General features: G+C 61.3%; 35 protein-coding genes and 1 pseudogene. 18 read left to right on the top strand and 18 right to left on the bottom strand.

Annotated elements, in window-relative coordinates:
• From E0L15_RS03590 to E0L15_RS03600, 3 genes are all read left to right on the top strand, one after another.
• Window positions 1-410, top strand: a 410-nt coding sequence (locus E0L15_RS03590) for a DUF58 domain-containing protein (protein ID WP_168124574.1), incomplete at its 5' end; no start/stop codon positions are given.
• Window positions 407-2,629, top strand: a complete 2,223-nt coding sequence (locus E0L15_RS03595; RefSeq protein ID WP_168124575.1) for a transglutaminase-like domain-containing protein — start codon at window positions 407-409, stop codon at window positions 2,627-2,629. The genes E0L15_RS03590 and E0L15_RS03595, both read left to right, overlap by 4 nt.
• Before the next feature lie 51 nt (window positions 2,630-2,680).
• A complete protein-coding gene (locus E0L15_RS03600) occupies window positions 2,681-3,118 on the top strand; it encodes a DUF3592 domain-containing protein (protein ID WP_168124576.1) in 438 nt (145 codons plus the stop codon).
• A 134-nt stretch (window positions 3,119-3,252) separates the two neighbouring features.
• Here E0L15_RS03600 and E0L15_RS03605 read toward each other — a convergent pair whose 3' ends face one another.
• Genes E0L15_RS03605 through E0L15_RS03615 form a run of 3 tightly spaced genes read right to left on the bottom strand, consistent with a single transcriptional unit; the run spans window position 3,253 to window position 4,521 of the window.
• The gene (locus E0L15_RS03605) at window positions 3,253-3,735 is read right to left on the bottom strand and encodes a GNAT family N-acetyltransferase (RefSeq protein ID WP_168124577.1); all 483 of its coding nucleotides are present in this window, start codon (window positions 3,733-3,735) and stop codon (window positions 3,253-3,255) included.
• A 4-nt stretch (window positions 3,736-3,739) separates the two neighbouring features.
• Entirely contained in the window at window positions 3,740-4,090 is a 351-nt protein-coding gene (locus tag E0L15_RS03610; RefSeq protein ID WP_168124578.1) for an inorganic pyrophosphatase, read from the bottom strand.
• Window positions 4,087-4,521 (bottom strand): NUDIX domain-containing protein, encoded by a 435-nt coding sequence (locus E0L15_RS03615; RefSeq protein ID WP_168124579.1) that lies wholly within the window; start codon window positions 4,519-4,521, stop codon window positions 4,087-4,089. Before E0L15_RS03615 ends, E0L15_RS03610 begins: the two co-directional genes overlap by 4 nt.
• Before the next feature lie 607 nt (window positions 4,522-5,128).
• Between E0L15_RS03615 and E0L15_RS03620 the strand changes: the two genes are divergently transcribed.
• Both E0L15_RS03620 and E0L15_RS03625 read left to right on the top strand, forming a co-directional pair.
• Complete coding sequence (locus E0L15_RS03620; protein ID WP_168124580.1) at window positions 5,129-9,646, top strand: beta-L-arabinofuranosidase domain-containing protein; 4,518 nt, start codon at window positions 5,129-5,131, stop codon at window positions 9,644-9,646.
• A gap of 470 nt (window positions 9,647-10,116) precedes the next feature.
• On the top strand, window positions 10,117-15,105 hold the full coding sequence (locus tag E0L15_RS03625) for a family 43 glycosylhydrolase (protein WP_168124581.1): 4,989 nt from the start codon (window positions 10,117-10,119) through the stop codon (window positions 15,103-15,105).
• Between the two features lie 79 nt (window positions 15,106-15,184).
• On the opposite strand, the gene E0L15_RS03630 is transcribed toward E0L15_RS03625, so the two are convergent.
• From E0L15_RS03630 to E0L15_RS03640, 3 genes are all read right to left on the bottom strand, one after another.
• Window positions 15,185-15,553, bottom strand: coding sequence for a sulfite exporter TauE/SafE family protein (locus tag E0L15_RS03630; protein ID WP_168124582.1), 369 nt, complete (start codon window positions 15,551-15,553; stop codon window positions 15,185-15,187).
• Window positions 15,550-15,909 carry a sulfite exporter TauE/SafE family protein gene (locus tag E0L15_RS03635; protein ID WP_087234179.1) on the bottom strand — a complete coding sequence of 120 codons (360 nt, stop codon included), beginning with the start codon at window positions 15,907-15,909 and terminating at the stop codon, window positions 15,550-15,552. The genes E0L15_RS03630 and E0L15_RS03635 overlap by 4 nt, the downstream gene beginning before the upstream one ends.
• 120 nt (window positions 15,910-16,029) lie before the next feature.
• Entirely contained in the window at window positions 16,030-16,458 is a 429-nt protein-coding gene (locus E0L15_RS03640; RefSeq protein WP_087234177.1) for a CBS domain-containing protein, read from the bottom strand.
• A 211-nt stretch (window positions 16,459-16,669) separates the two neighbouring features.
• Between E0L15_RS03640 and E0L15_RS03645 the strand changes: the two are divergent.
• Window positions 16,670-18,684 (top strand): annotated as a pseudogene (locus tag E0L15_RS03645) (ferrous iron transporter B).
• On the top strand, window positions 18,684-18,842 hold the full coding sequence (locus E0L15_RS03650; RefSeq protein ID WP_168124583.1) for a FeoB-associated Cys-rich membrane protein: 159 nt from the start codon (window positions 18,684-18,686) through the stop codon (window positions 18,840-18,842). The pseudogene E0L15_RS03645 and the gene E0L15_RS03650 overlap by 1 nt, the downstream one beginning before the upstream one ends.
• 515 nt (window positions 18,843-19,357) lie before the next feature.
• Here E0L15_RS03650 and E0L15_RS03655 read toward each other — a convergent pair.
• The 3 genes from E0L15_RS03655 to E0L15_RS03665 are packed head-to-tail and all read right to left on the bottom strand — an operon-like array spanning window position 19,358 to window position 22,421.
• Window positions 19,358-19,909 (bottom strand): chromate transporter, encoded by a 552-nt coding sequence (locus E0L15_RS03655; RefSeq protein WP_168124584.1) that lies wholly within the window; start codon window positions 19,907-19,909, stop codon window positions 19,358-19,360.
• The gene (locus tag E0L15_RS03660; RefSeq protein WP_168124585.1) at window positions 19,906-20,499 is read right to left on the bottom strand and encodes a chromate transporter; all 594 of its coding nucleotides are present in this window, start codon (window positions 20,497-20,499) and stop codon (window positions 19,906-19,908) included. Before E0L15_RS03660 ends, E0L15_RS03655 begins: the two co-directional genes overlap by 4 nt.
• Window positions 20,496-22,421 carry an NAD(+) synthase gene (locus tag E0L15_RS03665; protein ID WP_087392324.1) on the bottom strand — a complete coding sequence of 642 codons (1,926 nt, stop codon included), beginning with the start codon at window positions 22,419-22,421 and terminating at the stop codon, window positions 20,496-20,498. The genes E0L15_RS03660 and E0L15_RS03665 overlap by 4 nt, the downstream gene beginning before the upstream one ends.
• Window positions 22,422-22,548: 127 nt before the next feature.
• On the opposite strand from E0L15_RS03665, the gene spoIIP reads away from it, so the two are divergent.
• Window positions 22,549-23,709, top strand: coding sequence for a stage II sporulation protein P (spoIIP, locus tag E0L15_RS03670; RefSeq protein WP_168124586.1), 1,161 nt, complete (start codon window positions 22,549-22,551; stop codon window positions 23,707-23,709).
• A 751-nt stretch (window positions 23,710-24,460) separates the two neighbouring features.
• On the opposite strand, the gene E0L15_RS03675 is transcribed toward spoIIP, so the two are convergent.
• Window positions 24,461-24,787 carry an AzlD domain-containing protein gene (locus tag E0L15_RS03675; RefSeq protein ID WP_087234452.1) on the bottom strand — a complete coding sequence of 109 codons (327 nt, stop codon included), beginning with the start codon at window positions 24,785-24,787 and terminating at the stop codon, window positions 24,461-24,463.
• The gene (locus E0L15_RS03680) at window positions 24,784-25,485 is read right to left on the bottom strand and encodes an AzlC family ABC transporter permease (RefSeq protein WP_168124587.1); all 702 of its coding nucleotides are present in this window, start codon (window positions 25,483-25,485) and stop codon (window positions 24,784-24,786) included. Before E0L15_RS03680 ends, E0L15_RS03675 begins: the two co-directional genes overlap by 4 nt.
• Before the next feature lie 426 nt (window positions 25,486-25,911).
• Here E0L15_RS03680 and E0L15_RS03685 point away from each other — a divergent pair, with 426 nt between their 5' ends.
• Both E0L15_RS03685 and E0L15_RS03690 read left to right on the top strand, forming a co-directional pair.
• Window positions 25,912-31,383, top strand: a complete 5,472-nt coding sequence (locus E0L15_RS03685) for a family 43 glycosylhydrolase (RefSeq protein WP_168124588.1) — start codon at window positions 25,912-25,914, stop codon at window positions 31,381-31,383.
• A gap of 810 nt (window positions 31,384-32,193) precedes the next feature.
• Window positions 32,194-33,093, top strand: a complete 900-nt coding sequence (locus E0L15_RS03690) for a diacylglycerol kinase family protein (protein WP_168124589.1) — start codon at window positions 32,194-32,196, stop codon at window positions 33,091-33,093.
• 125 nt (window positions 33,094-33,218) lie between these two features.
• Here the strand turns inward: E0L15_RS03690 and E0L15_RS03695 are convergent, their stop codons facing one another.
• Window positions 33,219-35,423 (bottom strand): LTA synthase family protein, encoded by a 2,205-nt coding sequence (locus tag E0L15_RS03695; RefSeq protein ID WP_168124590.1) that lies wholly within the window; start codon window positions 35,421-35,423, stop codon window positions 33,219-33,221.
• Window positions 35,424-35,623: 200 nt separating this feature from the next.
• On the opposite strand from E0L15_RS03695, the gene E0L15_RS03700 reads away from it, so the two are divergent.
• Entirely contained in the window at window positions 35,624-36,727 is a 1,104-nt protein-coding gene (locus tag E0L15_RS03700) for an SLC13 family permease (RefSeq protein WP_168124605.1), read from the top strand.
• Here the strand turns inward: E0L15_RS03700 and E0L15_RS03705 are convergent.
• Window positions 36,675-37,619 (bottom strand): AraC family transcriptional regulator, encoded by a 945-nt coding sequence (locus tag E0L15_RS03705; RefSeq protein WP_168124591.1) that lies wholly within the window; start codon window positions 37,617-37,619, stop codon window positions 36,675-36,677. The two genes, E0L15_RS03700 and E0L15_RS03705, sit on opposite strands and share 53 nt — an antisense overlap.
• 146 nt (window positions 37,620-37,765) lie before the next feature.
• Between E0L15_RS03705 and E0L15_RS03710 the strand changes: the two genes are divergently transcribed.
• Complete coding sequence (locus tag E0L15_RS03710; protein WP_168124592.1) at window positions 37,766-39,955, top strand: alpha-galactosidase; 2,190 nt, start codon at window positions 37,766-37,768, stop codon at window positions 39,953-39,955.
• A 9-nt stretch (window positions 39,956-39,964) separates the two neighbouring features.
• Here E0L15_RS03710 and E0L15_RS03715 read toward each other — a convergent pair whose 3' ends face one another.
• Entirely contained in the window at window positions 39,965-40,840 is an 876-nt protein-coding gene (locus E0L15_RS03715; protein ID WP_087234209.1) for an AraC family transcriptional regulator, read from the bottom strand.
• Between the two features lie 121 nt (window positions 40,841-40,961).
• Here E0L15_RS03715 and E0L15_RS03720 point away from each other — a divergent pair, with 121 nt between their 5' ends.
• Both E0L15_RS03720 and E0L15_RS03725 read left to right on the top strand, forming a co-directional pair.
• Entirely contained in the window at window positions 40,962-42,602 is a 1,641-nt protein-coding gene (locus E0L15_RS03720; RefSeq protein ID WP_168124606.1) for an alpha-glucosidase, read from the top strand.
• Window positions 42,599-44,032, top strand: coding sequence for a sucrose-specific PTS transporter subunit IIBC (locus E0L15_RS03725; protein ID WP_087234205.1), 1,434 nt, complete (start codon window positions 42,599-42,601; stop codon window positions 44,030-44,032). Before E0L15_RS03720 ends, E0L15_RS03725 begins: the two co-directional genes overlap by 4 nt.
• Before the next feature lie 56 nt (window positions 44,033-44,088).
• Here E0L15_RS03725 and spoIID read toward each other — a convergent pair whose 3' ends face one another.
• Window positions 44,089-45,126 carry a stage II sporulation protein D gene (spoIID, locus tag E0L15_RS03730; RefSeq protein WP_347565970.1) on the bottom strand — a complete coding sequence of 346 codons (1,038 nt, stop codon included), beginning with the start codon at window positions 45,124-45,126 and terminating at the stop codon, window positions 44,089-44,091.
• A 116-nt stretch (window positions 45,127-45,242) separates the two neighbouring features.
• Here spoIID and E0L15_RS03735 point away from each other — a divergent pair, with 116 nt between their 5' ends.
• Complete coding sequence (locus E0L15_RS03735) at window positions 45,243-46,625, top strand: citrate/2-methylcitrate synthase (protein WP_243155372.1); 1,383 nt, start codon at window positions 45,243-45,245, stop codon at window positions 46,623-46,625.
• An 861-nt stretch (window positions 46,626-47,486) separates the two neighbouring features.
• On the opposite strand, the gene E0L15_RS03740 is transcribed toward E0L15_RS03735, so the two are convergent.
• Entirely contained in the window at window positions 47,487-52,382 is a 4,896-nt protein-coding gene (locus E0L15_RS03740; RefSeq protein WP_168124593.1) for a discoidin domain-containing protein, read from the bottom strand.
• A gap of 239 nt (window positions 52,383-52,621) precedes the next feature.
• The gene (locus E0L15_RS03745) at window positions 52,622-53,542 is read right to left on the bottom strand and encodes a haloacid dehalogenase-like hydrolase (RefSeq protein ID WP_206020553.1); all 921 of its coding nucleotides are present in this window, start codon (window positions 53,540-53,542) and stop codon (window positions 52,622-52,624) included.
• Window positions 53,543-53,691: 149 nt separating this feature from the next.
• On the opposite strand from E0L15_RS03745, the gene E0L15_RS03750 reads away from it, so the two are divergent.
• The 3 genes from E0L15_RS03750 (at window position 53,692) to E0L15_RS03760 (ending at window position 56,858) form a co-directional block, all read left to right on the top strand.
• Window positions 53,692-54,564 (top strand): hypothetical protein, encoded by an 873-nt coding sequence (locus E0L15_RS03750; protein ID WP_168124595.1) that lies wholly within the window; start codon window positions 53,692-53,694, stop codon window positions 54,562-54,564.
• Between the two features lie 172 nt (window positions 54,565-54,736).
• Window positions 54,737-56,047 (top strand): MATE family efflux transporter, encoded by a 1,311-nt coding sequence (locus tag E0L15_RS03755; protein ID WP_168124596.1) that lies wholly within the window; start codon window positions 54,737-54,739, stop codon window positions 56,045-56,047.
• A gap of 148 nt (window positions 56,048-56,195) precedes the next feature.
• Complete coding sequence (locus E0L15_RS03760) at window positions 56,196-56,858, top strand: DUF6198 family protein (protein ID WP_168124597.1); 663 nt, start codon at window positions 56,196-56,198, stop codon at window positions 56,856-56,858.
• Between the two features lie 356 nt (window positions 56,859-57,214).
• On the opposite strand, the gene E0L15_RS03765 is transcribed toward E0L15_RS03760, so the two are convergent.
• Complete coding sequence (locus E0L15_RS03765; RefSeq protein ID WP_168124598.1) at window positions 57,215-57,640, bottom strand: hypothetical protein; 426 nt, start codon at window positions 57,638-57,640, stop codon at window positions 57,215-57,217.
• Between the last annotated feature and the right edge of the window lie 31 nt (window positions 57,641-57,671).

Consider the following 57,671-nt stretch of genomic DNA (forward strand, 5'->3'; position numbering starts at 1 on the left):
ACCTGCGGGAGTACCGACCCGGGGACCCGCTGCGGTCCATCCACTGGAAGCTCTCCTCCAAGCACGACAGCCTGGTGGTGCGGGAGCCAGTGAAAACCGGCCTGCCTCAGGCGGCGGTCACCGTGGACCTGTTTGGAGACGGGGACCGCCTGGACCAGGTGCTGGGCCGTCTGTGTACGGTCTGTCTGGACCTGCTGGGGCGGGAGATTCCCCACACCATTGTGTGGATGGACCGGGACCAGGCCCAGCGGCAGGAAGCGGTGGCCTCTCAGGCCCAGTTCCTGGCCGCCATGGCTGATCTGCTCTCCTGTCCCGCTCCCACCCAGCCCCCCACCGTTCCCCTGGACCTGTCCCGCCTGGGCCAAGCGCCCCGGGTCCACGTCACCCTTGGAGAGGAGGATGCCCCATGAGTCGCGAACCCCTGGGCAAAGTTCCCTCTGTGCGGCAGCCCGCTCCCCCCACGCCCCTGTCTCTAACCGCGGGGGTGTTGGTGCAGGTGCTGCTGTTGGCCTCCATCCTCCGGTTTTCCCTTGTGGTCTACCAGTTCCCCGCAGACTTCACCCCCGTGCTGGTGATGGGTCTGCTGGGGGTGGCGGTGTCCACGGTGATTTGGGCCCTGCCCCGACACCGGGAGGGTCTGGTGCTCCTGACCTTAGGGCTGACCGGAGCGATGCTGCTCTACAACCAAGCCCTGTTTGTCTACGGGGCCCAGTCCTGTTGGGAGACCCTCACCGATTTCTGGACGGAGAACACCTATTTCTCCGTTTCGTACACCCTGCCCTACACCCTGCCCGATTCCCAGCACCAGGCTGCCACCCAAATCTTTTTGGGCTCTGTCTTTGCCCTGCTGGCGCTGCCTCTGGGCTGGGCCATCCACCGCCTGCGTGCCTTCTGGCTCACCTTTGCCCTCACCCTGCCCTGGCTCCTGCCCGCCTTCCTAGCCGAGGTGGATTTGGACTGGTCTGCCATGCTGGTCATCTGCGCCGGTTGGGCCGCCCTGCTGCTGTCCAGCCTGGCCGCCCGGCGGGACCCCAGTGGAGGCGCCCGCATCACCCTGGTAACCTTGCCTGTGTCCCTGGCATTGATTTGGCTAATCCTCCTCCTCTTCCCCTTCCAGCAGTACACTCAGCCCACTTGGGCCGTGTACCTCCAGGAGCAACTCAAGGGCCTGGACTGGTTCCCCTGGGAGGAAACCCTGGGCGGCGGGCCATCCAGCCCCGATGCGGGACAAAATGCCCCCCGAATGGACTTCTACACCGCCGGACCCCGCAGCTACACCGGGCGGGCCATGCTGGAGGTGTCCGCCTCCCAGCCCGGCACCATGTATCTGCGGGGAGAGGTGTACCGGGACTACTCCTCCCAGGCCTGGACGGGGGTGGAACCCAATTCCACAGATAATCTATCCAATTACAATTCACTGTTGGGAACCAGCCCGGTCTCGGCTACCATCACCTACCTCACCTCTCCCAGGTCCATGGTCTATCTGCCCTACCAGACCACCGTAGTGGAGGACAAGCAGGTGTTTTCGGATTCTCCTTTGGTTTTCCCCCAGGCCCAACAGAGCTATACCGTGGGATACATCCCCCTGGACGACTCCCCCTCCAGCCAGGGTAACATCCCCACCCTATCCGAGCAGGAAGAGGCCTACAGTGCCTACCTGGAGGTACCGGAGGAGATCTCCGGCGATCTGCTGGTCTGGTTTACCCAGGCCATGGAGGAGCTGGAGAACAGCGGCGCCCCCATCCGGGCGGATGCCACGGGAGAATATGCTGGTGAGCTGAATACCGCTTCCATCATCGCCCAGCTGCTGGAGCGCAACGCCACCTATGACCTGCGCACCCCCCGCACCCCCTCCGAGGAGGACTTTGTCACCTACTTTTTGGAGGAGAGCCATCGGGGCTACTGCGTCCACTTTGCCTCGGCGGCCACCCTGCTGCTGCGCACCCAGGGCATCCCCGCCCGGTATGTCAGCGGCTATGTCGCCTCCATTCCCGCCACCACCCTGGGCCAGAATACGGGAAAATACACCACCCGTGTGGTGGACTCCAACGCCCATGCCTGGGTGGAGATCTATCTGTACGGATACGGCTGGTACCCAGTGGAGGTGACTCCTACCTCCACGGGAGACACCCCCAATCAGAGCCAGGCCCCTGTGGCCTCCACGGCTCCCTCTGCCGCACCCACTGCTACCCCAGCCCCCGCCACACCGACCCCCACTCCTACCGTGGCCCCGGAGACTCCGGACCAGGGCGGCATCCAGGTAAGTCTGGACTGGCTGGTGTGGGCGGTGCCCGTAGTGGTATTGGCGGCGGGGCTGGGGCTGACCCGTCGGCTCCGTTATCGACTCTGGCGCAAGATGGGCCAGGACAAGGACACCAACGCCGCTGTGCTGAAGGTCTACCGCTGGTTTGGACTGCTGGAGCGGCTGGGCGGCAAGGCTGGGGCTGAGACCGAGGACCTGGCCCGCAAGGCCCGGTTCAGCCAGCACACCCTCACCCAGCAGGAGCGCAGCCTGGTGCTGGGCCAGTTCCGGGACGAAGTGGCGCGGCTCAGGCAGTCCGCCCCCATTTGGAAGCGCTGGCTGCTGTGGCTGCTCTTCCCAGTGGGGACTGGGAGAAGAGCACGATAACCACCCCCGCTTTGAATGATAAAACCCACAGATTGATATGGAGGTGACCAGATGGATCGAATCATAGGCGGTATCATCGTTGCTTTGCTGTTTTGCGGCATCGGCTTTTTGTTTGCCAGAATCGGATACTGCTTTTTCCGGGACCGAAGCCGCCAGAAGCGCCGTTGCCTGGCTCGGACCCGAGGGACTATTGTGGGCATACAGCGCATGCCCATCAAAACAAGCCGACGGCGTCGGATGTGTTATTTCCCGGTCTATGAGTACACTGTAAACGGCCAGGTCCTGCGGGTGGAATTGCAATTTGGCACCACACGTTGTCTCTATCACATCGGCGATGGGGTGAACGTGCACTACGATGCCAGTCAGCCGGATTGCAGCTATCTGGAGGGCTACCAAGAAGACCACACCTCTGCCATGGGCTGTTTGATTGCGGGAGTCCTGTCCATGGTATGCGGAGTGTTTGTGCTGGCTATGGTGTGCTTGGTCTGATGGAGCAGCCGCTCTGTACCTCACGCCCCCGCCTGGAAGCTTCTAAAACGCCAAAATGGCCTGTTGCAGCGTGATTGCGCCGCAACAGGCCATTTTTGTTCATAAATTTTGTTGTATCAGCGTGGAAACATGGTTTAGCCCCTCTGTATGGCATAGACGTACCACTGCCAGCCGTGCTCCGGGTCCGGCTGAACTTCCTCCAGCTCCATCCCCAACTTCTCCATGAGAGCCACCGATTTCACTCCATCAATGGTCTCGGAAAAGACCGTTTTTGCCCCCAGAGCATCAAAAGCGTACTCAATCACAGCATGACAGGCCTCAAAGGCGTAGCCTTGCCGCCAAAACTGTCGGTTGAAAAACCAGCCCAGCTCGTACTCTCCCGGCTGGATTTGGCTAAACAGGATGTAACCAATCACTTTGTTTGTCTCCCGGTGCACCGCCGCCACCCCGCCGCCCCTTTCAATGCAAAAGGAGGCCAGAAACTGCTTGGTTTTCTCCAGGTCGTAGGGTGGCTCGGAATACTCCATGGTCTTGGCATCGCCTAAAATCTCCTGCAAGTCGGCGGCATCCTCCGGCACAAAGCTGCGGATGGTCAGCCGTGGTGTGTCCAAATGCATGTCTCTAGGTCCTTTCTCTGGGAATCAAAATACCTTTCATATACTGGGATTTGTTGTGGAACTCCTCAATCAGGGCTTTTTCCTGCTGAGTACATCCAATTAGAATTTTCATCTCCGAATCCCGCTTCCAGGCATCCACCACGCACACAATGGCGTCCACGGTCTGCTCCGGCGCGGTTCCCACCCATACGTCAATGCCCTCCCCGTCCATGGAGGTGGTGTTCTGCAAATATCCGTAGTCCACCGGATAGATGGTATCGGGAAATTTGGGGTGCGCCGAACCGTTCGGGCGATCAATGACTACGTCCGATTGCCGCACCAACTCCTCTAACATGGTCCAAAATTCTTGATTCATATGCTATTCTTCCTTCTCACATACTCCTCCACCAACCGGGGCTGTATCTCCGGATAGGTCCACCGGGTGGGCAGCTGGTCCAACAGCAGCACCCGCTCCATTTCGCTGTGCAGCTGACCCTGGAAGGTCTCAATTTCGGCGGTATACAACATTCCAAAGCACTCTTCTCCCGACTCATTGACTCGGTTTTTCCCAATCACCGAGTACACACACAGCGGGTGGATGGAAAACGCCGCCGCTCCCGTCTCCTCCTGCAATTCCCTTCGGGCGGCCTCCAGAATGCTCTCACCAGGTTCCCGGTGTCCGCCGGGCAGCTCATAGGTGTCCCGCTCCCGGTGCTTGCAGAACACCCACTTGCCCTTGTGCCGTACCACAATCACCGCAAAGCGCAGCCGTTTGTCGTCCACTTGCTCATAAAAATTCACTTGCATCCCGATGGCCTCCCATGTCCTTTGTTCTTTATTGTACCAAAGTCTCGCACTTCCAGCAAGGCCATGCTGTTTGCCTGGAAGTTCATGACAACTTCCCCAAAATCCATACCAAATGACGCCCAGCCGCCGGTGGCGGCTAGGCGTTTTTCCCCTCTTCCCCGGTTCCTCCCCAGAACCGGGAAAACTCCCCCGGAGTGACCTCTCTCTTTTGTACCATCAAATTCACATTTTATTATTACCATTTGTGCAACTTGACTTGATTTATCCCCTCTGTATTTTTTCCACTCTTCCCAGAAAAACCGCCACATAACACGCTATGTTTTCATGTTTTACAGCATTTTTCACAGATAGATATTTTACTGTAAGGAAAAAACTAGTACAAATTTCACCCATTTTTTCTCATGTAACTTTCTCCCATCTCCCTTGACTTCCCAGAATTCCCCGGCTAATATGGACTCACATGGTACGAATTTGCCCATCTACGGATAATTTGTATGTTTTTTATTTCAAAACAGACAAATTTAAAAATTGGGCACAAGAGAGGGGGCCCGCCTATTCCATCTATACATCCCCGGCACTTCCACCAAATGAAAGGAGCGATGTATCAATGAAACGCAAAACCTGGACCCGGATTGGCACCTGGCTGGTCAGCGCCTCCATGCTGGTGGGCATGGTACCCACCTACGTGCTGGCGGCCCAGCTGCCCCAGGCAGAGCCCCGGGCCGACGAGGGCCTGGTCCTCCACTACGACTTTGAGTCTTTGAAGACCGGCACCATTGTCAACGATGTCAGCGGCAACGGCAAGAGCGGTGAGGTCATGCCCCGTGGCAGCGGCGTTGAAACCAAGGAAGTGGAGATCTTCGGCGAGACCCAAACCGCCATTGTGCTCCAGGGCGGCCAGCCCGGCACCGGCCACAACTACGTGGAGATGCCCGCCGGCGTGCTCAACGGCCTGGACTCCGTGACCATCAGCTGCTGGGTGTATGTCAACCAGTCTTCCGGCTACGCCCGCATCTGGGACATCGGCCACAACACCACCAGCTATATGTACCTGCTGGACTCCGGCTACAACACCGGACACACCGGCTACACCGCCGCCCTCACCAACAGCGGCTGGGGCAACGAGATGGGCCCTGAAAAGGGCACTGCTCTGGACACCGGGGTGTGGAAGCTCACCACCGTCACCTTTGACGGGGAGACCAACACCATGACCATGTACGAGGACGGCGCCCAGGTGGGCGACTCGGTGGTCACCAACGCCGACCTGTCCATTCTGGAGGGCTCCACTCAGAACTACATCGGCTACGGCCAGTTCGGCAACGACCTGCTCAACGGCATGGTGGCCGACTTCCGCATCTATGACTACGCCATGACCGAGGACGAAGTAGCCGCCATGTACAACATCCCCGACGACCAGCGGGTGGAGCGGGACTACAACGCCCTGACGCTGGGCGACACCTCCGCCCTCACCGACAACCTGGACCTGCCCACCACCGGCGTGGCTGGCAGCGCCATCACCTGGGAGACCTCCGATGCCGATGTCATCACCAACACCGGCGTGGTCACCCGTCCCCAGCCCGGTGAGGCCGACGCCACCGCCACCCTCACCGCTACCATCTCCTCCGGCGACGTAAGCCGCACCAAGGAGTTCACCGTCACCGTCATCGCCCAGCCCACCGATGAGCAGCGGGTGAGCGCCGACGCCGACGCCATCAACCTGGGCAGCCTCTCCGCCGTGGTGGAGAACATCATCCTCCCCACCCGTGGCGCTCTGGACTCCACCATCACCTGGGAGAGCTCCAATGAGGAGTATCTGGCCAACGACGGCACCGTGACCCGCCCCGTGGGCGAGCCTGTCACCGTCACCCTCACCGCCACCATCTCCTATGGCTCCGCCCAGGAGACCCGCACCTTTGACGTGACCATCCTGCCCCTCTATGAGCGGCTGGACATCGTCAAGGCCGAGGCCGTGGACGTGACCACCTCCGTGGGCATCGTTCCCTCCCTCCCCGCCGTGGTGAAGGTCACCTATGAGGACTCCACCACCGGAATGGAAAAGGTCACCTGGCCCACCGGCCAGACCGGCGAGATGTACGCCACCGCCGGCACCCAGACCCTCACCGGCCACGTGGTGGACTCCACCGTGGAAGTCACCGCCACCATCACCGTGGAGGATCAGGACTATGTGGCTCCCGAAGCCCAGGCCTACCTGTTCTATCTGGATGACGTATCTCTGGACGGCACCGACACCATGTTCGGCCAGAACATGAGCCGTACCCTGGAGTACCTGAAGATCATGGACGCCGACCGGATGCTCTACAACTTCCGCACCGCCTTCGGTCAGGACACCAAGGGCGCTCAGCCCCTCACCGGCTGGGAGGAGCCCTCCGGCCTGCTGCGTGGCCACTCCACCGGCCACTTCATGTCCGCCCTGGCCCAGGCCTACGCCTCCACTGGCGACGAGACCTACAAAGACAAGCTGGACTACATGGTCACCGAGATGCGCAAGCTCCAGGAGCTGTCCCAGGGCGTGCCCAGCGAGTTTGAGACCGCCTGCACCCCCACCAGCGCCGCTCAGGAGCTGTGGAGCAAGGACCCCTCCACTTGGGGCGAGGGCTTCCTCAGCGCCTACTCTCCCGACCAGTTCGCCCTGCTGGAGCAGTACACCCCCTACGCCACCATCTGGGCTCCCTACTACACCATGCACAAGCTGCTGGCTGGCTTCATTGACAGCTACATCTACGCCGGCAACGAGACCGGCCTGGAAGTGGCCAAGGACCTGGGCCTGTGGGTGTATGACCGCCTGAGCGCCTGCACCCCCGAGCAGCGGGCCAAGATGTGGAGCATGTACATCGCCGGCGAGTACGGCGGCATGAACGAGTCCATGACCCGTCTGTATGAGCTCACCGGCGACGAGCGGTATCTGGAGACCGCCAAGATGTTCGACAACACCGACTTCTTTGACGGCCTGGCCGCTGGCGAGGACACCATCCAGGGCCGCCACGCCAACCAGCACATCCCCCAGATCGTGGGCGCCATCCACATGTACAACGCCACCGGCGACGACTACTACTATCGTGTAGCCGAGAACTTCTGGGAGCTGGTCACTTCCCGCTACGCCTACTCCATCGGCGGTGTGGGCACCGGCGAGCGCTTCCAGGACCCCTATGAGCAGGGCGCCAACATCCTGGGCAACGAGGGCCGCGGTGAGAACTGCGAGACCTGCGCCGCCTACAACATGCTCAAGCTCACCCGGGAGCTGTACCAGTACGACCCCGACAACGCCGCTTACATGGACTACTATGAGCGCACCGTCATCAACCAGATCCTGGCCTCTCAGAGCCACGACACCACCGAGTACATGCACAACGGCGTGACCTACATGCTGCCCATCGATCCCGGCCAGCGCCGCGACTTTGACAGCGACTACGGCGGATTCACCTGCTGCAACGGCACCGGTATGGAAAACCACGTCCAGTATCAGGCCGCCACCTACGCCAAGACCGACGACACCCTGTACGTCAACCTGTACATGCCCACCACCGTGGACTGGGCTGAGAAGGGCGTGAGCGTGTCCCAGGACACCCTCTTCCCCTCTGAGACCTCCACCCTCACCGTGTCCGGCTCCGGCACCTTCACCATGAAGCTCCGCGTGCCCTACTGGGCCACCGCCGGCTTCACCGTGTCCGTCAATGGGGACGTGGTCATCGACGGCGCCACTCCCAGCTCCTATGTGGCCATCGAGCGCACCTGGAACGACGGCGACGTGGTCACCGTGAACATGCCCTACACCGTGCACCTGGACAAGACCCCCGACACCGTGGACGGCGACGTGGTTGCCTCCCTGATGTATGGCCCCATGGTCATGGTGGCCAAGGACACCCGTGACACCTACGTGCCCATGAACTGGTACACCGTGTCCGCCAACGACAGCAACCTGGACCAGGTGGTGTCCATCGTGGAGCCCGCCGGCACCGGCGAGACCCCCCACCTGACCCTGGACGGTCTGGACTTCTACCCCATGTACGACGCCTATAACTACCGCTATCACGCCTATGTCAAGCTGCTGGAGACCAAGTCGGTCCTGAACACCCAGTGGCTGGAAGAGGCCGTGACCCTGGCCGAAGGCATCACCGAGGACACCTTCGTGGGTGAGGACTGGAACGCCTTCCAGACCGCTCTGTCTGATGCCAAGGCCCTGCTTAATAACCTGGACGGCGTAACCCAGGAGCAGCTCTACAACGCCGAGGTGGCCCTGGAGACCGCCATGGGCGAGGGCGAGACTCCCGAGCCCACCCCCGAGGCCAACAAGACCCTGCTGCAAAAGACCTATGACTACGCCGTGACCCTGTCCACCGAGGGTGTCACCGACACCGCCAAGAAGGCCTTTGAGACCGCTCTCACCAATGCCAAGGCCATTCTGGACAACGCCAAGGCCACCCAGGCTGAGGTGGACGCTGCCTGGGACGCCCTGCTGGAGGGCATCTGGGGCCTGGGCCTGGTTCAGGGCGACAAGGACGAGCTGAACCTGCTCATCGCCAAGGCCGAGGCCATGGATGAGACCAAGTACGTGGCCGACGACTGGCCGCAGCTGGTGGAGGCTCTGGCCAAGGCCAAGGACGTGGCCGCGGACGGCGACGCCATGGAAGAGGACATCCAGCCTGTGGCTCAGGCCCTGCTGGACGCCATCCTGGCCCAGCGCTTCAAGGCGGACAAGTCCATCCTGGAGGACCTCATCGGCAAGGCTGAGGGCATGGACCTCACCGGTTACACCGCCGAGTCCGTGGAAGCCTTCCGCACCGCTCTGGCTACTGCTCAGGCCGTACTGGCTGACAACTCCCTGAGCGAGGATGACCAGGCCACCGTGGACAACGCCGTGGCCGCTCTCAGCGCCGCCATGGACGGCCTCACCGCCGGTGGCGCCCCCGAGACCACCGACAAGCCCGAGGCTACCGACAAACCCCAGACCACCGACAAGCCTCAGACCACCCAGAAGCCCGAGACCAACGTGCCTCAGACCGGCGACTCCGCCCAGCTGATGGGGTATGTGGCCGCCCTGGCTTGTGCGGTGTGCCTGCTCACCGGCGCCTTTGCCCTGCGCCGTAAGAATCAGGGCGACAAGTAAGCCTTCTCCTTTCTCCTTCCTTTTCTTACATACGCAGAATCAGGGCCAGCAGCCGGAAGCTGCTGGCCCTGATTCGTTGTCACAAAACCAGCGAGATATCCGTACTCCGTCCCTACTATACTTCATAAGTTGTCTGCTTTTATCCGGGAAACACGCCGTGTTTTCCCGGATTTTTCTGTGTATCCCGCTTATTTTCACCTTGCTTTTTGCAAGAGAAGTTGTGTATTTTTTACCTTGCGCTGAATATTCCACCATTTACCTAAACAAAGTGTATAATTTTGCTTTTTGATAATTTGTATTGTTATTTGTTCCAATTTTGCCCGAATTTCTGCAACAAAATTGACAGGTATGTCCAAATCGTCTAAAATTGTACGTACATGACAGTCCACCCCTCTCTCCTTCCCCTGGTCAGAGTCCACAGGGGATGGCCGGGGTGCCACTGATGAAACGACATGAAGGAGGAGTTGCAGATGAAGAAATCCCTTCGAGTCGCCGCTGCTGCCCTGGGCCTTGTGCTGGGGGCAAACGTGTACGCCAGCGCAGCGGGCCCCTCGATGCTCCAGGCCAGCACAGACCCCTCATCCACCGCCCGCTCTGTCTCGGACAGTCTTGTGTTCTCCGAGGACTTTGAGGGCAGCCCCGCACTTTCCCTCCACGGCTCCGCCTCCGTCCAGAACGGGACTCTGGTTTTGGACGGCTCCAACGGCGGCTATGCCCAGCTGGACGAGACCAGCTTCTTCAACGACCAGACCGGGTTCACCGTCTCCTTTGACGTGCAGACCCAGACCGCCAGCGGCAACTTCTTTACCTTTGCCCTGGGCCAGGACAACATCAAGTACCTGTTTCTCCGCACCCGCAGTTCGGAGTTCTACGTGGGCCTGACCCAGAACTCCTGGAACAACGAGTCCGGCGTGGTCACCACCCTGGACGGCCTGAACCAGTGGAAGAACGTCACCATCGCCCTGTCTGAGGACACCCTGAGTCTGTACATTGACGGCGTGCTGGTGGACGAAAACGACAACCTCAACGCCACCTTGGAGGACCTGGGGGACAATCCCCTGCTCTACTTCGGCAAGTCCTTCTATGAGCCTGACAGCTACTTCAAGGGCGCCTATGACAACATCCAGATCTATGACCGGGCCCTGAGCCAGCTGGAGATCGCCGACCTCAACGGTGTGACCCTGGACAATCTGGTCAACGATGTCTCGGTGGGCGTGATGCCCACGGGCACCGAGCGGGGCCTGGACGAGCACACCACCGTCAGCTCCACCCTGGAAGACGATGTGCTCACCAGCCAGCTGAAAAAGTACACCTATGATGTGGAGACCAACACCATGTCTCCCACCGACCTGACAAAGGTGCCCGTGACCTTTGACCTGGTGGACGACGCCGTGTCCATCACCGTGGACGGCCAGAGCTTCACCAACGGGGACACTCTGGACCTGACCCAGGATGTGGAGGCCACCCTCACCTACAACGACAGCACCCAGACCATCACCATCAAGACCCCCGAGCTGGTGACCAACTCGGTGCTGCCCGGCCAGTTTGCCGACCCCGACATTGACAAGTTTGGGGACAAGTACTGGATCTTCCCCACCACCGACGGCTACAGCGGCTGGAGCGGCACCCAGTTCTACGCCTTCTCCTCCGACTCCCTGTCCGGCCCCTGGCAGTGTGAGGGCATGATTCTGGAGACCAACTCCGATGCCACCGAGACCCAGACCAACACCGTCCACGACTACGAGGTCCCCGTGAGTGAGTGGTCCTACGGCAGCGCCTGGGCCCCCTCCATTGAGGAGAAGGACGGCCAGTACTACTTCTACTACTGCGCCAAGAAGTCCAATGGCGAGTCCGCCATCGGCGTGGCAGTGGCCGACGACCCCGCCGGACCCTACACCCCCGCCAGCGAGCCTCTCATCACCATGGACATGTGCCGCTCCGCCGGCATCTCCATGGGCCAGGCCATTGACCCCTCGGTGCTCACCGATGACGACGGCACCTCCTACCTGTACTTCGGCAACGGCGACGCCGCCGTGGTGCAGCTGGGCGAGGACATGATGAGCGTGGTGCCCGGCACCCTGCAAAACCTCCGGGAGACCGACGGCAGCGGCCTGACCGGATTCCGGGAGTCCGTCACCGTGGAGAAGGTGGGGGATCTGTACCACTTCCTCTGGTCCCAGGACGACACCGGCAGCCCCAACTACTGCGTGCAGTACGGCGTGTCCACCAGCCCCCTGGGCCCTGTGCAGTACAAGTATCTGCTCATGGACAAGGATGAGGCCGGCGGCATGCTGGGCACCGCCCACCAGTCCACCCTGCTGGACGACGACGGCCGGGTGTATCTGGCCTACCACCGCTTCTACACCCCCCTGAACACCTACACCTCCGGCCTGGGCTATCACCGGGAGACCTGCGTACAGGAGATCGGCTTTGACAGCTATGGCTACATGCTGCCCATGGAGCCCACCATGGAGGGCACCGACGCCGAGCCTCTGCCCCAGCCCACCGAGCCCGACTACTCCGGCAATCTGGAGGAGACTGACGGCATCCTGGCCCTCACCGGCAACACCACCCTGGTGGATGACGGCAACGGCGGGTCCATGCTCCACCTGACCACCGGCTGGAACAACACCGGCGTGGGTCAGGCCCAGATCAACGGCATTCGGGACCTGCTGTCCGCTGGCTCCTTCTCCCTGGTGCTGGATGTCAACCAGGACTATGTGGGCAAGAGCGGCGGCGGGGACGACATGATCGTCCAGTACGACCGCAAGTATGTCTTTACCGTGGGCACCGCCTCCCAGTACTTCGGGGTGCGTATGTTTGATTCCATGGGCGAGAACGGCGCCCTCACCGTGAAGAACAACGGCGAGGCCCAGACCATCCCCTTCCACGGCCTGGGCGTGCTGGATGCCTGGGAGAGCCTGGCCATCCGCTACACCGAGACCGACACCACCGGCGTGGTCAGCGTGTACGCCAACGGCGTGGAGCTGCTGGCTCCCACCCAGTTGGGCTTTAAGCTCTCTGAGCTGGATGCCTTCTCCTCCAACGCCTATCTGGGCCGCTGCTACGACACCAACTACATCTTCTCCGGCTACCTGGACCAGATCAACTTGGGCCTGGGTGAGGACACCCTCACCGCCGAGGATGCTCAGGCAGTCACCGCTGAGCGGGCCATCGCCCGGGACGCCGCCGCCCTGTCCATCCCCAACCTGGACCGGGTCAAGGGCAACATCACCCTGCCCACCACGGGTGAGGCCGGGTCCACCATCACCTGGACTTCCAGCAACCCCGACGTGATCACCGACCGTGAGGTGGACGGCAAGGCCGCCGGTGTGGTCACCCGCCCCGCCGCTGATGCGTCCGCCGTGTCCGTGACCCTCACCGCTGTGGTGTCCAACCCCGCCACCGACGAGACCGTCACCCGCACCTTCACCGCCACCGTGCTGCCTGTGGACGGCACTCTGGACACCGACTACACCGGGGACTACCTGTGGACCTACTTCCAGGCCTCCGGCGGCTATGAGAAGATCTTCCTGGGCACCAGTGAGGACGGCCTGAACTGGACCTCTCTCAACGACAACCAGCCCATCCTGGCCAACCTGGCCAGCGACTTGGGTGTCCGCGATCCCCACCTGATCCGCTCTGCGGAGGGCGACCGCTACTGGATTCTGGGCACCGACCTCCACGCCGAGGGCGGCGGAGCCGGCGGCTCCGGATGGAACCAGCGCAACGCCAGCCAGAGCATTGTGGTCTGGGAGTCCGAGGACCTGGTGCACTGGAGCGAGGGCGCCATTGTCCACTCCGGCTTCGACTTTGCCGGGTGCGTGTGGGCCCCCGAAGCCATCTACGACGAGGCCACCGGCCAGTACCTCATCTACTGGTCCGCCCGTGACCAGCGGGAATATGGCACCAACGACTGGGCCCTGCGGGTGTACGTGTGCACCACCCGGGACTTCCGCACCTTCTCCGAGCCCGTGGTGTGGCTGGACGAGGATGACAACGGCAGCGCCGAGGTGAACATCATCGACTCCTCCATCGTCTACAACGAGGCCGACGGCTACTACTACCGCTTCTCCACCTCCGACTGGAACACCGTGGTGGACCGCTGCAAGACCCTCTCCCTGGAGATGAACGACTGGGAGCGCATCATCGCCCGTGGCCAGCACACCCAGTTCGGCATCACCGACGGCATGGAAGGCATCACCTGCTACCAGCTGCCCGACGGCACCTGGTGCGTCATGGGTGACAATGGCGGCTACCGCGCCTTCGTCACCGAGGACTTCCAGAGCTACACCAAGGTCAGCTCTTCCTTCTCCCCCGCCTCCTTCCGCCACGGCACCGTCATCCGCCTGTCTGAGGCCGAGACCGCCCGTCTCCAGGCCGCCTACGGCGAGGATGGCAGCGTGGGTGAGGCTTATGACATCACCGTCACCGGCGGCTGGGCCAATGTGGGCTCTGCCGAGGCCGGGGACACCGTGACCATCACCGTCAACCAGCTCTCCGACAACCAGACCTTCACTGGCTGGGTGGGCGAAGGCGTGGAGTTTGCCGACGCCACCGCTACCACCACCACCTTCGTCATGCCCGACCACGATGTGACCATCACCGCCCAGGTGGAGACCGAGACCCCCGCCGTGGACAAGAGCCTGCTGCAAGAGACCTATGAGAAGGCCCTGAGCTACGACACCAGCAACCTCATCCCCATGGTGGCCGAGTTCTACCAGAAGGCTCTGGACCAGGCCAAGGCGGTGCTGGACGACCCCAACGCCACCACCGATGAAGTGTGGGGTGCCTGGGACGACCTGGTGCTGGCCATCCAGCTGCTGGACTTTACCAAGGCCGATAAGGACATGCTGGAACTGCTCCTGGACCGGGCCCAGACCATGGTGGACAACGCCGACAAGTATGTGGCTGACCACTGGCAGCAGCTGGTGGACGCTCAGGCCAACGCCCAGGAGGTCTATGACGACCCCAACGCCCTGGACTCCGACGTGCAGCCCGTGGCAGACGCCCTGCTGGACGCCATCCTGGCCCAGCGCTTCAAGGCAGACAAGTCCATCCTGGAGGACCTGCTCGGCAAGGCCCAGGGCATGGACCTCACCGGTTACACCGCCGAGTCCGTCGCCACCTTCCGCTCCGCCCTGGCCGAGGCTCAGGCCGTGCTGGCCGACGAAACCCTCAGTGAGGACGACCAGAAGACCGTGGACGCCGCGGTGGAGCAGCTAATCCAGGCCATGAACGGCCTCACCGCCGAAGGCGAGGCCCAGCCCAGCGACAAGCCGGAAACCACCGACACCCCTGAGGCTTCTCAGAAGCCCGAGGCCACCCAGAAGCCGGAGAACGTGCCCCAGACCGGGGACCACAGCCAGGTACTGCTGTACGTGGCAGCTCTGGGCGGCGCTGCGGCCCTGATGGCCGGTATGGCTGCTGCAAAGCGCAAGGAACGCCAGGGTAAGTAATCGCTTCCCCTGTCCTCCATACACACACAAACCAAACCGGGACAAGCCCGGCGGCTGATGGCCGCCGGGCTTGTCCTTTCTATGTCTTCTCGTTGGGCTTCCGGGCAAACACCTCTTTGATGCCCACATACAGCATGAGCAATCCGAACAGGCGGCGCAGCAGTCCCACGTCCAGCTGCCCCGCCACCGCCCCGGCGGCGATGGCGGCGGGAATGCCCAGTACCAGGCACCACACCACCCCCTGCCACTCCACCCGCCCTCTTCTGGCGTGGGACACCAGGGCGGGGGCGGCACAGGCCAGAAAGTACATCAGGTTGACGCCCCCCGCCTGGTACTGCTCCAGCCCTGCCACGGCGGTGAGGTAGATCACCAGCAGTGTGCCGCCCCCCACGCCGCAGCCGCTGAGTACCCCGGTGGCCGCTCCCACCAAAACGCCCAGTAGGTTCACAGCAACAACACCGCCTTCACGCCCCCATACACCAGCAGGGCCCCAAAGCCCCGGCGCAGCCAGAGCACCGGAATTTTGTCAAACACCCGACCCGCCAGCACGCCGCCTACCAGCCCCCCGGCCAGATAAGGCAGCGCCACGGCAACGTCTACCCCGCCCTTTCTGACGTAGCTGATGAGCGCCGCCACACACAGGGGCAGCACCACCGCCACCGAGGTGGCAAAGGCTTTCCGCTGCTCCAGCCCCACCCAGCCCACAAACAAGGGCACCAGAAACAGCCCGCCTCCGGCCCCGAAAAAACCGTTGGCCACCCCGGCCAGCAGCCCAATGATGATGTATTTGCTCCGCTCCTTCACGCCATCACCCCCGGACTAGTGTTCCCTGCCAAACCCATTTCATGCAAAACGACAGAGGTGCAGAAGAACGTCCGGCTGTTCTCCTGCACCTCTGTGGTTGTATGCTCCAATTCCGTGTCTCTATACCCGCTGCAACTCCAGCTTTTGGTCCACATAATTTTTACCCACCGCACCCAGCAGATTGCGCCGGGTGACGATGCCGCACAGGGCGTTGCGGTCGTCCACCACGGGGACAAAGTTCTGCTCCATAGCCAGGTCCATCACCTCTTGGAAGGTGGCCCGGATGCTCACGGCGGGGCAGAAATCGCTGCGCATAATGTCTCGGATTTTGGTCTGTTCCAGCTTCTTTTTGTCGGTGGAGTTCACCGCCAGAATGTGGCGGAGAAAATCTCCCTCGGTGACACAGCCCACATAGCCCCCTTGCCCGTCCAGCACAGGAATGGCGGTGTAGCTGTTGTGACACATGGTTTCCAAGCCCTGCCGCACCGTGTTGTCCTGGTGCAGTACCATGGTACAGGCCTTGGGGATCATAATTTTCGCAATGTTCATGTGATGTTTCCTCATCTCACGGGGTGATGGTATGGATGCCGGACCGCTCCACAGCCTGGAGCGGTGTCCATGATTATGATAGCATAGCTTTCTTGCTTTGGAAAGGGGCTGTCCCGGATGAAAAAAATTTTTCCTCTCTTCCTCCTGACAACTGAGTTAGCCAAATGCAACTCTAAGAAACATCAGGAGGAACGGTCCATGAATTTGACCCATGCGCATTGCACTTACTGGCAATCCCAACAGTGGAAAAACCACCATGTACAACGCCCTCACCGGACGCTCGGAACGAGTGGGCAACTGGGCAGGTGTGACGGTGGACAAGAAGGAGAGCCCCGTCAAGCCGCAGTTCAACCCCCAGGGGCTGGACCTGGTGGCAGTGGACCTGCCGGGGCCTATTCCATGTCCCCCTTCACGTCCGAGGAGAGCATCACCAGCAGCTACGTCCGCCAGGAGCGGCCCGACGTGATCGTCAACATTGTGGACGCCACCAACTTGAGCCGCTCCCTCTTCTTCACCACCCAGCTGCTGGAACTGGGCATTCCCGTGGTGGTGGCTCTGAACAAGCACGACTTAAACGAAAAGAAGGGCACCAACATTGACATCTCCGCCCTGTCCCGTGCCCTGAACTGTCCGGTGGTGGAGACCATCTCCACCTCCCAGAAGGGTCTTTCTCAGGTGGTGGAGGCCGCCGTGGCCCAGAACGGTAAGGCCCAGACCCCGCCTTTTGTCCAGGGAGATGTGGATCTGACCAGCAAAGCTTCGGTGGAACAGGCTGACCGCCAGCGCTTTGCCTTTGTGGGCCAGCTGGTGAAGAAGGTGGAGCAGCGCAAGGTGCTCACCCGCCAGAGCAACGTCCAGGACAAGGTGGACCGGGTGCTGGCCAACCGCTGGCTGGGCATCCCCATCTTCGCTGTGGTGATGTTCCTGGTCTTTGACATCTCCCAGTCCCGCTTAGGCCCCTTCATTGCCGACTTCCTGGTGGGCTGGATCGAGACCTTCCAGGGCTGGGTGGGGGAACAGATCGCCTCTGCCAACCCCTTCCTCCAGTCTCTGCTGGTGGACGGCATCATCGGCGGCGTGGGCGCCGTGGTGGGCTTCCTGCCCCTGGTGATGGTGATGTACTTCCTCATCGCCCTGCTGGAGGACTGCGGCTATATGGCCCGGGTCAGCGTGGTCATGGACCCCTTCTTTAAGAAGGTGGGTCTGTCGGGCAAGTCCATCATCCCCATGATCATCGGCACCGGCTGCGCCATCCCCGGCGTCATGGCCTGCCGCACCATCCGCAATGAGCGGGAGCGGCGCACCACCGCCATGCTCACCCCCTTCATGCCCTGCGGGGCCAAGCTGCCCGTCATTGCCCTGTTTGCCGGGGTGTTTTTCTCCGACGCCTCCTGGGTGGGTACCCTGATGTACTTTGTGGGCATTGTCCTCATCATCCTGGGGGCTCTGCTGGTGCAGAAGATCACCGGGCACAAGTACCGCAAGTCCTTCTTTATCATGGAGCTGCCCGAGTACAAGGTGCCCAGCCTGAAACGGGCGGTGCTGTCCATGCTGGGCCGGGCCAAGGCCTTTATTATCAAGGCGGGCACCATCATTCTGGTGTGCAACGCCGCCGTACACATCATGCAGAACTTTAACTGGTCCCTCCAGCTGGTGGAAGAGGGCATGGAGTCCACCTCCATTCTGGCCACCATCGCCCACCCCTTCGCCATCCTCATGATTCCCCTGGGCTTTGGCGTGTGGCAGCTGGCTGCCGCTGCGGTCACTGGCTTCATCGCCAAGGAGAACGTGGTGGGCACTCTGGCTGTGGTGTACGGCCTGACCAACTTCATTGATGTGGACGCTTTGGAACTGGTGGGCGGGGCCAACGAAGTGGCCGCCACCATGGGGTTGACCACCGTGGCTGCCCTGGCCTACCTGATGTTCAACCTGTACACACCTCCCTGCTTTGCCGCCATTGGCGCTATGAACTCGGAGATGCACAGCAAAAAGTGGCTGTTCGGCGGCATTGCCCTCCAGCTGGGCACCGGCTACACCCTCTCCTTCCTGGTCTACCAGATCGGCACCCTGGTCACCACCGGCAGCGTGGGCACCGGGTTTGTCCCCGGCCTCATCGCCGTGGCCTGTATGGTGGGCATTGTTGTGGCCCTCATCCTGCGCACTCAGAAGCACATGGCCCAGGAGTACACCCTGAGCGGCGCCGGGAAAGGCAAGGTGACCGCGTAATGGACTACATCATCATCGCTGTAGTGGTGGTCATTCTGGCCGCTGCCATCGGGTACATTGTGAAAAAGAAAAAGTCCGGGGCCCATTGCATCGGCTGTCCCGACGGGGGCAGCTGCTCCCACTGCCAGGGAGGCGGCTCCTGCCACTGTCATAAGTGAAAAAGAGTCAAACAGAGATGGTGCAACCATTGGAGCATCATCTCTGTTTTTCTTGCGATAACCTGTCAGTTCCCCAAAAACAGCTCGCCAATGACTTCCTTGTGCAAGGGGTTGACCGTCTAACCACCCAAGGTTCCGGCTTGCCAGCCTGGTGGGGACGCTCCCCGCTGGGGGTGCCTTTTGGGCGGGCAAAAGGCACCAAAACCCGCTTAGGGCGTTCCCCCCTAAGGACCTCCCTGGGGTACGAGGCTGGGCCTGCGTCAAGTCTGTATTCGGCCCGTCACCCTTGCTGTGGCCCCTGTTTGTGCCACCACACTAGGCCACCCTGGGCAGCTGGCCCTATGGCCGGGTGGTTTCCACCTCCGGGCCTACCCTGGAGCAGCGGCGTTCCCGCCGCCGAACATCCGGCTTTCGATGATTGCCAGACTCAAAGCCTCCCCCAGGGAGGGAGCCATACCCCTTAGATAAAACAGGGTCTGCTGCGAAGTTCAACTTTGCAGCAGACCCTGTTTGTATTACATCTGAAACATCACGCCCACCACCGCAGAAAAGGCGATGAACACAATGGGGTGGAGCTTCTTGGCGGGAGTGTAGCGCATGAGCACGAACACCAGGGCTGCCAGGGCCACGCCCATCCAGTGCACCCCCAGGGGGCTGCCCTCTTTGGCCAGGGCAATCACCGCCACTTCCAGCAGGGCCACGGTGATGAGGGCCACCGAGGCCGCCCGCAGGCCGTAGAAAATGGCGTCCACCACCCGGGACTGGCGGAACTGCTTCAAAATCCGGGCAATGAGGAGAATCACCAGAATGGAGGGGGTCACCAGGCCCAGGGTGGACACAATGCCACCCAGCAGTCCGGCGGTGTTAAAGCCCACGTAGGTGGACATGTTCACCCCCAGGGGACCAGGGGTAGACTCGGAGATGGCGATCATGTCCGCCAGCTGCCCCGAGGTAAACCAGCCCGTGCGCTGGCCCAGGTCGGTGAGGAAGGGGATGGTGGCCAGGCCGCCGCCCACGGAGAACAGGCCCACCTTGAAAAATTCAAAGAAGAGGCGCAGGTAGATCATGCCTTCTCCCCTCCCTTCTTACCGTAGATGGCCAGCCCCACCAGGCCGGACACCACCACCAGGAACACCGGGGAGCACAGAGTCCCCAGCACCTGGCCCAGGGCCCCGCCGGGCATGGGGGCCCACACCCCCACAGCGCCCGCAAGGAGCACCACCACATAGATGAGCCGGGTTTTCCAGTCCACCAGAGAGGTGTTCAGCAGCTTCAACACGCTGGACAAAATGAGGGCCACCACACCCGCTCGCACCCCGTTGAAGGCGTGAACCACCACGTCCAGGTGCATAAAGTTACTCAAAAAAGCGGCAATGGCCAGGATAATCACCAGGCAGGGGAACACCACTCCCAGGGTGGCCACGGTGCCACCCAGCCACCCCATCCGGTTATAACCCACAAAGGTGGCGGTGTTCACGGCGATGACGCCGGGGGTACACTGGCCTACAGCGTAGTAGTCCGCCAGTTCCTCCTCGGTGGCCCAGCCTTTGTTGTCCACCAGCTCCCGCTGCAGGATGGGGAGCATGGCGTAGCCGCCGCCGAAGGTGCACACCCCGATTTTGGCAAAGGTAAAGAAGAGGCTCACGTATGGTTTCATGCCAGGTCCTCCCATTCCTCCAGCCACAGGCGGGCCACCGCGTCACTGGGCATCCGCCAGTCTCCCCGGGGGGAGAGGGTGACCGAGCCCACCTTGGGCCCGTCGGGCAGACAGGAGCGCTTGAACTGCTGGGCGAAGAAGCGGCGGTAGAAGTTGCCCAGCCAGCGGTGGAGGGTGGCCTTGTCATAGCGGTCACCCAGGGCGTACACCGCCAGACGGAACACCTTCCGGGGGGAGAAGCCCCAGCGGATGGCGTAGTAGAGGAAGAAGTCGTGGAGCTCGTAGGGGCCCACCAGGTCCTCGGTCTTCTGGGCAATCTCCCCGTCCTTGGGGGGAAGCAGCTCGGGGGAGACGGGGGTGTCCAGAATGTCCTGGAGTACCTCGCCCAGCTTGCCTCCCTCCTCCCGGGCCACGTAGTCCACCAGATGGCGCACCAGGGTCTTGGGAATGGAGGCGTTGACGGCATACATGGACATGTGGTCCCCGTTGTAGGTGGCCCAGCCCAGGGCCAGCTCGGACAGGTCCCCGGTGCCGATGACCAGGCCGCCGGTGCGGTTGGCAATGTCCATGAGCACCTGGGTGCGCTCCCGGGCCTGTCCGTTTTCAAAGGTGACGGAGTGGTCCTCCATGGACTGGCCAATGTCGGCAAAGTGCTGGCGCACGGCGTCCCCGATGTTCACTTCCTGGAATCCGGTGCCCAGTTCTCCAGCCAAAATCTCCGCATTGGACCGGGTGCGGGCGGTGGTGCCAAAGCAGGGCATGGTGATGGCCAGAATATCCCGCTTAGCCCGGCCCAGCAGGTCGAAAGCCCGGGCGGTGATTAAGAGCGCCAGGGTGGAGTCCAGGCCACCGGACAGCCCCACCACGGCGGTGGCGGCATGGGTGTGCTCCAGCCGCTTGGCAAGGCCTAAGGCCGCCAGGGTGAGAATCTCCTGGCACCGCTCGGCCCGTCCCGCCTCATCCTGTGGCACAAAGGGGGTGGGAGAGATGGGCCGGGTGAGGCGGGTCTCGGACAGGATGAAGCGCACCTCCGCCCACCCCTCGGGGTGGCGGCTGTGGAAGGTGGTCAGCCGCTGCCGCTCGTGGCACAGCCGGCCAATGTCCAGCTGGGAGATGGTCAGCCCGGTTCCGAAGCGGCGCTCGGCCAGCAGAGTGCCGTTTTCCGCAATTAGATTGTGCCCGGAGAACACCAGGTCGGTGGTGGACTCCCCTTCCCCGGCGTCGGCGTACACATAGCCGCAGCACAGCCGCCCGGACTGGCCCACCACCAGGTTGCGGCGGTAACTGCTCTTGCCCACGATCTCGTTACTGGCGGACAGATTCAAAATCACCGTGGCCCCGTACTCGGCCAGGGTGCGGGAGGGCGGGTCGGACACCCACAAATCCTCGCACAGCTCTACGCCGATGCGCAGGCCGGGCACGTCGGGGCACTCCATGAGGGGAGAGGCCCCGTACAGCTCCTGCCAGCCCTCCTCCAGGTGGGGCAGGCGCACCAAAAAGCTGTGGTCAAAGAACAGCCCCTCCCCGGAGGCAAACCACCGCTGTTCGTAGAACTCCCCGTAGTTGGGGATGTGGGTCTTGGGCACCACCGTCACCACCTGGCCGTACTGGATGACCACGGCGCAGTTGTACAGCTTACCCCCCGCCCGCAGGGGCATACCCAGGGCGCAGAGCACCTCCAGGTGTTGGGTGGCCTGCATCACGCTGCGCAGAGCCTCCAGAGCTCCGTCCAGCAGGGTGTCCTGCAAAAAGAGGTCGCCGCAGGTGTAACCGGTGAGGCACAGCTCGGGCAGGACGAGAATTTTCACTCCCTGCTCCTGGGCCTCCTCCATCAGGCGGACAATTTCCGCCCCGTTGTGGGCGCAGTCGGCCACCCGGATGGAGGGGGTGCCCGCCGCCACGCATATCAAGCCGTCTTTCATGGGAAAACAGCCTCCTTCTTCACAATACATCGGGAAATATCATATCCTAAATTGGCAGCAATTGCAACCGCTCCCCGGCGGTTCTATCCCCCCGCTCCTCGGCATAGGTTGTGGAGAGGTGAATGCTATGCAAAAGAACAGGACAAGTGCCCCCCTGCTGCGCGGCGTCCGGCAGGGCATCGCCCTCTTCCTGACAGCTGTGGCCCTGTGGATCGTCTATCTCACCGCCGACCCCGCGGTGGCCCTTGAAAAACTCAAACAGCTGGCCCAACTGGACCAGCTCACCGCCGCTCTTGTGAATTTGGAACTGCCCTGGGACACCCAGCCCTCCACACCCCTGTGGCAGCAGGTGATTCTGGGCCAGTCCTCCCTGCTGGCCGGGGCCGCTCAGGCCACCCCAGCCCCAGTGGCCACCCAGGCGCCCCAGCCCACCGCCACTCCACAGCCGGAAGCGGAGGAACAGGAGGAGACGCCCGAGGAGCCTCCGGCACAGACCACCACCGCCCCGGACGGCATCATTCCCAGCACCCTGAAGGCCACCGACTCCCCGGTGTATGCCACCTATGACACCGTGAGCATCCGCAACTACACCGACTACGCCCTGGATGTCAAGGCCCTGTTGGAGGCCGCCCCCAAGCTCACCCCGGCTCAGGAGGGCCCCGACATTCTCATCTATCATTCCCACGCCACCGAGGCCTATACCATGGACGGCACCGACATGTATGAGGAGAGTGACAGTTATCGTACCCTGAATACCGAACAGAACATGGTGCGGGTGGGCACCGAGATGACCAAGATTTTGGAGGCGGCGGGACTGGAGGTCATCCACGACACCACCCTCTACGACTACCCCGATTACAACGATGCCTACAACCGCTCCTCCCAGGCGGTGAAGGAGACGTTGGACAAATACCCCTCCATCCGCCTGGTCATTGATGTGCACCGGGACGCCCTGGTGGCCAATGACGGCACCATCTATAAGACGGTGGCGGGCACGGTGGAGAACTGCGCCCAGGTGATGATGGTCATGGGCACCGACTCCCTGGGCCAGACTCACCCCAATTGGCGGGTCAACCTGTCCCTTTCCGCCTCCATCCAGAAGGCCCTGGCGGATAAGTGGTCCACCCTGGCCCGGCCCATCGCCCTGCGCACCTCCCGGTTCAACCAGCACTACTCCACCGGGTGCCTGCTGGTGGAGATCGGCAGCCACGGCAACACCCTCCAAGAGGCCATCACCGCCGGGCGGCTGTTTGCCCGTACCATAGCAGATCTATTTCAAAAGGAATAGCCTGAAAAAGGTGGAAGCGGTCTTTTCAGACTGCTTCCACCTTCTTTGTTTTTCTTTCTCTCATTCTCAGGTCCAGACTCGCTCCCCTGGCGAGGGGAGACGCGCTGGCGCTGGGGTCCATTTTGAGTGGCCAAAATGGACGAAAAGCCACAAAAGGGGCTCGCCCCTTTTGAAACCCCAAGGATTTGATTTTGTTTTGTGCGGTGGGGCCGTAGTCGCCCCTGGTCCCGGCAGGGTCACATAGATGGCGCATCACGTTTCTGGGGTATGCCTACTCCACTGTTAGCTTCCACTTCGATTGCCAGGGCCTCAAGTCTGGGTGGTATGCGGCCGCTTCCCGGCCGCCGTCGGCCGGGTGGACCAGAAAGGGCCGAAACCTGGAGAAGCGGCGTTCCCGCCGCCGGGAGCCAGCCCCTCGATAGCTGGGAACAGCGGCTCACCAGAGTAAGGCCCTGGCAGTAAAAGGACGTATGAACAGAGAAGTGAACACGAACCATAGAACAGAAAGCCATCTATGTGACCTCACCGGGCCAAGGGCCGAAACAAGGAGGATGCAGGGACACCCAGTACCGCGGGGTGGATTCCACAAGGCGGGGGAAGGCCCCGCCTTTGGTGGGTCTTTGGTGACTTTCTGCCCAGTCAGAAAGTCACCCCAGCGGAGCGTCCCCGGCTGGGGCGCTGGTCTCCGCCTGACAAATCGGAGAAGGACAGGCCCTGCCCGTCACCGCCTTCACCGTGCCACAGAGACAGATTAAAATATGACCTGCACCAATACCATGTAGAAGATGGTGCCCCCCATAATGGACAGCATATTGTTGCGCTTCCACAGGTGTAGCCCCACCACCGCAGCACAGGCCAAGAGGGCGGGCAGCCACTGGTCTGTGGAGGTAAAGCGCACCCCCTTCAGGCAGTACACAATGAGCATGGCAATGACCCCGGCGGGGAGATATTTGCCCAGATAGAGCACCACTTTGGGGGGCTTGCCTCCCCGGTCAAAGAGGAAAAAGGGCAGAGCCCGGGTGAGGAAGGTCACCACCGCCATCACCGCAATGGCGGCAGCCGTTTGGGCGACACTCATACCTTTTCCTCCTCTCGGTCCAAATAGGGGCGCAGCAGCAACAGCCCCGCCACCAAAATGCCCAGGGCGGGGATGAGAAACTGTCCATTCTCCGCCCCCAACGCCAACAGGCACACCAGAGTGCCCCCCGCTCCCAAAAACACCGGCAAGTGCCGGGAGGCAGACTGCCACTGCTCCACGGCGATGACCAGAAACAGGGCAGTCATGGCAAAGTCAATGCCCTGGGTGTTGATGGTGATGAGGGCACCCGCCACCGCCCCGATCACCGACCCGGCAATCCAATACAACTGGTCCAGCAGGGCGATGGCAAAGTAGAAGTCCCGGGGCTCCACCCCCTCCGGCGCCTCCACCCCCGCCAGCAGGGCGTAGGTCTCGTCGGTGAGGGAAAACATCATGTACCACTTCCGTGCCCCCATGCCCCGGAATTTCTCCAGCATGGACAGGCCGTACACCAGGTGTCGGAAATTGATGATGAGGGTCAGCAGGGCCACGTCCGCCAGGGGAGCCGCCGTGGACAGCAGACTCACCCCCAGATACTGGCCGCTTCCGGCGTAGATGGTCATGGACATCAGGGCCGACCACAAAGGCACATACCCCGCCGCCGACATCATCCACCCAAAGACGATGCCGATGGACAGATAGCCCATGAGCACCGGCACCGTGTAGGGAAAGGCGGCGGCGATGGTCTTCCGATTCATGTCAGGTCACTTCCTTGCACTTCTCTTTTGTACGCTATTATACGAAAGTATTCAGCGTTTGGCAAGGGCCGTTCCACTCCCGTACAAATTACCCGGATTTCTCCCCTCTCAACGGGGCAATCACCAGGTCAAATTGAGAATTTATCCGGAAAAAGCACCCCGAACCACCACAAAAATAGCATTCGAATATCTGGATATTTTGCAGATACTCCTTGAATGACCGGGTGATATCCATGAAAATTTTATATTTTACTTACTTTTGTTCAATTTGTATTGTTAAGAAGGGAGAAAATACGTTATCTTCGTCCATATCGTTGATGTCCGTGCAACTGCATGCTAAGATTTTCCTGACAAAGGGGTTTGCAGCGCCCTGCGGACCCAGACAGCTGGTACGCTGTCAGAAACAAACGAGAAGGAGGACAAACCATGAGAAACACGTTTCTAAAACGAGCAGTGGGAGTTGCGCTGGCTCTGACCATGACCCTCAGCGCCATTCCCCTCTCACCCCGGGCTGTGGCAACTTCGGACAGCGGGAATCAGACCTTTACCAATCCCGTGATGTATGCCGACGTCCCGGATGTGGACGTCATCCGGGTGGATGACGCCTACTACATGGTGAGCACCACCATGCACCTCTCCCCCGGCTGCCCCGTGATGAAGTCCACGGACCTGGTCAACTGGGAGACGGTGAGCTACACCTACGACATTCTGGATGACGGCGACAAGTTCGCCCTGCGCAACGGGGAGAGCGACTACGGCAGCGGCTCCTGGGCCGCCAGCATCCGCCACTACAACGGCAAGTATTACGTATCCTTTGCCAGCCTGTCCACCGGGAAGACCTACATCTTCTCCACCACCGATGTGGAAAACGGCACCTGGCATCGGTCTGAGTTTTCCGGCTACCTCCACGACGTGTCCCTGCTCACCACCCAGGACGACGGCATGTACGTGGTCTACGGCAGCGGCACCGCCCGGTGCCGCCCCGTCTACGAGGACGAGAATGGGGACATCACCCTGGGCGACGAGGTGACCCTCATTGAATACACCGGCCTGGACAACGACGGCAATCCGGTCAACGGTCCTGTGTCCTACATCTCCGAGGGCATCCACGCCTATGAGATCGGGGACTACTACTACCTGTTTATGATTCAGTGGCCCACCGGCGGACGCCGACAGGAAGTCTGCTGGCGCGCCTCCTCCCTGGACGGCCCCTGGGAGAGCCGCAAGGTCTTCGACTCCGGCCTGGAGTTTGACGGCCAGATGGACGACGCCGGCGTGGCCCAGGGCGGCATCGTGCAGGCCGCCGACGGCTCCTGGTACGCCATGCTCTTCCAGGACCACAGCTCTGTGGGCCGCATCCCGGTGCTGGTGCCTGTGACCTGGGAGGACGGCTGGCCCGTGTTCGGCGATGAAAACGGACAGGCCCCTGTGGAGATGGACCTCCCCGGCACCTACACCGGCGAGAAGGACATTGTGGTCTCTGACGAGTTCTACAACGGCCAGCCCCACTCCTTCGCCGCCGACAACCGCAGCGTGTCCACCGCCGCGGACACCGCCGCCCAGAACGCGGCAGCGGTAGAGGCCCAGCCCACCGCCGACCAAGAGGCCGAGCGGATGGAGCTCATCGTCAACGGCGGCTTTGAGGACGGCACCGAGCCCTGGGCCGTCCAGGAGGCCGCCACCCTCACCCCCGTGGACGAGGACGGCAACACCGTGCTGCTGGTGTCCGACCGCACCAACACCACCTCCGGCCCCAAGCAGGTCCTCACCGGACAGCTGAGCCAGGGCCAGAAGGTCCAGGTCAGCGCCAAGGTCAAGTACAACGACGGCCCCGCCTCCAAGACCTTCAACTTCTGCATCCAGTGCGGCGACTGGCGCGGCATTGACGTGGTGGGCTCGGTCACCGCCCAAAAGGGCCAGTGGGCCACCATCACCGGCACCTACACCATCCCCAACGATGCGGACATGTCCTATGTGGGATGCTTCATCGAGACCGCCTGGACCGCCACTCCCGACCCCACCAACGACCTGTTCGACTTCTATGTGGACGACGTGTCCGTCACCGTGGAGGCAGAGGAGCCGGGCTACGGCATTATCGTCAACGGCGGCTTTGAGGACGGCACCGAGCCCTGGGCCGTCCAGGAGGCCGCCACTCTGGAGATCGTCACCGAGGAGGCATTCAGCGGCTCTTATTCCGCCAAGATCTCCGACCGCACCAACACCGCCTCCGGCCCCAAGCAGGTCCTCACCGGACAGCTGATCCAGGGCCAGAAGGTCCAGGTCAGCGCCAAGGTCAAGTACAACGATGGCCCCGCCTCCAAGACCTTCAACTTCTGCATCCAGTGCGGCGACTGGCGCGGCATTGACGTGGTGGGCTCGGTCACCGCCCAAAAGGGCCAGTGGGCCACCATCACCGGCACCTACACCATCCCCAACGATGCAGACATGTCCTATGTGGGATGCTTCATCGAGACCGCCTGGACCGCCGCCCCCGACCCCACCAACGACCTGTTCGACTTCTATGTGGACGACGTGTCCGTGGTGGTGCTGCCCGACGAGAAGGAGCCTGTGGAGCCCGGAGAGAACGACGACAACGGCTCCTATCTGGACCTGGCCTGGCAGTGGAACCACAACCCCAACAACAACGACTGGTCTCTGACCCAGCGCAACGGCTTTTTGCGCCTGACCACCGGCACCAAGGCCAAGAACATCCTGGAGGCCCGGAACACCCTGACCCAGCGCACCTACGGCCCCACCTGCTCGGGCAATGTGGCCCTGGAGATCGCCGGGATGAAAAACGGCGATGTGGCCGGACTGGCCGCCTTCCAGCAGCGGTACGGCTACGTGGGCGTGAAGATGGAAAACGGCACCAAGTACCTGGTGATGACCAAGACCGAGTCCGACTCTGACCCCAACGGCACCGAGGTGGAGCGAGTGGCTCTGGACAACGGGGTCAACCGGGTATACCTCCGGGTGGACTTCGACTACACCCAGCGCAAGGATCAGGCCACCTTCTTCTACAGCCTGGACGGCGCAGCGTGGACCCAGATCGGCAACACCCTTCAAATGGCCTACACCATGCCCCACTTCATGGGCTACCGTTTCGGCCTGTTCAACTACGCCACCCAGACCACTGGCGGCTATGTGGACTTTGACTACTTCCACGTCTCCGACCAGTGCTCCAACGGCTCTGAGACCGTCCTGAATGCCTCTCTGGACGACATCGACGACGTGCTGGGCGTGGCCTACGCCCAGGTGGAGCTGCCCGTGAAGCTGGACACCCTCCCCGACGGCGACTACACCAAGTTGGAAGCGTCTCTGAACATCCCCGACGACTTCACCGTGTCCGGCGTGGTGTTTGACGAGAAGAACGTCACCGGAGAGGCCACTTACACCTATCAGGACGGACGTCTGGTGCTCACCGTGTCCGGGGACAACGTCAACTATCAGGACAACGGCGGCACTGGCTTTGCCACCGTCCAGCTCCAGCTCACCGACTACACCACCCAGAACAAGACCGTGCAGGTGCGCACCGACTACGTGCGGGTCACCGGCGGCAACGTCTCCTATCGGGTGGACAGCGCCGTGTCCAACATCTCCCTGGTGAAGCTGGACTCCGAGGCCCTGGCCAAGATTCCCGGCTACTCCAACCCTCTCATCGACTACGACTTCGGCGCAGACCCCTTCGCCCTGGAGTACAACGGCCGGGTGTACGTGTACATGACCGCCGACCAGTTCGAGTACGACCAGAACGGCAATATCATCGACAACACCTATTCCAAGATCAACTCCCTCCACGTCATCTCCTCCGCCGACCTGGTCAACTGGACCGACCACGGCTTTATCCCCGTGGCAGGCCCCAACGGCGTGGCCAAGTGGGCCAACAACTCCTGGGCCCCGGCCATCGCCTACAAGCAGATTGACGGACAGGACAAGTTCTTCCTGTACTTCTGCAACGGCGGCGGCGGTATCGGCGTGCTGGAGGGCGACTCCCCGGTGGGTCCCTTCACCGATCCTCTGGGCCACGCCCTCATCGACGGCAGCACCCCCGGCACCCAGGGTGTGCCCTGGATTTTCGACCCCGCTGTCATGGTGGATGACGACGGCACCGGATACCTGGTCTTTGGCGGCGGCATCCCCGCTGGACAGGACCTGAACCCCAAGAGCGCCCGCATTGTCCGGCTGGGTGACGACATGATCAGCCTGGACTGCGAGCCGGTGATGATCGACGCCCCCTGCATGTTTGAGGACGGCGGCATCCACAAGGCCAACGGCAAGTACTACTACACCTACTGCTCCAACTTCTCCGGCAACCACTCCGCCGTGGAGGGCTACCCGGGCTACGGCATCATCTGCTATATGGTCAGCGATGACCCCCTGGGCCCCTATGAGTACTGCGGCGAGATTCTCCAGAACCCCTCCACCTACTTCGGAGTGGGCGGCAACAACCACCACGCCATCTTCAACTTCCAGGGCACCTCTTACATCGTCTACCACGCCCAGACTCTGGGCCAGGCCATGGGCATTGAGAAGGGCTATCGTTCCACCCACATCAACGAGGTGGAATACTACGCCGATGGCCGCATCGTCCCCATCCAGGCCGACCGAGAGGGCATCAGCCAGCTGGAGACCATGAGCCCCTATCAGCTCACCGCCGGGGAGACCATCGCCTGGCAGGCCGGTATCAAGGTAGAGGCCTGTGACCAGCCCGGCCAAGGCCTGTCGGAAGTGAACAACCGCGCCGTCACCGACATCCAAAACGGCGACTGGATTGCCGTGGCCGGTCTGGACTTCGGCGACAAGGGCGCCGCCTCCTTCACCGCCAGCATCGCCGCCCAGGCGGGCGGAGCTGTGGAGCTGCGGGTGGACTCCCCCGACGGCACCGTGGTGGGTACCCTCACCGTGCCCGCCGGAGACGGCACCTATCAGACCCTCACCTGCGATGTCACCGGCCTCACCGGAGTACACAACCTGTTTCTGGTGTTCACCGGAGACGACCAGGCGGAGAACCTGATGAGCCTGGACACCTGGCAGTTCACCGAGGCGGGCGAGTCTGCTTCCGCCAACAAGGCCCTGCTCCAAGCCACCTATGACTACGCCGTGAATCTGGACACCACCGGTGTGGTGCAGGCCGCTGTGGACGCCTTCCAGAAGGCCCTCACCGAGGCCAAGGCCGTGCTGGACAACCCCAACGCCACCCAGGAGCAGGTGAACACCGCTTGGGACAACCTGCTGGAGGGTATCTGGGGTCTGGGCCTGAAGCAGGGCGACAAGACCATGCTGGAGCTGCTCATCCACAGGGCAGAGGGCATGCTCCCCAATGAGAGCAAGTACCTGCCCGACCACTGGCAGGAGCTGCTGGACGCTCTGGCCGCCGGTCAGGACGTGATGGAGGACGGCAATGCCCTCCAGGGCGACGTGGAGACCGCCGTGGACGAGCTCCTCACCGCCATTCTGGCCCAGCGCTTCAAGGCGGATAAGTCCATCCTGGAAGACCTGATCGGCGCTGCCCAGGACATGGACCTCACCGGATACACCGCCGAGTCCGTGGCCACCTTCCGCTCCGCTCTGGCCGCTGCCCAGGCTGTGATGGCCGACGAGAGCCTGTCGGAGGACGACCAGCAGGTGGTGAACGACGCCGTGGCCGCGCTCCAGAGCGCCATGGACGGCCTCACCGCCGAGGGCGACGTGCAGCCCTCTGAGAAGCCTCAGGAGAGCCAGAAGCCTGAGCAGACCCAGGCCCCTGAGACCACCGACCAGCCTCAGGCCACCCAGAAGCCTGAGAACGTGCCTCAGACTGGGGACTCCGCCCAGCTGATGGGGTACGTGGCGGCCCTCACCGCCGCTGTGGGCCTGCTGGCTGGCGCTGCCTATGTGTCCCGCAAGCGTCGCAGCTAATCCCAAATCAAGCAAAAAGTACGGTCAGCTTCGGCTGGCCGTACTTTTTGCTTCAAAAGCCTCCCTTGTGTAAAGGGAGGTGGCCCGGCGCAAGCCGGGTCGGAGGGATTGTCTTTCTCCAATTTCTTTGGCAGGAACCAGCGCCCCCGCCGGGGACGCTCCGCTTATGCCCGATTTCTCCCCGATGAGAAATCGGGGAAAGAATCGCCAAAGGCGGGGCCTTCCCCCGCCTTGTGGAATTCACCCCGCGGTACGGGGAGCCCCTGCAAATTTCTCTTTGCGGCCCTTGGCCCGGTGGGGTCACATAGAGGGCATGGCAATTCTTTTGTAAGTTTCAGCTTCTACGACAAATAAAACTTCTACCACGAGGGCCTCACCCTGGTGTGCAACTGTTCCCAGTTGCCGATAGCCTGGCTCCCGGCGGCGGGAGCGCCGCACACACCAGAGTAGGCCCGGAGGTGGAAACCGCCTGGCTATAGGGCCAGCTGCCCAGAGCAGCCTGGTGTGGTGGCACGACTAGGTGCCACAGCAAGGGTCACGGGCCGAACACCAGCTTGACGCAGTTCCAGCCTCGTACCCCAAGGGGGGTACTTAGGGGGGAACGCCCTAAGCGGGTTTTGGTTTCTTTTGCCCGTTCAAAAGAACCCCCCAGCGGGAAGCGCGTCTTCCCTCGCCAGGGGAGAACGGCCACGTCTGAGACTTGGGAGAGGGGCGCCCTCTCTCCCACACTTCATATATTTTTCTTGTTTCCACTGCCCCTTTGCGCTATACTAGATCTAATATCAAGCAATACTACGGGAAGGTGCATGTATGAAACAGCTGCTCTTTGTATACAACCCCAAAGCTGGCCGCCAGCGGGCCAAAACCATGCTCTCCGACGTGCTCACGGTGTTCGCCCAGGAGGGCTACCAGATCACCGTGCGCCCCACTCTAGGCCCCGGAGACGCCACCCAGGTGGTGGCAGACACCGCCGCCCACTATGACCGGGTGGTGTGCTGCGGCGGGGACGGCACCCTCAACGAGACGGTGGGCGGGCTGCTCTCCCTGCCCCGGGAGGAGCGGCCGGTTCTGGGCTATATCCCGGCGGGCACCACCAACGACTTTTCCCGGAATATCAACCTGCCCCGCTCCACCCAGGAGCTGGCCCGGGTGGCCTGCGGCGGCGTGCCCCGGTCCATCGACGTGGGGGACCTGGGCGGACGGCAGTTTCTCTACATCGCCGCCTTCGGGCTGTTCACCGACGTGTCCTACTCCACCCCCCAGGCCTCCAAAAACCTGCTGGGCCACCTGGCCTATGTGCTGCAAGGGGCGGGGCGGCTGGTGAACTTCCCCAGCTACCAGGTGAAGGTCACCACCGACCAGGGCCTGGAGGTGGAAGGGGAGTTCATCTACGGCATGGTGTCCAACACCGTGTCCATCGGCGGCATGGTCAATCTGCCCCGGGACCTGGTGTGCCTGGACGACGGCCAGTTTGAGGCCCTGCTCATCCGCACCCCCAAGACCGCCAAGGACTGGCAGTCCATCCTCACCGCCCTCACCACCCAGAAGCTACCTGAGGACGGCAGCGTGGTGGGCTTCACCTGCTCCCAGGCCCACTTTACCAGCCCCAAGCCCCTGGCCTGGACCGTGGACGGGGAGTTTGGCGGCGACTATACCGACTTGACCATCTCCAACCGCTCCCGGGTACTCACCATTGCCTGCGGAAACTAACGCGCGGAAAAAGGCAAAGCCTTTTCCCACGGGAAGAATTGCAATTTCTTCCGTCACCTGCGGGTGACGGAACTCTGCGAGGCTTAAAATCCCTCCGGCCTAGGCCGGAGGGATTTGTTTTTTCCTTACTCTTTCGGCCAAACCAGGGAATAGTAGTTCCGCTCGATGACCAATTTGGCATAGGTGTACTTGGCGCCCACCAGACTCTTGACCCGGCTGACGTAGTTCTCGTCCACTGTCACCCCCTCCCGGGGAGTAAAGGTCCCGGTGGAGGCCTCATAGGTGCCCGCAGCGGTAATCCAGCTGCTGCCATACCCCTTGTTGGCGAACACCACCAGGGGCATGTTGCTGGAATACTGGTTGGCCTGGTAGTTGGTGGCGAAGATGTCCCGTCCGGAGTAGAGCCGGGAGTCGTACTCCAGCCCAAAGAGGTTGGACAGGGTGGGCACGATGTCAATGGCGGAACAGGGGGTGTCCACCACCACCGGCTCCTCCATGCACCCGCTCCACAGGATGAAGGCGTTGCGATAGCGAGAGGTGTCCCGCTCGGTGTCGTCCACGCCGGACAGCTCTTGGTAGTAGTCGGTGCCCCCCTCCGCCAGGGCGTAGGGGTAGTGGTCGGCCGTGAGGGCGATCACCGTATCGTCGGCAATCCCCGCCTCCTCCAGTTCCTTCACCAGGTACTCCATGGCGTACTCCAGCTCCATATTACAGGCCAGATAGGCCTGTACCTGCTCCGAGGCGTCGGGGTACTTGGCCTGAATGACCTCTTGGTTTTTCCGGGACATGGCGTTGCCCGACCAGGTGTAGTTGCAGTGTCCGCTCACCGTCATGTAGTAGGTGTGGAAGGGGGTGCCGTTTTTCACATAGTCCTGGATGTACCCGTCCACCGTGGACTCCATCATCTCCAGGTCCGAGCAGGGCCACAGGTTGCTTTTCAGCTCCAGGCCGTTGCCAAGCCCAAAGTATTCATACCCCAGGTTGGGGTGGGTCTCGTCCCGGCCGTAGTAGGTATAGGTGTTGTTGTGGTAGGCCCGGGTGTCATAGCCCAGCTTTTGAAACTGCCAGCCCAGGGCCACGGGCATGGCGTCGTGGGCGCTGACCCGGAAGGACAGCTCGCTGCCCCCAATCCAGGTGGGAATGAGCCCGGTCATCACCGCAAACTCGCCCCCGGTGGTGGACTGGGTCCAGTCGGGCTGGTAGTAGTTTTCAAAGACAAAGCCCTCGTGGGACAGTTTGTACAGAGTGGGGGTGAGCTCCTGGTCGATGACATAGGGACAGAAGGCCTCGGCAGTGATCAAAATGAGGTTTTTCCCCTGAAAATACCCGGTGTACGCATTTTTATTGGTGGGACTCTTGGCCCCGAAGAACTGGTGCATGGCCTTCAGGGTCTCGTCGTCGGTCCCCGCCGCCAGGGCCTGGAAGTCAATGTCCAGCACGTTGTCCCCGGTGGGGGCCTGGCTGGCCCCAGGCTCCGGGCTGGAGGCCGGGGTGGCGGTGGGCAGCGGGTCATAGGGGAGCAGGATATCCAGAGGAGTCTCCGGGATGCCGGTGATGGCGTAACCCAGCTCCAGGCGCAATGTGGTCAGCAGCCCGAAGTGGGGCACCGACGTATTCACCGAGAAGTCGTAGGTGTAGTAGTTCTTTTCAGCCCCCAGCCGGGCGGTGAGCACGCCCACCAGCTGGAGCACCACCATAAGCCCCGCCAGCATCACCCGCACCGGGGCCCGCTGGCCCTTTTCGTAGAGGATAACAGAGCACATGCGCAGATAGACCACAAAGGGAATGAGGGAGAGCAAGATAAAGGGGATGCGAGCCAGCACCACCTCCACCATGGTGCCACTGAAGTCCCCCACCACCTGTCCGGCCATGCCCTGCATATACCCCAGGCCAAAGTAGATTTTGAAAAAGCTCTTGCAGCAGTACTCCACGCAGGTGAACACCGTCCACCCTGCCACCAGCACGCCGCCCAGAATGCGGGACACCTTCCGGTTGGGAATGAGGTCCAGCACCAGAAAGACGGCCAGTCCCGCCGCCAGGGAGAACAGGAAAATGCGCAGCAGCCCCAGGTCGAAAAAGTTGCTGTCCCCATCAAACAGCCGCAGCAGCACCTCGTGGTAGAGCAGCATCAGCGGCAGGCTCACCGCCGACCGGAGGGGCGACCCGCTCACCCGCCGCCGACGGGTCTGGGTTTTGGGCCCAGAGGAGATCTGGGGCTTGGGAACCCGAATGGATGGAAGTCGCACATGTTTCCACTTCTCTTTGCACGTTTCCTTCCATTTCGAAAACACCCCTGGCTCCTTGGGAGCCAGCCGCTTGGGTTCTGCCATGGCTATCCCCTCATTTCTCTTCTCACCTCACCCGGCGGTGAGGGTTTCATTGTCTACACTTTACCACGATAGACAATCTTTTTCAATCTTTGACAAATATTTTCGGTTTCTTCTCTTTTCCCCCTGGAAAACATTGCATTTTTGCTCCGCCTGTGCTACCATGTCAGACGCAAAAAGGAGCGTGTTTGACTGTGAAGCGAATGCTGCAATGGCTGCGTGGGGAGACGGTGCTGTGTGTGGCCTGGGTCTTGGCCCTGGTTACCGCTGTTCTCGTCCCCCCCGATGCCCAATATATCGACTATGTGGACCTGCACACCCTGGGGATGCTCTTTGCCCTCATGGCAGTGATGGGGGGACTCCAGCGTCAAGGCCTCTTCTTCCGCCTGGGCCGGGCCATGCTGGAGCGCACTCACACCACCCGGCAGCTGGAAGGGGTGCTCATCCTATTGCCCTTCTTTGTGAGCATGGCGGTGACCAATGACGTGGCCCTCATCACCTTTGTCCCCTTCGCCCTGGAGGTGCTCTCACTGGCAGGCCAGACCCAGCGGGTGGTGCCGGTGGTGGTGATGCAGACCATCGCCGCCAACCTGGGCAGCATGGCCACCCCCATCGGCAACCCCCAAAACCTGTACCTGTACTCCTGCTATGAGATGGACCTGGGGTCCTTTTTCGCCACGGTGCTCCCCTACGCCGGAGCCTGTCTCGTGCTGCTGGCGGTGTTTTTGATGGTACGCCCCTCCCAGTCTCTGGAGGTGCCCCAGGTGTCCGGGGAGGTGCCGCCCCTGTCCGGGGCCCGGGTGGCCGCCTACGGGGTGCTCTTCGCCCTGTGTCTGGGTGGCGTGGCCAAGGCGGTGCCCCTGTACGTGCTGTGCCCTCTGGTGCTGATCGTGGTGCTGATGGCAGACAAACAGGTGCTGCTCCACGTGGACTACGCCCTGCTGGCCACCTTTGTGGGCTTCTTCCTCTTTGTGGGCAACCTGGGCCGCATCCCCGCCCTCACCTCCCTCTTCCAATCCCTCATCCAGGGCCAGGAGGTGCTGTGCGGCGTGGTAGCCAGCCAGATTATTTCCAACGTCCCCGCCGCCCTGCTCCTGTCCGGATTCACGGGCAACGGTGCTGGGCTGCTGCTGGGTGTGAACCTGGGCGGTTTGGGTACCCTCATCGCCTCCATGGCCAGCCTCATCTCCTATAAATACATCGCCCGCACCTTCCCCGAGAAGAAGGGGAAATACCTGGGCCAGTTCACCGCCCTCAATGTGGCGTTTTTGGCGGTGCTGCTGGTGCTGTGGCTGATTCTGGGCTGATGCCCCCTTCCGCCCTGAGCTTGGGGCGGTGGTACACGGTACGAACCATATCATAATGCGAGGACTGCCTCTTGTATTGATCAGGGGGCAGTCCTTTTTCTGCCCGAAATACCTTCCCAAAGTAGTTGTTGTTGGCGTATCCCACCCGGTGGGCGATTTCCTCCATGGTGCAATCCTGATGGGTCAACAGCAGCGCACAGGCCTTGGCAATGCGCACCTCCCGGATGTATTTCCCCGGCGTGGTACCAAAGGTGCGGTGAAACTCCTTGCACAGATAGTACTTGGACAGCCCCACATGCTGGGCAATCTCGTCCAGATTCAGACTCTCCTGGGCGTAGTGCTGGTCGATGTAGGCCCTGGCCTCATCCACCTTGGACCGCTCCTCCTTGGCTCCTGCCAGGGCGCACTCCATGAGGTTCATCCAAAGCTCATAGGCCAGGCGGGAATTTTCGTACTGGGTGCCCATGCCCTGTTCCACACCGTAGCAGTACAGCTGCTCCATCTGCCGGGCCAGAGGGGTATCCAGCCCCACCCACACCACCGGGCCGGTGTGGCCGTACAGACTGCGCAGCAAGGGCAGGCACTCCTTACTGAACTCAAAGAAGAAAAACTCCCAATTGCTGGCATGTTGGGGCAAAAAATACCGGTTGTTTCCGGGGATATCCACCAAAAAGGCCTCCCCAGGGCGGACGGGATACTCCATCTCATCCACCACCACGGTCCCCTCCCCCTCCACGCAAAACTGGATGAGGCAGTGTTCGTCCCGCCGCTCCCGGTTGTCCCAGCAATAGCTGTGGCTGTCCACCCGCTGCAGCCCCATTCCACGCAGGGTGAGCAGAGACAGGTCGGAGGAAAAGCGAAAGCCTATGGATTTGTGTTGCAGTGGATACATGGTCATCCCCTCCTGTATGATGGCGTGTCCCCATTGTGGCACAGGGAACTTGTTATGTCAATATTTTACCATCATAACCACGCTCTTACCATTTACCAACAGAAAAATAAGAATATAATATGATTTTAGAAGAAGGTGAACCAACTATGATTCGATTCGATGCACAAGAAAATGCATTTTACCTGGACAATGGTCGCATCACCTACTGTTTTGGTGTGGTCAAGGAGGGGTATCTGGAGAGCCGATATTTTGGCCGCCATCTCCGCCGCTGCCAGGGCAGCGCCCGCCCCGCCTATTTTGACCGGGGCTTTTGCTCCAACCCGGATTCCCAGGACAAGCGCTTCTCCCTGGACACCCTGCCCCAGGAGTATCCCGGCATGAATCAGGGCGACTTCCGCTCCCCGGCCTATGCCGTTGAGACCGCCGACGGTCGGCGGGTGACCCGCTTTTTATACCAGGGATATGAGATTTTGCCGGGCAAACCGCCCCTTCCTGGCCTGCCCGCCACCTATGTGGAGCAGCCACAGGAGGCCCAGACCCTGGTGGTGCGTCTGGCGGATGCCCACACCGGGGCGCAAATCCAGCTGTTTTACACCATCTTCCGGGATTTGGATGCCATTTGCCGCCATGTGGAGGTGGTAAACGGCGGGAGGGAAGCCCTGTGGCTGGAGCGGTTGATGGCCATGAGCCTGGACCTGCCTGGGAACAACTACGACTTGCTCACCCTGTCCGGCTCCCATCTGATGGAGAAAGTGGTCAGCCGCCGCCCCCTCACCGCCGACTCCGTGGTGTTGGACAGCTGCCGGGGGGCCAGCAGCCCCCAGCAGACCCCCTGCGTGGTGCTCACCGACCCCCAGACCGACGAGACCCATGGCCGGGTATGGGCGGTGAACTTCGTCTACAGCGGGGACTTCCAAGGTGTGGTACAGATGGGCCAATACGGCGGCGTGCGGGTGCAGATGGGGATGAATCCCCTGACCTTCGGCTGGAACCTGGAGCCGGGGCAGCGGTTTGTCTCCCCCGAGTGCGTGCTGGTCTACTCCCAGCAGGGCCTCAACGGCATGTCGCACACCTTCCACCGGCTGTACGCCCAACGGCTGTGCCGGGGCCCCTGGCGGGACCGGGTGCGCCCCATCCTGCTCAACAGCTGGGAGGCCTTTACCTTCTCCATTGACGAGGAAAAGTGCCTCTCCCTGGCCAAACAGGCGGCCCAACTGGGCATGGAGCTGTTTGTGCTGGACGACGGCTGGTTCAAAAACCGGATGGATGACCGCCGGGCCCTGGGCGACTGGGTGGCAGACCCGGTGAAATTCCCCCACGGTCTGGGCCGCCTGGCCCAAGGCGTGCGGGAGGCCGGGGTGGAGTTTGGCATCTGGTTTGAGCCGGAAATGGTGAGCTATGACAGCGATTTGTACCGCAGCCACCCGGATTGGGTCATCCGCAGCCCCTACTATGACCCGGTGCTCAGCCGCTCCCAGCTGGTGCTGGACCTGTCCAACCCCGCCGTGCAGGACTACCTGGTGGAAGCGGTGTCGGCGGTGCTGACCGAGACCGGCGCCAGCTACGTCAAGTGGGATATGAACCGACACATCACCGACCTGGGCTCGGCCTGGCTGCCCGCCAGGCGGCAGCGGGAGCTGTCCCACCGATACATGCTGGGCCTGTACCGGGTGCTGGAGCAGCTGAACCAGCGCTTCCCCCAGGTGCTCTTTGAGGGCTGTTCCAGCGGCGGCGGACGGTTTGACGCCGGGATGCTCCACTACATGCCCCAGACCTGGACCAGCGACAACACCGACGCAGTGTGTCGGCTCCAGATTCAGTGGGGCACCAGCCTACTCTTCCCCCCCGTCACCATGGGCTGCCATGTGTCCGCCGTGCCCAACCATCAGACCGGGCGGGTGACCTCCCTGCAAACCCGCTTTGCTGCGGCTCTGGGAGGCAACCTGGGCTATGAAATGGATATTCGTACCCTGACCCCGGAGGAGCAGGCGGAGGTAAAAGAGCAGATTCGCACCTACAAGGCCCTGCGGGAGACGGTACAGCACGGTACCTTTTACCGTCTGCTCAGCCCCCAGCGACACAACGACAGTGGGTGGAACGTGGTCTCTCAGGATGGCAACACCGTGGTGTGCTGCCAGTACCGGGTGCTGGCCGACCCCCTGCGGCGCACCACCGTGGTACATCTGCAAGGTCTGGACCCCGAAGCCACCTACCGCAGACAGGCCGACGGGGTGTGTTTTGGCGGGGATGAGCTGATGTACGCCGGGCTCAGCGATGCCCCCGTGCGCCAAGACTTTGTCAGCGTCATCTCCATATTCCAAAAGGTGGAGGGATAACCTGTCCCCTCAGCTCTGCCGCACTTGGCGGCGGTATTCCCGGGGCGACACCCGCTTATACTCCCGGAATTTCCGGATGAAGTAGCTCTGGTTGTCAAAGCCCACCTCCATGGCGATTTGACCAATGGAGGTGTCCTGCTCAGCCAGCATCTGAGCCGCCCGCTGGATGCGATAACTGTTTAAAAAGGCGATGGGGGACATTCCCGTGGCCTTGTGGAAAAAATGGCAGAAGTACGCCGGGCTCAAATACGCCTGCTGGGCCAGCTCCTGCAACGTCAGCGGTTGGGCATGATTGTCCTTCATGTAGCGCATGACCCGCTTGAGCTTGGTCCAGGTCTCCTCTTCCCGGGTGGAGTGGGCCACATCGGTGAAGGCCTGGGCCTGATACAGCAGCTCCAGCACCTGGAAAATCAAAATCTTGATGTGCAGGGCGTAGCACGGGGGCTTGCCATGGTAGCAGGTGATGACCTCCCGCAGGCACTGCCCCACCTTCTCCCGGGTCTCCTGGGGCAAATCCCGGGACAGGGTGGGGAAGGCCAGGGTTCGGTTGGTGATGGGCCGGATAAACTGGTGCTCACAGGTGTCGTACCGCTCAAAATCCAGAAACTCTGCCCGAAACACGATGGCATGGTGCAGCGACTCCCCTTCCGAACGAATCTCGTGGAGCTCCTCGGCATTGACAAAGCAGAACTCCCCCGCCTGCAAGGTATAGGGTTTTCCGTGCACCATCAACTCCAGCACCCCCACTTCCGCATAAATCCACTCCAACTCCTCGTGCCAGTGGGTGGCCACACTGTAAAAGCCGTCCTTATCGTGGTGGGAGTAGACGTGGAGAGGATAAAAGGTGGTGCCATGGGTTTGTTTTTCCTGAAGATCCACGGACATGGGTGAGCCCTCCCTTTATAATCGAAATATTGTGTTATTTTCAGGCAATATTGTGGAAGTATTGCCAGGCTCCTTATATTATACTATGTTCACAAAAATTCAACAAGAGAGCGGGATGAATTTGGAACAGAACTGGTGGAAAAACAGTGTCGTCTATCAGATTTACCCCCGTAGCTTCTGTGACAGCAACGGGGACGGTGTGGGTGACCTCAACGGCATTCGGTCAAAATTGTGGTATTTGGAACAACTGGGGGTGGACGTACTGTGGCTGAGTCCCGTGTACTGCTCTCCCAACGCAGACAACGGATATGACATCTCCGACTACTACAACATTCAGCCCGAATACGGCACCATGGAGGACATGAAACAGCTGCTGGATGAGTGCAACCAACGGGGTATGCGGGTCATTATGGACCTGGTGGTCAACCATACCTCCGACGAGCACACCTGGTTTCAGCAGTCCCGCAGCAGCAAGACCAACCCCTACCGGGACTTTTACATCTGGCGGCCTGGGAAGGACGGCGGCCCTCCCAACGATTTATCCTCCAACTTTGGGGGCAGCGCCTGGGAGTACGACCCGGAGACCCAGGAATATTACCTTCATTTTTACGGTAAAAAGCAACCGGATCTCAACTGGAGCAATCCCCGGCTGCGTCAGGAGATTTGGAAGATGATGAATTTCTGGATCGACCTGGGCATCGGCGGGTTCCGCATGGATGTCATCGACCTCATCGGCAAGGACCCGGACCGGGGTATCCGGGAAAACGGCCCCAAGCTCCACGAATATCTCCAGGAGATGAACCGGGAGACCTTCGGCAAACACGACCTACTGACGGTGGGCGAGTGCTGGGGCGCCACCCCGGACATCGGACGGCTCTACTCCGACCCGGACCGCCACGAGCTGAGCATGATCTTCCAATTTGAGCAGATTCAGCTGGACAAGCAGCCCGGAGGCCACCGCTGGGACCTCAAGCCCCTGGAACTGCCCGATTTGAAGGCGGTGTTCACCAAGTGGCAAAAGGAATTGGACGGCCATGGCTGGAACAGCCTGTTTTGGAGCAACCATGACCTGCCCCGCATCGTCTCCCGCTGGGGTAACGACGGGGCATACCGGGTGGAATCGGCCAAAATGCTGGCCACGGTGCTCCACGGCATGAAGGGCACCCCTTACATCTATCAGGGGGAAGAGCTGGGTATGACCAACATGCCCTTTGCCTCCCCCGATGATTTCACCGACATTGAAAGCCGCAACATCTGCCGGGAGCGGCGGGCAGCGGGTTTCTCCGAAGAGGAGATTCTCACCTCTCTGCGGGCCAAGGCCCGGGACAATGCCCGCACCCCCATGCAGTGGTCCCAGGAGCCCCAGGCCGGGTTTACCATCGGCACCCCCTGGTTCCCGGTCAACCCCAATTACACCCACATCAACGCCCAACAAGCTCTGGATGACCCCGATTCCATCTTCTATTACTATCAAAAGCTGGTGGCTCTGCGCAAACACGCCCCCATCCTCACCCAGGGCAGCTATGAACTGCTCTGCCCCCAGGACCCGGACGTGTACGCTTACCTGCGCCGTTGGCAGGGAGAGACTTGGCTCATCCTGTGCAACTTCCACCAGACCACCGCATCCTTCTCCTACCCCGGACAGGGCAAGGCCATTTTGTCCAACTACTCCCAGCCGGAACTCCGGGATTTAACCCATGTATCTCTCCGCCCCTATGAGGCGGCGATATATCAAATACGAGAAAGTGAGGAATCCCTATGACCAAGGAAGAGAGCTACCTGTCCACAGCGCAACAGCTGCTGGAATTGGTAGGCGGCAAAGAGAACATTGTCAGCGCAGCCCACTGCGCCACCCGTCTGCGCCTGGTGCTGAAAGACGAAAGCAAAGCCAACGTGGAAGAGATCCTCAAGCTGGATTTGGTGAAGGGCCAGTTTGCCAGCGGCGGACAGTTCCAGGTCATCATCGGCAGCGGCACCGTGGACGAGGTGTACAAGCGCTTCATCCAGGAGGCGCAGCTGTCTGAGGCCAGCAAAAGCGAGGTCAAAAAGGACGCTGACCAGAAAATGAACCCGGTGCAGCGGCTCATCAAGGCTCTGTCCGACGTGTTTGTCCCCCTGATTCCCGCCCTGGTGGCCAGCGGTCTGCTCATGGGCCTGAACAACGTGCTCACCGCCACCGGCCTGTTCTTCCCCGACCAGTCTCTGGTCCAGGCCTACCCCAACCTGGCCGATGTGGCCTCCATGATCAATACCTTCGCCAGTGCAGCTTACGCCTTCCTGCCCATCCTGATTGGCTTCTCCGCCACTAAAATGTTTGGCGGCAACCCCTATCTGGGCGCTGTCATGGGCATGATCATGGTCTCCGGTGACCTGCTCAACGCCTACAGCTATGGTACCGCCGTCACCGAGGGCACCATCCCCTATTGGAACATCTTCGGTCTGGCCATCGAGAAGGTGGGCTATCAGGGTACCGTCCTGCCGGTGTTGGCCGCCTCCTTCATCCTGGCTTGGATCGAGAAGCGGCTGCACAAGGTCATTCCCGAGGCCCTGGACAACCTGCTCACCCCCATGCTGACCATCCTGATCACCGGCTTTCTCACCTTCACCGTGGTGGGTGGCATCATGCGCACCGCCGGCGACCTGCTCACCACCGGCCTGCTGTGGCTCCACGACACCCTGGGCGTAGTAGGCGGCATGATTTTCGGTCTGCTGTACGCCCCCCTCACCCTCACCGGCATGCACCACAGCCTGCTGCCCATTGAAATCCAGCTCATCGCCGCTGGCGGCTCCTTCCTGATGGGCATTGCCTGCTGCAACAACGTGGCCCAGGGCGGCGCAGCTCTGTGTGTGATGCTGCGCTCCCGGGACAAAAAGCTCAAGAGCATGGCCGGTACCGCTGGCGTGTCCGCTCTGCTGGGCATCACTGAGCCTGCCATGTTCGCCGTCAACCTCAAACTGCGCTACCCCTTCTACAGCGCCATGCTGGGCTCTGCCCTGGGCTGCGCCTACGTCACCCTGACCAACGTGGTCAATATCTCTCCGGGCGCCGCTGGCCTCATCGGCTTCATCTGCGTGCTGCCCCAGTGCATGGTCAACTGCATCATCGGCGTGCTCATCTCCCTGGTGTCCGCCTTTATCATCACCCTGATCATGTCCAAGTCCTCTCGCTTCAACAAAGCCGCAGAGGAATAATCTTCCCTCTCTCTCCTATGGAAATAGCCTGTTGCTGTGGTTGCAACAGGCTATTTTCAGCTTTTCGCCTCAAGGGTCACCCCGGTGTAGTAGTGGGTCAAAATGTCCTGCCAGCTGCTCCCCTGGGCGGCCATGGCGTTGGCCCCGTACTGGCTCATGCCCACCCCGTGGCCGTACCCGGTGACGGAAAAGGTGAATTTGTTCTCCTGATAGGTGACCTGGAAGCAGGCGGAACGCAGGCCGAACAGGGTGCGCACCGCACCTCCGGACAGCTCCACGCCCCCCACCTTCATGCTCCCTACCCGTCCGGAGGCGGTGAGGGTCATCCCCGACAGCCACCCCGCCGGGTCCCCGGACAGGTCGGCATCGGGGTAGGCCTCCTTCACCTTCTTCTCCACCTCCTCCCGGGTGAGGGTGACGGTGGAGTAGTAGTTGGGCACCTCCTCCCCCTCGGGGCTGGACACCGACACCAGGTAGGGCAGGCTGTTGCCCCACACCGCCTGGGCGTCCTCAGTGGAGGCGGTGGAGGAGGAGAAGAACACCGCCTGTATGGGCTTGCCGTCGTAGGTCATCACCTGGCCCGCGGTGTCAGACACCGCCTGGGTGATCTTCTCGGTGTAGCTCTGGGCGTTGTCGTTCCAATTCTCTTTGGCCTTCTGGGGATCTATGTAGGCCTGACAGCACCCGGAGTCGGCGCAGATGTCCGCCTCCTGATCCTTATGGGCGTTGGCCCCCATCTTCCACAGGGAGTAGGTGCGGGCGCACACCGCCTGGGCCCGCAGAGCCTGGGGCTCAAAGGAGGCAGGCATCTCGGCGGCCACCACCCGCCACAGGTAGTCGGCCATGGTCATCTCCTCTACCTTCCCCTCCCCCACCAGCACCCGGACCTTCTGGCGGTTGTCCCAGGTCTGGTCTGCCTGGGCGGTCTGGGACACCACCGGGGTGGGATTGGCGGGCAGGGTCTCCAACAGGCCCTGTTCTCCCTCAGCCTGTCCCAGGGCCAAAAGTGGAAATAAAAACAGGGTTGCGACCCCCATCAGCACTCCTGCGGCAAAAATCCGGGTGGCCTCCCGGTCAATGGGCCATCGTCCCACGTGCCTCTCCTCCTCGTTTCGTCTTGACTGTTGCACTTTAATACGCTATACTGAATAGAAACCGCCCGAGGCCCATTCCGGGTCCTTCCACCCCCCGGCGATTTAGGAGGTGCACCATGTATTCCATCAATTCCTTCGACCTCATGGATGGACGTTCCCTGTCCTTCCTTCAACATATATGCAGCGAGTATGCTCCTCAGCACCAAATCCCTGCCTCTCTGTATGAGAAGTACGGGGTAAAGCGGGGGCTGCGTAACGCTGACGGCACCGGTGTCATGGCGGGCATCACCAACATCGCCAATGTCCGGGGCTATTACCTCCAGGACGGCGAGCGTGTCCCCGCCCCCGGCCAGCTCATCTACCGCGGCATTGACGTGTGTGAGCTCATTGAGGGCTTTTTGAAGGAGGGCCGCTTTGGCTACGAGGAGACCGCCTATCTGCTTCTCTTCGGCTCCCTGCCCTCCAAGGAGGAGCTGTCCACCTTCTGCGGCATGCTCAACCACTACCGCAATCTGCCCCCCGGATTCACCGAGGACATGATTTTGAAGGGGCCCAGTCGGAACCTGATGAACAAGCTGGCCCGCTCCACCCTGTCCCTATACTCCTATGACCCGGACCCGGACAACAACAACCTGGACGTGGAGCTGTTCCAGGCCATCCAGCTCATTGCCCGGTTCCCCGTCATTGTGGCCCACGCCTACGCCTGTAAGCGCCACTACTTCGACAATGAGTCCCTGGTGCTCCACCGGCCCCAGGATGGGCTGAGCGTGGCGGAGAACTTCCTGTGCTCCATCCGCCCGGATAAGAAGTTCAGCCAGGCCGAGGCCCGGCTGCTGGATTTGTGTCTGGTGCTGCACATGGACCACGGCGGCGGCAACAACTCCGCCTTTGCCTGCCGTGTCCTCTCCTCCTCCGGCACGGACATCTATTCCGCCATTGCCGCTGCCGTAGGCTCTCTGAAAGGCCCCCGGCACGGCGGCGCCAACAAGAAGGTCATGGAGATGTTCGGCCACATTGAGCGGGACGTGAAGGACTGGTCCAGCGACGACGAGGTGGCCGCCTACTTAGAGAAGATTCTGAAGAAAGAGGCGGGAGACCGCTCGGGGCTCATCTACGGCATGGGCCACGCCATCTACACCCTCTCCGACCCCCGTGCCGTGATGCTCAAACGATTTGCCCGGGAAGTGGCGGAAGAGCGGGGCTTTGTGGAGGAGCTGGAGCTGTTTGAACGGGTGGAAAAGCTGGCCCCCGAGGTCTTCCACCGGGTCACCGGCCAGAACAAGGTCATGTGCGCCAACGTAGACTTGTACTCCGGCCTGGTGTACAAGATGATGGGCATTCCCCCCGAGCTGTACACTCCCCTGTTTGCCATCGCCCGCATTGTGGGCTGGTGTGCCCACCGGGTGGAGGAGGTCTACAACCCCTCCGGCCGCATCATTCGTCCCGCCTACAAGGCGGTGTGTCCCATGCGGGACTATGTGCCCCTGGAAAATCGGTAAGAACAGAAATAAGAGCCAATACAGACCATTTGGGCCTGTGTTGGCTCTTTTTTGTGTGCGCAATGATTTCTCAGGCGTATTCTTATTCCCCTGGCGAGGGGAGACGCGCTCCGCTGGGCCTCAGTGATTTCCAGGCCCAATGCCCCCCTTGTGTAAAGGGAGGTGGCGCGGCGTAGCCGTGACGGAGGGATTGACGGTCTAAGTGGCCTAGCTCTGGCTTGCCAGCCTGGTGGGGACGCTTCCCGCTGGGGGTGCCTTTTGAGCGGGCAAAAGGCACCAAAACCCACTTAGGGCGTTCCCCCCTAAGAACCTCCCTGGGGTACGAGGCTGGACCTGCGTCATGTCTATATTCGGCCCGTTACCCTTGCTGTGACGCCTAGTTCTGCCACCACACCAGGCCACCCTGGCCAGCTGGCCCTACAGCTAGGTGGTTTCCACATCCGGTCCTACCCCGGAGAAGCGGCGTTCCCGCCGCCGGGAGCCAGGCCCCCGATAGCTGGGAACAGCGGCTCACCAGGGTAAGGCCCTGGCGGTAGAGGAACAAACACACAGAGGAGCTGGCACGTTCGACAGAATGTCCACGCCATCTATGTAACCCCACCAGGCCCAGGGCCGAAAAGAGGAGGACGCAGGGACTCCCAGCACCGCGGGGTGGATTCCACAAGGCGGGGGAAGGCCCCGCCTTTGGTGGGTCTTTGGTGACTTTCTGCCCAGTCAGAAAGTCACCCCAGCGGAGCGTCCCCGCCAGGCTGGCAAGCCTGAACCGAGATATCGGAGAAGACAGCACTTTCCTATCGAAAGTCAAAAACAGCAAAAAAGCACGGCCAGCTTTCGCTGACCGTACTTTTACTTGATTGGGGATTAGCTGCGGCGACGCTTGGCGCTGACCACCAGGGCCAGCACGCACAGGGCGGAGCCCACCAGCATCAGGGTGGACAGGGTCAGAGGGGCGCTGTCCCCGGTCTGAGGCACGTTCTCGGGCTTCTCAGTGGTCTGAGGCTTGTCGGTGCTCTCAGGCTTCTGAGAGGTCTCGGGCTTGTCGCTGGTCTCGGGAGCGCCACCAGCGGTGAGGCCATCCATGGCGGCGGTGAGAGCAGCCACAGCGTCATTGACCTTGGCCTGATCGTCCTCAGTGAGGCTGTTGTCCGCCATCACGGCCTGGGCGTTGGCCAGAGCCATGCGGAAGGTTGCCACGGACTGGGCGGTGTAGCCGGAGAGGTCCATGCCCTCGGCCTTGCCGATGAGGTCCTCCAGGATGGACTTGTCCGCCTTGAAGCGCTGGGCCAGGATGGCATTCAGCAGAGTCTCGGCAGCCTTATCCACGTCGTTTTGCAGGGCGTTGCCGTCCTCCATCACGGTCTTAGCAGCCTCCAGAGCGTCCACCAGCTGCTGCCAGTTGGCTTCCACGTACTTGTCGGCGTTGGCCACCATGTCGTCGGCCCGGGCGATGAGCAGCTCCAGCATGGTCTTGTCGCCCTGCTTCAGGCCCAGAGCCCAGATGCCCTCCAGCAGGTTGTCCCAAGCGGTGTTCACCTGCTCCTGGGTGGCGTTGGGGTTGTCCAGCACGGCCTTGGCCTCATCCAGGGCCTTCTGGAAGGCGTCCACAGCGGCCTGCACCACACCGGTGGTGTCCAGGGTCACGGCGTAGTCATAGGTCTTTTGCAGCAGAACCTTGTTGGCCTCCTGAGCGCTGCCCTCCAGGGTCACGGTGACGGAGGCGGTGAGGGTCTCGGGCACAGTGACGCCGGGGATGGCGGTGAGGGTGCCGGTGATGGTCTGAGCCTGGGTGGAGGCGGGGTCATAGCCCTCCCCATTCCAAGTCACAGCCAGGGAAGTCTGAATCTCGCCGTCCAGGGTGGCCAGGACGGTGCTGGGCAGACCCAGCTGATCAAAGGCAGTGCCCACGGCGGCGGTCACGCCCTGCTGGTCGGCCACAGAGACGGCCTCCAGGGCGGTGCCCAGGGCAAAGCCGGTGGAGTTGATCCACAGACCGTTGGTGGTGCCAGCGGTGAGGCGGATGCGCACATAGCGGGTCAGGCCGCTGAGGGCGTCGTTGGTGGTGCTTCCTGCCACGCCACTGGCCAGATGGTCCACAGCAGTGGTCCAGTTCTGGCCATCGGTGGACAGGTCGATGGCGTACTTGTGGGTGCCGTCGTTATTCCAGGTCAGGGACACAGCGGCGATGTTGTACAGGCCCTCGGAGTCGAACTGCCAGGCAGGAGCCTGGTCGTCCGCAGCGGGAATCCAGTACTTGGCGGGATCGCCGTCGTTGCCGTAGGCGGGGTCAGAGCCCTCAGCGGAAGAGGTGGCAGAGGTGGGAGCGCCGTAGTCCAGACGGATGGCCTCGCCCAGAACCTTGCCGTACACTTCCAGCTCGGCGATCTCCGCCCACTGGTTGGAGGTGCCGCCCTTGTAGGCCTTCAGGTTGTTGACCTTCACGTAGCGGGCAGCGCCGCTGAGCTCCACGGTGGCGGTGACGTTGGGGTTGTTGTCCCCCTGGTCCATGTCGGACCAAGTGGCCATGTCATACCAGGTGGTACCGTCCAGAGAGCCCTGGATGGTGAAGGAGTGGCGAATGGGGATTCCGCCGGTGTCGCCGGGATTGGCCCAAGCGAAGGTGAGGGAGGCCCCAGTGAGCTGGTAGGCCTGGCCCAGGTCCACCTGATACCAGGCGGGGCTCATGGCGCCGGAGTTCCAGAAGGTGTCCACGTTGCCGTCCACGGCCAGCGCCACGTCGGAGCCAGAGGAGGCCTTGGCGGTCTTGCCCAGAGCCACGTTGTCGGTATATCCGGTGCCGCTGACCTCACGCAGGCAGGGCCACAGGTTGCTCTTGGGGCAGTTGAGGTAGATGCGCACATAGCGGCCCTGCTGACCCACGGTCACAGTGGCACGGTCGGCACTGGTGGTGAGGATACCGTCCTCGGGGATGGTGTAGCCCTCAAAGTTGGGGGCATCGGACACGGCCACATGGAACTTCCAGTCGCCCGCAGCGTCAAAGATGATCTCCATCTCCTCCACGGTGTAGCTGCGGCCCAAATCCACCTGCCACCAGTGGGTGCCGAAGGGGTCGCTGGGGCTGGGGTTCTTGGCGCACCACTTGGTGGAGGTGTCGCCGTCGTTGGCCCACTCCGCCTTCTCCTCGCCCTGGGCGTTGATGTTGATGGAGCTGGCAGAGGCGGTCTTGTTCAGGAAGATGTTCACGGGAGCGGCGGGGGGCTCGGGATGCACAAAGCCGGTCTCGTCGGCGTCGCCGCCCTCGGGCACTTCGGGCAGGCCCTCCACGGTCTGGGTGGGAATGGTGAGGGTAGCGGCGGTGAGCCCGTCACAGGTAGCCTTCAGGGTGATGTCACCCTCGCCACGGGTGGAGCGCACCCACACGGCCCACTGACCGCCCCGCACCTGGACCACCTTCTCGCCGATGACAAAACCGGGGCCCTCGGTGGTGAAGTTGATGGTGTGGTTGGCGGTGTTGACCACGGTGCCGTTTTCATCCCGCACGTCCACCCACACCAGCTTGGCGGTGCTGCCGTCCAGCTTCAGGGCCTCGTCGTTCTCGGCGGTGAGGGTGATCTGGGAGGCGGTGCCGGGGGCCTGACGGATGTAGGTCTCCACGGCCTCACCGTTGAGGTAGGCCAGCGCTCTCAGGGTGCCCTGGCCGGGGGTGTAGCCGCTGAGATCAAAGGTGAAGGGGGGATGGGCCAGATTCTCGGTGGACACGTAGGCCCCGGAGTCGGCCGTGGGATAGCCGGTGGGGTTGTCGGTGTCGCCGTGGGGGGCCCACATCTGGGTGTCAGGAGTCTGACGGGCGATGAGCTGGTCGTCCAGATACAGCTCCACCTCGTCACAGTTGGAGTACACCCGCACCTGGTCGGGGGAATCGCTGGCCCAGGTGTTGGCGATGTACACCATGGCACCGGTGTCCAGACCGTACTTGGACATATCCAGGTTGGGGTCGGTCTGGGACTGGAAGAAGTAAGCGCCGTGCTTGGCAATGCGGGCCACGTCTACCACGCCGCAGAAGGTGAGCTTGTCCACGTCAAATCCGGCGTAGTCGGCGTAATCCCAGTAGGCGGTGGCGCCGTACCAGGACTGGCCGCGGTTGAAGGCAAAGGAGGACTGGATGTTGTCACACTGGGTGAGCATACCCTTGTCGCCGCCCTCGGCGTCGGAGTAGTGCTTGGGCTCCCGGGTGACACGGGTGGTGGAGTCAAAGCCGCCGAAGTTCCAGTCGCCGTACTCGCTGACGATGACAGGCTTATTGGAATACTTGGAGGCGTCGCCTACCACGTTGGCCTGGGGCGTGCCCACGCCGATGTCAAACACGTTCCAGTTGATCCAGCCGCTGGTGTAGGCCGTAGAGTCGCCCACCTCGGGGTACTCCTCCTTCACCAGGTTGTGCATGTTTTTGGCCCAGGCAGCGGTGAAGGAGCTCTCGTTGAGGCTGGGCTCCCAGGCCACCACGGAACAGTGGTTGCGGTTGACCCGGATCTGGTCCCGCATCTGATCGTAGGTGTTGTTTTTGAATGCGTCAGAGTCGTTGTAGTACTGCCAGCCCGCCAGGCAGTCCAGCACCGCCACGCCGTAGCGGTCGCAGGCCTCGTAGAAGGCGGGGTCATGGGGGTAGTGGCTCATGCGGATGAAGTTGAAGCCGTACTCCTTCAGGCGCTTGACCTCAGCGTCAATGGAGTCGTTGCTCTGGGCGTTGCCCAGCATGTAGGTCTCGGAGTGGAGGTTGGTACCCACCAGCTCCACGCGCTCGTCGTTGATGTAGCAGCCGTCCCGCTTCCACTCCACCTTGCGGATGCCGTAGGTGGTCTCCACGGTGTCGACGACGGTGCCATCCTGCTTCAGGGTGGAGCGCACAGTGTACAGCTCAGGGGTGTCCACCGACCACAGGCGGGGGTTGGACACGGTGAGGTCCTGGCTGAAGGAGTACTTCTGCCCGGCACCCACGGTCTGGGTGTCCTCCTTGGAGGCCACCACGCTGTCCCCATCCACGATCTCGGTGACCATGGTCACGGAAGCGTCCGCAGAGCCGCTGTTCTCCACCTCAGTCTTGGCATTGACGGTGGCGGAATCCTTGGCCACGCTGGGAGAGGTGAGGAACACGCCGCCACCGGCCACGGTGTCGGACTCAATGGCGCCAGTGATGTGCACGTCCCCGGTGACAGTGACATACACGTCCCGGTACAGGCCGCCGAAGTACTGGAAGTCCGGGTTGGTCTTGCCGGGGGCGAAGGAGGTGTTGGGACGGGTGTCCAGCTTCACCGCCAGCACGTTCTCCCCGTCAAACTTCACCTTGTCGGAGATGTCAAAGGCGAATTCGGTGTAGCCGCCCTGGTGGACGCCCAGCTCTTCGCCGTTGAGCCACACAGTGGCCTCCTGCATGGCACCTTCAAAGGTGAGGATGATCTGCTGACCCTCCATGGCGGGGTCCATGGTGAAGTGTCTGCGATACCAGAACACACCCAGGTCCTCATGGTAGTAGTTCTCGGGGGTGTACTGAATGGTGCTGTGGGGGGCGTTGACGTACAGCCACTGGCTGTCGTCAGCGTCTACCTGGTCGGCGTCCGGCCAGTCCCCTTCGTAGAATCGCCAGTCGTTGTTGAAGTTCAGAACGGTTCTCCCGCCCTGGCTGGTGCCGCTTTGGGTGGCGGTACCGCTCTGGGCCGAGGCCGTGGTGACGGCGGGGACCATCCCCAACAGCATCACGGCGGTGAGCGCCAGTGCCAGGAGTCGTTTGCTCAAGTGTCTCATTGCGCTTTCTCCTTTCCCTTCTCGTGTATAAGGGGTACCGGAGCCGCCCACACTGCCGCGCTCCCGTACCCGCTCCGTTCATGGGGGCTCCCCATCTTTCTCAACAGTTTTACCATATAAACTCGTTTATTTCAATTCGCTTTTATGCCAATTGCCCACACCCCATTTTGTGGGCTTTTTACTAAAAAAGCGCCGGAGCCATGCTCCGACGCTTTTCTCCGAAATTTTGGATGTGGCCCTCAGCGGTTCACGGAACAGGCCATCCGGTGATAGGTGTGGCGGATGCCACGGATGGCCACAGAATAGGCCTGGATGTTCTCCGGCAGGGACATGCCCGCGTAGCCCGCATCCCCCAGATGGTGGATGTCGGTGCCGGTCATCTTGCACATCAGAGCAATCTGGCGGATGGTGTCCACGTCCGCCCCCTCCTGAGAGGTGCCGATGGCGGTGATGGTCAGGCAGCCCAGGGAGTGGGCATGGGTGACCAGGCCTCTGACATACTCCATGGTGATGCCGGGCACGGTGCCGGGGGCGGGCAGAAGGATGATGTCCGCCCCGGCCTGGGCGAAGGCGTCAATGTCAGCGGTGGTGATGATGTGCTCGGCCCCCTCGGTGAGGATGCCGGAGGCGTGCATCTTGCCGGCGGCCAGAATGAGCCGGTCTCCCAGCTCCGCCTTGTACTCCTTCAAGGTGCGCACAATGGCCTCATTGGTCACACCCACCCCGGGATTTCCGGTGAGGAGGATGAAGTTCACCCCCATGTCCGCGGCCCGGCGGGCATTTTCCAGGGTGGCCTTCCGCCCGTCGGTCATGGCCCACAGGTCCCCCTCCTCCTGCTCCAGGGGCTGGTCCACCGGCTCCAGGTTGATGCCGATGGGGCGACCGGTGAGGGCCTTGAGACGGGCCACCACCTCCATGGGCTCGCACTTGGGTAGGCCCTGGATGACGGGTTTTTGTACGTCAAACATGTTCAAAAGCAGAATATCCGCCCCCATGGCGGCGGTAAACTCGGCGTTGGTGACGTTGCCCAGCATGGGCTGGATATAGCCGATGGACTCGCAGGCCAGCACCCGGCCCTCCGAGCCGGCAATGGAGGCCAGTAGCTCCTCCTTATTCATGGTGCGAAAGTCCGAGGCGGTACAGTCAAGCAGTCGTTTCATGACAGTCTCTCCTTGTCTTTGGGATACGTTCATTATACCACACCTCTCCCAGCGTGTATGCCCCCTTTTTCGTTTTCCCTTTAGCGGCTATACAACCCTTATCTGCCGTGGTAGAATACGGACAAGCAAACGATAGGGAGGTACTGGCCATGGATGTTGTCAGCACTCTGTCCTCCACAGGACGCAAGGTCAACGAAGATTTCATACACCTCCAGCCCAACCGCTGGGCTATGCTTCTGGATGGCTCCTCGGGCCTGATGCCCAATGTGTTGGTGCCCCATTTGCAGGGCCGCTTTCAAAGTGATGCCCAGTGGTTTGTGCACACCTTTGCCCACGCCTTCGCCCAGGTAGAGCAGCCTTCCACTCCCCTTCCCACGGCGGTGGAGCAAGCCCTGGCCCTGGTGGAGCAGCAATACCAGGCCATTCCCATTGCGGACCACTTGCGGGGCTTTTCCTATGAGCCCTCCGCCTCCCTGGCTATTTTCCGAAATACCCAGGAGAGTGGCCCAGAGCTGTTCCTTCTGGGCGACTGCACCGCAATCTGGGACGGCGGCGTATACCATGACCCGGCGGTCTCTCGCTTGGATGACCGGGCCATCCAGCTGTGTATGCACCTGTCTGACACCACCGGGCAACCACCCGCCGAGGTCATTCAAAGCCCCGCCATGCGGGCAAAGCTTTTGGAGCACCGGGAAAAGAAAAACCATCCCGAACAGCTGGATGGCTATAGCGTGCTGGCCCCTCACACCGGGCTGGCCCAGTACGGCACCCACCTCTCTCTGTCTGGGCAAGGGGTACACCATGTCTTTTTGATGTCGGACGGGCTGGCCGCCGGGTACCAGAGCTACCACCTGGAGCCTGGCCCCCAGGAATATCTGCACGCCGCCTATACTCAGGGCCTCTCCTCCCTCCTCTCCCGCCTGCGGGCCGTGGAACAGGCAGACCAGGACTTGCGCCAATTTCCCCGCCTGAAACCCAGCGACGATGCCAGCGGCGTTTTGGTGGAACTGGCACAGCCATAAGCCCGTGGATTTTGCCACACTCCCCCTTGCCTTTCCCACTATTCTGGGGTATACTCTCTTAGATATCAACTGCCACCGGGTAGTGGAATGTAGAATGCATTCTTCGTTTACGGCGTTAGGTCTTAGAAGCCGTAGACAAGGGTGCATTTTTTTGCGAAAGGACTAAAGAAACATGGAAAAACAGCTCAGACGCTATCTGCTCCCCAACATTCTGGCCATGATTGGCACCTCCTGCTACATCCTGGCCGACACCTTTTTTATCTCCCTGTCCCAGGGCCCCAACGGCATCACCGCCCTGAACCTGGTGCTGCCCCTCTACGGGCTCATCTTCGCCCTGGGCTCCATGATTGGCATCGGCTCCGCCACCCGCTATGCCCTGGGCAAGGGGAGCAACACCGCCGATTACCACCTCTACTTCTCCAACGCCATCGCCTGGACCCTGCTGGTGGGGGCGGTGTTTGTGGCGCTGGGTGTGGCCGTGCCTAACGGAGTGCTGCGGCTGATGGGGGCGGACGACACCATTTTGCAGGTGGGACACAATTACATCCGCATTGTGCTGTGTTTTGCCCCCCTGTTCATGCTCAACTTCACCTGTACCGCCTTTGTGCGCAACGACGGCGCCCCCCGCATCGCCATGGCCGCCACCCTCCTCAGCGGCCTGTTCAACATCCTCTTTGACTACCTGCTCATGTTCCCCTTGGGACTGGGCATGACCGGGGCCGCCCTGGCCACCGGCTTCTCCCCGGTGGTGAGCATGTCCATCTGCCTGCTCCACTACCTCTCCCCCCGCAACACCATCCGCCTCATCCCCACCCTGCCCTCTCTGCGCCGCCTGCTGTCCGCCTGCCAGCTGGGGGTGGTGGCCTTTGTGGGGGAGATGTCCAGCGGCGTGACCACCATGGTCTTTAACTTCATTCTCCTGCATCTGGCGGGCAATGCGGCGGTGGCCGCCTACGGCATCGTGGCCAACATCGCCCTGGTGGGGGTCGCTCTCTTCAACGGCATCTCCCAGGGGCTCCAGCCTCTGGCCAGTGCCTGCCACGGCTCCGGCGACACCCAGGGCCAGAGCCGCATCTACCGCCACTCCATGTTCATCGGCCTGTGTGTGTCCGCGGTGGTGGTGGCGGTGGTGGTGACCTTTGCCGGGACCCTGGTGGCGGTGTTCAACAGCCAGCACTCCGCCCAGCTGGCCGACTACGCCATCCCCGGCCTGCGCCTGTACTTTCTGGGCTTCCTCTTTGCCGGGGCCAACATTGTCAAATCCGGCTTTTACAGCGCCACAGGCCGGGGCAGAGAGTCCTCCATCCTGGCCCTGTGCCGGGGTGTGGTGGCCATTGTGGCCTTCGCCTTCCTCCTCTCCCACCTGTTTGGCATCACCGGGGTGTGGCTGGCCTTCCCCGCCGCCGAGCTGTTCACCCTGCTGCTGGGCCTGGTATTGGGCAGACCCCAGGGGCTGGGTGCTCCCGATCCCCGGCCGGCTTGACCTTGCCGCCAGGGGGTGCTACAATGGTAGAAAACTGTAAAACTTGAAATCTCTCTGTTTCTGCGCAGGTCACTGCGGGGTAAGACCATTCCAGGTTTTACCCCGCTTTTTGCGTCTCCCACAACAGGCTTTGAAAGGTCGAGATTCCATGCGACAATCCAACCGAACCCCTCTCACCCACCCCCTGCGGCGCATCCTCTTTTTGTGCCTGGGACTGATGATCATGGCCTTTGGCGTGGCCTTTTCCATCAAAGCGGGGCTGGGCACCTCCCCCATCTCCAGTGTGCCCTATGTCACCTCGGAAATTTCCGGCCTGTCGGTGGGGGCCACCACCATCATTATGAATTTCCTCTTTGTCCTCATTCAAATCGCCATTCTCCGCCGCAACTACGACTGGTTCCAGATACTGCAATTCCCGGCCGCCATTCTCTTCGGGTTCACCATCGACGTGGCGGAATGGGTCATCGCCCCTCTGCCCTGCTCGGGCTATCTCATGGCCTGGGGCTACTGCGCCCTGGGCATTGCGCTCATCGCCTTTGGGGTGAGCGTGGAAGTGATGGCCCATCTGGTGACCACCGCCGGGGAGGGCATTGTGCTGGCCATCTGCCAGGTGGCCCCGGTGAAGTTCGGCAATATGAAGATGTGTTTTGACGTGACCCTGGTGTGCATCGCCATTGTGCTGTCGCTGGTGTTCCTGGGCCACCTCAGCGGCGTGCGTGAGGGCACCATCGCCGCCGCTATTCTGGTGGGGCAGATCACTAAGCAGACCAATAAACTCACCAAGAAGGTGGAGTTGTCGGTGCTGAGCTGACAGAATTAATTATCAAAAACGGAGCAAGCGATTTTTCGCTTACTCCGTTTTGATAGGCCCCGTTATTTGTTGTCTCCATTTTCCTCTGAGCACACTTCATATGTGGCCAGAACCATTTTAATCCAATACCTAACATTTGTTTTCATTTTATAATAGCTAACAATAGATAGCACAGGAAAAATAATTCCGCATACAAGAGCGACTGTAATGTTATCTACTAGGTCACATAATCGTAAATGTACGCACCACCCCCATGCGACAAGAGATAAAGCAGCAAAACAAACCATCCAAAGACAATCTAGCCCTTTCAGCGCACGCATTTTCTCTGTCTTACTGTTATGTCCGTGTACCTGTATCTAGTAACTGCAATACGCAAAGAAATATTCACATTGTTCCGCCGTGTAAACTCCATCTTTCACCGAAATTCCCTTTTTCTCGAAAATTTTATCGGCCAACCCTTTATAAACTGCAAGTTTACAACTGTTGTTGTCATATATCTCTTTATCGTTTAAAATCGAACTTGTTATGCCGCTTTGAAACTTTAAAAAACCTATGTTTTTTGTTAAGCATGAGCCGATAAATTGCAAACAAGCCCCAATTATATAACATAAGAAGATAATAACTGCATACATGATTATGTCATGATTTGGAAGCTCCATTTTCTTTTCTACATAGGAAAGCGGAAATATTCCCATTACATGCAGGCCAAGCAAAAAGATACCACCACTAAAAATTACATTAAAAAAATCATACAGCGAAAATTTCTCTAATATCCCATCCATTACACCACGCCCCTTGTAATGTCTCTTTTCA

Source organism: Pseudoflavonifractor sp. SW1122, from assembly GCF_012027765.1.
In the GTDB taxonomy this organism is placed as follows: domain Bacteria; phylum Bacillota; class Clostridia; order Oscillospirales; family Oscillospiraceae; genus Enterenecus; species Enterenecus faecium.

Coding starts and splice junctions, on each gene's coding strand:
- E0L15_RS03745 (WP_206020553.1), bottom strand. CDS start 53,542: ATGAAACGACTGCTTGACTGTACCGCCTCGGACTTTCGCACCATGAAT.
- E0L15_RS03750 (WP_168124595.1), top strand. CDS start 53,692: ATGGATGTTGTCAGCACTCTGTCCTCCACAGGACGCAAGGTCAACGAA.
- E0L15_RS03700 (WP_168124605.1), top strand. CDS start 35,624: ATGCTGCAATGGCTGCGTGGGGAGACGGTGCTGTGTGTGGCCTGGGTC.
- E0L15_RS03595 (WP_168124575.1), top strand. CDS start 407: ATGAGTCGCGAACCCCTGGGCAAAGTTCCCTCTGTGCGGCAGCCCGCT.
- E0L15_RS03760 (WP_168124597.1), top strand. CDS start 56,196: ATGCGACAATCCAACCGAACCCCTCTCACCCACCCCCTGCGGCGCATC.
- E0L15_RS03740 (WP_168124593.1), bottom strand. CDS start 52,382: ATGAGACACTTGAGCAAACGACTCCTGGCACTGGCGCTCACCGCCGTG.
- E0L15_RS03625 (WP_168124581.1), top strand. CDS start 10,117: ATGAAGAAATCCCTTCGAGTCGCCGCTGCTGCCCTGGGCCTTGTGCTG.
- E0L15_RS03675 (WP_087234452.1), bottom strand. CDS start 24,787: ATGAGTGTCGCCCAAACGGCTGCCGCCATTGCGGTGATGGCGGTGGTG.
- E0L15_RS03620 (WP_168124580.1), top strand. CDS start 5,129: ATGAAACGCAAAACCTGGACCCGGATTGGCACCTGGCTGGTCAGCGCC.
- spoIIP (WP_168124586.1), top strand. CDS start 22,549: ATGCAAAAGAACAGGACAAGTGCCCCCCTGCTGCGCGGCGTCCGGCAG.
- E0L15_RS03695 (WP_168124590.1), bottom strand. CDS start 35,423: ATGGCAGAACCCAAGCGGCTGGCTCCCAAGGAGCCAGGGGTGTTTTCG.
- E0L15_RS03765 (WP_168124598.1), bottom strand. CDS start 57,640: ATGGATGGGATATTAGAGAAATTTTCGCTGTATGATTTTTTTAATGTA.
- E0L15_RS03710 (WP_168124592.1), top strand. CDS start 37,766: ATGATTCGATTCGATGCACAAGAAAATGCATTTTACCTGGACAATGGT.
- E0L15_RS03685 (WP_168124588.1), top strand. CDS start 25,912: ATGAGAAACACGTTTCTAAAACGAGCAGTGGGAGTTGCGCTGGCTCTG.
- E0L15_RS03725 (WP_087234205.1), top strand. CDS start 42,599: ATGACCAAGGAAGAGAGCTACCTGTCCACAGCGCAACAGCTGCTGGAA.
- E0L15_RS03650 (WP_168124583.1), top strand. CDS start 18,684: ATGGACTACATCATCATCGCTGTAGTGGTGGTCATTCTGGCCGCTGCC.
- E0L15_RS03755 (WP_168124596.1), top strand. CDS start 54,737: ATGGAAAAACAGCTCAGACGCTATCTGCTCCCCAACATTCTGGCCATG.
- E0L15_RS03735 (WP_243155372.1), top strand. CDS start 45,243: ATGTATTCCATCAATTCCTTCGACCTCATGGATGGACGTTCCCTGTCC.
- E0L15_RS03610 (WP_168124578.1), bottom strand. CDS start 4,090: ATGAATCAAGAATTTTGGACCATGTTAGAGGAGTTGGTGCGGCAATCG.
- E0L15_RS03690 (WP_168124589.1), top strand. CDS start 32,194: ATGAAACAGCTGCTCTTTGTATACAACCCCAAAGCTGGCCGCCAGCGG.
- E0L15_RS03655 (WP_168124584.1), bottom strand. CDS start 19,909: ATGATCTACCTGCGCCTCTTCTTTGAATTTTTCAAGGTGGGCCTGTTC.
- E0L15_RS03605 (WP_168124577.1), bottom strand. CDS start 3,735: ATGCATTTGGACACACCACGGCTGACCATCCGCAGCTTTGTGCCGGAG.
- E0L15_RS03640 (WP_087234177.1), bottom strand. CDS start 16,458: ATGAACATTGCGAAAATTATGATCCCCAAGGCCTGTACCATGGTACTG.
- E0L15_RS03680 (WP_168124587.1), bottom strand. CDS start 25,485: ATGAATCGGAAGACCATCGCCGCCGCCTTTCCCTACACGGTGCCGGTG.
- E0L15_RS03660 (WP_168124585.1), bottom strand. CDS start 20,499: ATGAAACCATACGTGAGCCTCTTCTTTACCTTTGCCAAAATCGGGGTG.
- E0L15_RS03600 (WP_168124576.1), top strand. CDS start 2,681: ATGGATCGAATCATAGGCGGTATCATCGTTGCTTTGCTGTTTTGCGGC.
- E0L15_RS03715 (WP_087234209.1), bottom strand. CDS start 40,840: ATGTCCGTGGATCTTCAGGAAAAACAAACCCATGGCACCACCTTTTAT.
- E0L15_RS03615 (WP_168124579.1), bottom strand. CDS start 4,521: ATGCAAGTGAATTTTTATGAGCAAGTGGACGACAAACGGCTGCGCTTT.
- E0L15_RS03705 (WP_168124591.1), bottom strand. CDS start 37,619: ATGTATCCACTGCAACACAAATCCATAGGCTTTCGCTTTTCCTCCGAC.
- E0L15_RS03665 (WP_087392324.1), bottom strand. CDS start 22,421: ATGAAAGACGGCTTGATATGCGTGGCGGCGGGCACCCCCTCCATCCGG.